The following is a 56318-nucleotide window of genomic DNA, read 5'->3' as shown; positions in this document are numbered from 1 at the left end:
CATTGCGTTAGCACTCCGAAGGTGAGAGTGACAGCACGAGGACCGGTTCGGTGAGGTGCGCAAGCCCGGTGGAGCAGGGAACCCCGGGAGTGCGGGCCGTCCGTCGCGGGCGCCAGAGCGGTCCGGAGAAATCCTCCCCCAGCCTCCGGGCCGGGGAGACCCCCAAAGTCTGGGAGGACCACTTCACATGGCCAAGATCATCGCGTTCGACGAGGAGGCGCGGCGCGGCCTCGAGCGCGGTATGAACCAGCTCGCCGACGCCGTCAAGGTCACGCTCGGCCCCAAGGGCCGCAACGTCGTCCTTGAGAAGAAGTGGGGCGCCCCCACGATCACCAACGACGGTGTGTCCATCGCCAAGGAGATCGAGCTCGAGGACCCGTACGAGAAGATCGGCGCCGAGCTGGTCAAGGAGGTCGCCAAGAAGACGGACGACGTCGCCGGTGACGGTACGACCACCGCGACCGTCCTCGCCCAGGCGCTCGTCCGCGAGGGTCTGCGCAACGTCGCCGCCGGCGCCAACCCCATGGCCCTCAAGCGCGGTATCGAGAAGGCCACCGAGGCCGTCTCCGCCGCCCTGCTGGAGCAGGCCAAGGAGGTCGAGACCAAGGAGCAGATCGCTTCCACCGCCTCCATCTCCGCCGCCGACACCCAGATCGGCGAGCTGATCGCCGAGGCGATGGACAAGGTCGGCAAGGAAGGCGTCATCACCGTCGAGGAGTCGCAGACCTTCGGGCTGGAGCTGGAGCTCACCGAGGGCATGCGCTTCGACAAGGGCTACATCTCCGCCTACTTCGCCACCGACATGGAGCGGATGGAGGCGGTCCTGGAGGACCCCTACATCCTGATCGCCAACCAGAAGATCTCCGCGGTCAAGGACCTGCTCCCGCTCCTGGAGAAGGTCATGCAGGCCGGCAAGCCGCTGCTGATCATCGCCGAGGACGTCGAGGGCGAGGCCCTGTCGACCCTGGTGGTCAACAAGATCCGCGGCACCTTCAAGTCCGTCGCCGTCAAGGCCCCGGGCTTCGGCGACCGCCGCAAGGCCATGCTCCAGGACATCGCCATCCTCACCGGCGGCCAGGTCATCTCCGAGGAGGTCGGCCTCAAGCTGGAGAACGCCGGTCTGGAGCTGCTGGGCCGCGCCCGCAAGGTCGTCATCACCAAGGACGAGACCACCATCGTCGACGGTGCCGGTGACAGCGAGCAGGTCAACGGCCGGGTCAACCAGATCCGCGCCGAGATCGAGAACTCCGACTCCGACTACGACCGCGAGAAGCTCCAGGAGCGTCTGGCGAAGCTGGCCGGCGGCGTGGCCGTCATCAAGGCCGGCGCCGCCACCGAGGTGGAGCTGAAGGAGCGCAAGCACCGCATCGAGGACGCCGTCCGCAACGCGAAGGCCGCCGTCGAGGAGGGCATCGTCGCCGGTGGTGGCGTGGCCCTGCTGCAGGCGACCAACGTCTTCGAGAAGCTGGAGCTGGAGGGCGACGAGGCCACCGGTGCCGCCGCCGTCAAGGCCGCGCTGGAGGCCCCGCTCAAGCAGATCGCGGTCAACGCCGGCCTCGAGGGCGGCGTCATCGTGGAGAAGGTGCGCAACCTGACCCCGGGCCACGGTCTGAACGCCGCGACCGGTGAGTACGTGGACATGATCGCCGAGGGCATCATCGACCCGGCCAAGGTCACCCGCTCCGCGCTGCAGAACGCCGCCTCCATCGCGGCGCTCTTCCTCACCACCGAGGCCGTCATCGCCGACAAGCCGGAGAAGGCCTCGGCCGGTGCCGACGCCGCCGCCGGCGGCATGGGCGGTGGCATGGACTTCTGATCCGCCTCCAGCGGATCGGCTGTCCCGCCGCGCGTACCCGCGAGCGGTACGCGGAAGCAGGCCACGAGGGCGGCACTCCCGCACGGGGGTGCCGCCCTTCGGCGCGTCCGGCCCCCGCGGCGCAGCGGCGACGCGGGATCCGGTCTTGCGGCCACGCTGTCCAGGATGTGAGATTACGCACCGGGGCACGGTCTGTTCCGGGCACGTGCCGACAGTTACCCTCCCAGGGGCGGCCAAGCGGAATTCTTCATTCCGCGATCCGTCCGGAGCCGTCCCCCCACCCGACCTCCTGGACGACGACACGATGAGCACGCTCGACACCCTGATCGTCGAGATCAACGACCACTTCTGGACCTACCTGCTGATCCCCCTGGTGGCGGTGGCAGGCCTCTACTTCACCCTCCGGTCGCGGGCCCTCCAGCTCCGGCTCCTCCCGGAGATGTTCAGAGTGATCAAGGAGCAGCCCGAGACCCGCGGCGACGGCACCAAGTCCGTCTCCCCCTTCGGCGCCTTCACCATCTCGGCCGCCGCCCGCATCGGCACCGGCAACATCGCCGGTGTCGCCAGCGCCATCACCCTCGGCGGTGCCGGCGCGGTCTTCTGGATGTGGGTCATGGCGATCGTGGGCGGCGCCTCCGCGTTCGTGGAGTCCACCCTCGCGCAGCTCTACAAGGTGCGCGAGCGGACCCCGGGCAGCGAGGGCACCTACCGCGGCGGCCCCGCGTACTACATGCAGCGCGGCCTGGGCAAGCGCTGGGTGGGCGTGGTCTTCGCCGTGGTCATCACCCTCACCTTCGGCCTGGTCTTCACGGCCGTGCAGTCCAACACCATCTCCACCGTCACCGCCGGATCGCTCGGCGACGGCACCCCCGGCTGGTTCGCGCCGGCCGTGGGCGCGGCGCTGGCGGTGCTGCTCGGCCTCGCCGTCTTCGGCGGCGTGCGGCGGATCGCCTCCGTCACGCAGGTCATGGTCCCGGTGATGGCGCTCCTGTACCTGGTCGTCGGCCTCGCCGTGGTGGTGCTCAACGTCTCGGAGGTGCCGCGCGTGTTCGCCGACATCGTCGGCGGCGCCTTCGGCATCCGCGAGGTCGTGGGCGGCGGCGTCGGCGCGGCCATCCAGCAGGGCGTGCGCCGCGGCATGTTCTCCAACGAGGCCGGCCTGGGCTCGGCCCCGAACGCCGCCGCCGCGGCCGAGACCTCCCACCCGGTCAAGCAGGGCCTGGTGCAGACCCTGGGCGTCTTCTTCGACACCCTGGTGGTCTGCTCGATGACCGCCTTCATCATCCTCTCCACCAACCCCGAGCTCTCCGGCCGCCAGGGCGCCGACCTCACCCAGTCCGCCCTCCAGGACACCCTGGGCGGCTGGGCGGGCCACCTGCTGACGGTGGTGGTCTTCCTGCTCGCCTTCAGCTCGATGATCGGCAACTACTACTACGGCGAGTCCAACATCGAGTTCATCACCGGGAAGCGCTCGGCGCTGTTCGGCTACCGCGGCCTGGTCCTGGCGGCCACCTTCCTGGGCGCGCTGGGCTCGGTGAGCGTGGTGTGGAACCTCGCCGACGTCACCATGGGAGTCATGGCCCTGGTCAACCTGCTGGCCATCCTGCCGCTGTCGGTGATCGCCTTCCGGCTGCTGGACGACTACCTCGCCCAGCGCCGCACCGGCCTGAACCCGGTCTTCACCCGCGACCGCCTGCCGGACCTGACCGGAGTGGAGTGCTGGGAGCCCGCGACCGCCGGGACGCCGGAGCGAGGCGGGGAGACGGCGGCCACGAACGCCGGCTGACCCGCGGCACCGCCGCACGCGCACGGCCACGAGGGCGGCGCCCCCCACGGGGGCGCCGCCCTCCGGCGTGTGCGCGGGCACACGCCCGGGCCGGTGCGCCCCGACGTTCCCCGCGGCCCCCGCGTCCCCGCGGCCCGGCGTCAGCTCCGCGCCGCCTCCAGCGCGGCCCGCAGATGTCCTCCCGACTCCCGCAGCAGGCGCTCGGCCGTGGGACCGTCCACCTCGCCCAGGATGGTGAGAATGGCGTTCTTCACCTCGCCGTCGGTGGCGGCGAGCGCCGACTCGATCCGCTCGTCGCTCGCGCCCGTGGCGAGCGAGACGATCCGGCGCGAGCGGGCCCGCAGCTTCGCGTTCGAGGCACGGACGTCGACCATCAGGTTCCCGTACGTCTTGCCCAGCCGGATCATGGTGATGGTCGAGATCATGTTGAGGACCAGCTTCTGGGCCGTGCCCGCCTTGAGCCGGGTGGACCCGGTCAGCAGCTCCGGCCCGACGACGACCTCGATGCCGTGGTCGGCCGCCGCCGCCAGCGGCGATCCGGCGTTGCAGGACAGTCCGACCGTCAGCGCACCCAGCCGCCGCGCGTGCTCCACCGCGCCCACGGCGTACGGGGTGCGGCCGGAGGCCGAGACGCCGACCACCACGTCGTCCGGGCCCACCCCCAGCCCGTCCAGATCGGCCGCGGCGAGGTCCCCGCGGTCCTCGGCGCCCTCGGCCGCGCGCACCAGCGCCGCCGGGCCCCCCGCCACCAGGCCGACGACCTGGGCGGGGTCGGTGTTGAAGGTGGGTGGGCACTCGCTGGCGTCCAGCACGCCCAGCCGCCCGGCCGTCCCCGCCCCCGCGTAGACCAGCCGGCCGCCGCGCGACATCCGCGCGGCGATGGCGTCGATGGCCTCGGCGATGCGGGGCAGCTGCGCGGCGACGGCGGCGGGGACGGTGGCGTCCTCCCCGTTCATGATCCTGGCGATCTCCAGGGTGGGCAGCCGGTCGATGTCGGCCAGGTCGCTGCGGAACGCCTCGGTGGTGAGGGTCTCCAGTTCGGCGCGGAGCCGGCCGTAGGGGGAGTGCGGGGCGCCGTCGGCGGTCGGAGGGGTCATCGGGATGCGGCTCTTTCCGTTCTTCCGTGGTGCCGGGGCCTGCCTCCCGTGCGGCGCCCGGGCGTGGGTGGGGGGTGGGGCTGTGCTGTGCGCCTGTGCGCCTGTGCGCCGTACGGCGGGAGCGGCGGGGGTCAGCGCTGCCGGGGGGAGTGGCGGTGGGCCAGCGCCTCGTAGGAGGCCGACAGCGCGGGGGCGGCGGTCTCGTAGGTGCGCTGGGCCACCCCGATGAACAGGCAGTCCACGACGAGGAGCTGGCCGGTCCGGCTGGACATGGCCGCCGGGCGCAGTTCGCTCTCGCGTGCGGTGGAGGCGGTCAGGACGTGGTCGGCGTACTGGGCTATCTCCCCGTCGGGCCGCCCGGTGACCGCCACGGTGGTGGCACCGCGGTCGAAGGCGACGCGCAGCGGTTCGATCACGTCCACCGTACGGCCGGAGTGCGTGATCGCCACGGCGACGTCGCCGGAGCGGAGCTGGACGGCGGTGGTGACCGCCAGGTGCGGGTCGGCGTGGGCGTGGGCGACCAGCCCGATGCGCAGCAGCTTCTGCACCAGGTCCTGGGCGACCAGGGCGGAGGCGCCCACCCCGTAGACGTCGATGCGGCGGGCGCCGGCCATCGCGTCCACGGCCGCCTCCACCTGGCCCGGGTCCAGCGCGGCGGCGGTGTCGGCGAGGGTCTGCCGCTCGTCGTGGGCGAGCTTGGCGATGACGTCCTCGATGGGGTCGTCCACGGCGATGTCGGCGGTGACCGAGGGCGCCGCGCCGGACGCCTGCTGCGCGGCGAGCCCGGCCAGCGCCAGCCGCAGGTCCCGGTAGCCGGGGTAGCCCAGGAGGCGCGAGGTCCGCACCACGGTGGCCTCGCTGGTGCCGGTGCGCTCGGCGAGGCCGGTGACGGTGAGCTGCGCGCACCCGGCCGGATCGCCGGCGACGGCCTCGGCGACGCGCTGCATGGAGCGGGTCATGGAGGGGGCCAGGGTGCGCACCTTGGCCGCGAGGGCGGCGGGTCCGGGCGGGCCGGGGCGGCGGGCCGGGGCGGTGCCGCGGGCCGGGGCGGCGGAACTTTCCTTCACGCTGTCGTCCACGTGGCGGAAGGTATTTTCACCGGCGGGGGCCGTCAAGACCGCGTGCGCCCACCGTGCCCCGTCCGGCGCGGCGCTCTGGTCCAATGGAGGGGCTATGACAGAACAGCAGCCCTCGCCCCCCGCCCTCGAACAGGCCCTCCACTCCGCCCGGGCGCTCGTCCTCGCCGACCTCACCGCCGGCGGCATCGCCGGGGCCGAGGTCGTCTCCCTGGTGGAGGACGCGGTCTCCCACCGCCGCTGGTGGGTCGAGCAGTGGCCGGAGGGCGCCTCCTTCCTGGCGGGCCTGGTCGCCCAGGACGTCCAGGACGCGCTGCTGGACCGCCACGGCCGCTGGCCGGTCTGCCCGGTGTGCTCCGGCACGGAGGAGCACGCGCTCGACGTCGAACCGGAGCTGGGCCCGGACCCGCACTGGGTGTGCGGCCGGACGGCGACGGAGGTGGCGCCCGTCGGGCGGCTGGGGCGGGCCTGAGGCGTGACCGTCTACATCGACCCGCCGGTCTGGCCCGGCCACGGCAGACTGTGGTCGCACCTGGTCAGCGACGTCTCCTACGAGGAGCTCCACGCGTTCGCCGCCGCCCTGGGCTGCCCGCCGCGCGCCTTCGACCGCGACCACTACGACGTGCCGGGCGCGTACTACGAGCGGGCGGTGCGGCTGGGCGCGGTCGAGGTGGGCAGCAAGGAGCTGCTGCGGAGGCTGACGGAGGCGGGGCTGCGCCGCCGCAAGCACCGGGCGGGCGCCGCCGGGGGCCGCGGTGCCGCGGCCCCCGGACCGCCGGAGGACTCCGGTCCTGCGGAGCGGCTCCCGGGACGGACGTGCTGACCGGCGGCGGGCGGAGGGTCCGGGCCCTTTGCCCCGGGCGGCCGGGCTGAGCCGGAGGGGCGGCGCGCGGTCGGCGGCGTCCCCCGGAGACGCCGGGCGGGCGCGTCCCGGACGGCCGCGCGGTCAGGCCGGCGTCCGGTCCGCCGGGACGCCCAGGGCCAGGACGGCGGTGTCGTCCTCCAGCCCCTCCTCGAAGCCCTCCAGCAGCTTGCCGACCGCGGCGACGGTCTGGGCCGCCCCGGCCGGGGCCAGCTCGCCGGCGAAGGCCAGCAGGTCCTCCTCCCCGTAGCGGCCGCCGGAGTCGTCGGTGCGGGCCTCGGTCAGTCCGTCGGTGTAGAGCATCAGGGTGTCGCCGGGGTCCAGCCGCACGTCGACGGCGGTGAAGCGGGCGTCGGGCAGCGGGCCGACGAGCTGGCCGCCGGGGGTGTGCACGTACTCGGCGGTGCCGTCGGCGCGCAGCAGCAGCGCCGGGGGGTGGCCGCCGGAGGCGAGGGTGAGCGAGCAGCCGCGGTCGCCGGGGGAGAGCACCCCGAAGATCACGGTGCAGTAGCGCGGGATGCCGCTCTGGTTCTCGTGGTTGAGGACGGTGTTGAGGTTGGCCAGCACCCTGAGCGGGTCCGGGTCGTAGACGCTCGCGGAGCGCAGCGTGTAGCGGGTCAGGGAGGTCAGGGCCGCCGCGCCCGCGCCCTTGCCGGACACGTCGCCCAGGAAGACGCCCCACCGGCCGTCCGAGAGGGGGAACAGGTCGTAGAAGTCGCCGCCGACCTCGTCCGCCGAGGCCGTGTGGTAGGACGTGGCGACCTCGGCGCCCGGCACCTCGGGCAGGACCGGGGGCAGCAGGCTGCGCTGGAGGGTGCGGGCCAGGCGTTCCACGCGTTCGCGCTCGCGCTCGGCCTCCCGGCGGGCGCGCAGCAGTTCGCGCTCGTAGGAGCGGCGGTCGCGGGCGTCGAAGACGGTGGTGCGGATCAGCAGGGGGCGGCCGTCGGGGGCGTGCCTGACCCTGGAGGTGACCAGCACCGGCAGCCGTCCGCCGTCCTCATCTCCAGGGCGATCCCGCCCAGGTGGCCCTGCATGTGCAGCAGCGGGGCGAAGTGGGTCTCGTGGTAGAGCCGGCCGCCCACGGTGAGCAGGTCGGGGAAGGACCGGCGGCCGACCAGCTCCTCGCGGGTGCGGCCGAGCCAGTCCAGCAGGGTGGCGTTGACCTTGACGATCGTCCCGTCCATGAGGGTGGACAGGTAGCCGCAGGGGGCGTTCTCGTACAGGTCCTCGGCGCTCTCCCGGAGCTCCTCGGCGGTGTCCGGCGGCAGTTCGGGGACGGCCCCGGCGACACGGTCACCGCCGTCTCCGGGGCCTGGTGAGGGTCCCGCGCGGGACGTCACCGCTTCCTCACGAAGGAGGCGATCGCCCCGGCGGTGGCCTCGGGCGCGCTGAGCTGCGGGCAGTGGCCGGTGGCGCCGTCGAGGGTGACCAGGACGGAGCCGGGGATCCGGTCCCGGACGAACTCGGCCACCTCCGGCGGGGCGATCGCGTCCGGGACGCACCGGACCACCAGCGTGGGCACGCTCACCCCGGCCAGGTCCTCCCGGTTGTCGGACAGGAAGGTGGTCCGGGCGAAGACGCGGGCCATGTCCGGGTCGGTGCGGCAGAAGCTGTTGGTCAGCTCCTCGCCCAGTTCGGGCCGCTCCGGGTTCCCCATGATCATCGGGGCCATCGCCGCCGACCAGCCCAGGTAGTTGCTGTCCAGGGACTCCAGCAGCTCCTCGACGTCCTCCTTGCTGAATCCGCCCCGGTAGTCGCCCTCGTCGATGTAGCAGGGGGAGGGGACGAGCAGGACCAGTCCGGCGAACCGCTCCGGTTCCCGCCGCACCGCCAGCACGCCGATCATGGAGCTGACGGAGTGTCCCACGAACGTCACGTCCCGCAGGTCCAGCTCCCGGCAGATCTCCAGCACGTCGTCCGCGTACCCCTCCAGGGAGGAGTAACGCGAGGCGTCCCAGGCATCCGGGTGCGAGCGGCCGGAGCCGACGTGGTCGAAGAGCACCACCCGGAACTCCTCGGCGAGGACGGGAACCACCAGGCGCCAGAGGTTCTGGTCGCAGCCGAACCCGTGGGCGAGGAGCAGCACCGGTCCGTCCTCCCGGCCGGTGACGGTGACGTTGTTCCTGGTGCGCACGTCCATGCTGTACGTCCTCTCGACCGGCCCCCCGCCCTGCCGCGGACCGCGGGCCGCGGGCGGTTCACAGGACCACTGACCACCGAGGGTAACGTCATACGGTGAGGTCGTCGTGCCGGTGACCCGCGAGGCGTCCCGCCTCCCGGGTCAGCCCGCCGCCGTGCCGGTGTCCGCCGCCGGTACGGCCGGCGCGGGGCGGGAGCCGGCCACGACGCGGGAGGCGGCCGTGCGCCGGTGCCACCGGGAGGCGACCGCCGTCGCGCCGACGGCCGCGACGGCCAGCGCGGCGCTGGTCCAGGAGACGGCCTTGTAGCCCCAGCCCGCGCCGATCACCAGGCCGCCGACCCAGGGGCCGAGCGTGTTGCCGATGTTGAACGCCGAAGTGTTGGTCGCGCCGGCCAGGGTGGGGGCGGCGCCGGCGATGTCGAACATCCGGGCGTTGATGGCGGGGGCGGTGAAGAAGGACGTCAGGCCCAGGCACAGGGCGAGCCCGACGGCCGCCGCCGGCAGGTGCGCGGTCAGCGCCAGCAGGGCCAGGACCGCGGTGGTGGCGGCGAGGCCGGTGTACATCGTCCCGAACAGGTGCGCGTCGGCGACCCGGCCGCCGACGGCGGTGCCGATCAGCGCGCCGACCCCGTACAGCACCAGGACGGTGGGCACCCAGCTCTCGTCCAGGCCGGCGGTGTCGGTGAGCAGCGGGGAGAGGTAGGAGAAGAGGCAGAAGGTCGCGGCGGCGTTGAGCGCGGTGATCGCGATCGCCAGCCACACCTGGCCGTCCCGGTAGATCCGCAGCTCCCGGCGGAGCCGGGGCCGCTCCGCGCCGGTGGGCGGCTGCGTCCGGGGCACCAGCGCGAGCACGCCCGCCAGGGCGAGCGCCGACATGGCGGCCACCGCCCAGAACGCGGCCCGCCAGCCCGCGTGCTGCCCCAGCACCGCGCCGGCCGGGACGCCCACCACGTTGGCGATGCTCAGCCCGCCGATCATCACGGACATCGCCCGCGCCTTCATCCCAGGCGGCGCCAGCGACACGGCCACCGCCGCGCCCACCGCCCAGAACCCGGCGCACGCCAGCGCGCTCACCACCCGCGAGGCGAACAGCACCCCGTACGAGGGCGCCACGGCCCCGGCGACCTGGCCCAGCCCGAAGACGGCCAGCAGCGCGATGAGCGTGGTGCGCTGCGGCAGCCGCAGCGTCGCCCCGGCCAGCACCGGGGCCCCGACCACCATCCCGATCGCGAAGGCGGACACCAGCAGCCCGGCCTGCGGGATGGACACGTCCATGTCGCGGGCGAGCGGCTGGAGCAGCCCGGAGATCATGAACTCCGAGGTGCCGAGTGCGAAGACGGACAGCCCCAGGACGTAAACGGCCAGGGGCATGCGGGGGCGCTCGGCGCGCCCGTCGGGGAGCGGGGTGTCGGATCGTGGCATGCCCGGGACCAACGCCGCGGTGATCGCCTTCATTCCCGTCGCCCGTGGCGCGCGGGAGGCGCGGGGCGCCGGGCGGGACGGGCGACGGTCGCGCGGGCGGCGGCAACGGGCGCGGGGACCAACCGTGACGAGCCGCTCGAAACGCTGCGCAGAAGGCCAAAGCGAGAAAATTTTTTGATTGGCGGCATACAGGGAGAAGGAAAAGGGAGGGGGAAACGGTTCGTGTTTCCCTTGCGACGGTGAGAAGCGATTGTCTACAATCGCTGAAAGCGATCGCCTCACCACCTTTGTTCTGCCATCGTGAACGCAGGGCGAGCCGACAACAGTCCGGCCGCCCGGTGCTGTTGTTGTCTCAAGAGGACAAGGCGCATGAGTGGTACTCTGCTGTTCGTTGGCGTGGTCGAGAATCGTGAGTTAGCCGTCCGCACGGCACTTGAGAGCGGCTTACGGCTGGCCATCATTGATTTTGCCACCGCGCCCATGCTGCAACTGGCGCACATTCAGATACCGGTCCACGACCTGTTCGACCGGGACGAGTTGCGCAGAGCCTTCGACCGGCTCCCCGAGCGCCCCGACGGCGTGCTCACCTTCTACGACGAACTCATGGAGCCGACCGCGGCCTTCGCGGAGAAGAACGGCTGTCGGTTCATGTCGCCGCGCGCCGCGCACCTGGCCATCAACAAGGTGGCACAACGACAGGCCCTGACCGAGGCCGGCCTGCCCTGTCCCCGCTGGCGGACCTGCGACACCCACGACGAGGTGGCGGCCGCGGCCGCCGAGCTGGGGTACCCGGTGATCCTGAAGACGGCCGACCAGGCCGGAGCCATCGGCAAGGTCAAGGTCGCGCGAGAGGAGGAGTTGGCCGCCGCGTACCAGGCCGTCCAGGCGACGCGGCTGGACCTCTCCGTACCGCTCCTCGTCGAGGAGCAGATCAGCGGTCCCGAGTACAGCATCGAGGGCTTCGTCCACGAGGGCCGCGCCACCGCCGTCTGCGTCACCGAGAAGACCACGCTGCCCGGGCCGAACCCGATCGTGATCGGTCACGCCCTGCCCTACCGGGGGCCGGACGCGGAGCGGATCACGGCGACCGCGATCGACGCCGCCCTGGCCCTGGGGGTCGACGAGACGGCGATCCACGTCGAGGTCTTCATGACCGCGCGCGGCCCGGTGATCGTCGAGGTCAACGCCCGCACCGCGGGGGACCGCCTGATGGACATGATCCAACGCCGCAGCGGCTGCAACCCCTACCACGTGGTCTACGACCTGGCGCTGGGCCGAAGCCCGAGGTGGAACCCCGAATGGCGGGGCGCCGAGGCCATGTTGTGGACGGTCCCCGAGCGCGGCGGGATCCTGGCGGGGATCGACGGGATCCCCGAGGTGCTGGAGGAGCCCTCCCTCACGGGCATGGGGTTCGCCGCGGGGCCGGGCACGTCCCTTCCCGCGAGGCCCGAACACGTGGGACACCGGCTGTGCTGGGTGATCTGCGAGGGGGCCGACTGGCGGGAGGCCTCCGGCCGGGCCCGCGCCACGGCTCCCCGGCTGAGACCCCGCTTCGCTCCGTGAACCCTTCCGGACGCCCGGCCACCGACCTGCGAGGAGCCCTCCCACCGATGGACGGTTACACCTCGGCGACCTACGGGGACGCGATCGCCGACATCTACGACGAGCCGGGCCAGTGCCCGCCCGACGCCGAGGAAGCGGCACGTTTCCTGTACGAGACCGGCTGCTCCGGCTCACGGAGAAGACCCCGAATCCTGGAATTCGGAATCGGCACGGGACGCATTGCGCTCCCACTCGCCGACCTGGGGTGCGAGGTGACCGGAGTGGACAGTTCCCCGGCCATGTTGAAGAAATGCGCCGCGGCGGACACCCGGGGCAGAATCCGACTCATCCACGACACCATGGAATCCGTGGACGCGGGGCATTCCGATTTCGACGTCGTATTCGCCGCCTACAACACGCTCTTTCTGGCGCTCACCCAGGAGGCGCAAATCCGGGTGTTCGCCAATGCCCGTCGGCATCTCGCGCCGGGAGGGAAATTCGTCGTCCAGGCGCTGGTGCCCGATCCGGCCTCCTTCACCGGAAACCAGAGAATCCGGGTCTACGACCTCCAGAAGGACCTCGTCGACCTGGACGTGACGTTGCACGACCCCGTCCGGCAGACGCTCGTCAACCAGTACCTGATCGTGCGGCCGGAGCGCACCGAGTTCCGGCCGTCCAAGCTGCGCTACGCCTGGCCGAGCGAACTCGACCTGATGGCCCGGCTGTCCGGGCTGCGGCTGGAACACCGGTACGCCTCCTGGCAGCGGACGCCCCTGACCGCCGGCAGCCCCGACCACGTCTCCGTCTACCACGTGCCGGACGGTGACTGAGATGGGCACCGTCGTTCCCTTCGCGCCGTGGAACTTCATGCTGGACGTGGACGGGGTCAACTACTCCCTCGCGGAGCAGGAGGCGTTCGCGCGGCGCCGGCCCGGCACCGACATCGTCAACCTGTCCTCGGGCATCAACGCCCTCAGACCGCCGTCCGTACTGGTGGACACCGTCGTCGGCTGCGCCCGCGACCCCTTGTTCTGGCACGACTACGACGGCCCCGAGGGGCATCTGGTGGGACGCGCGGCCATCGCGGCCCACGAGACCGTACGGGGTGGGGGAGGCGTCCGCCTCGACCCGTCCCAGGTCGTCGTGACCGCCGGCGCGAGCGCGGCGCTCGCCCTCGCCTCCCGCGGCCTGCACCAGTGGGGGCTGCGGGTGTCGGACCGCCCCGCCGCGCTGGTGCCCGTGCCGACGTTCCCGCTCGCCGGAGCGGCCCTGACCGACGCCGGGTTCACCGTCGAGGAGGTGGCGTCCGGCACGCCGGGACGCTGGCTGCCCACGGTGGCCGAGCTGATCGAGGCCGCCACCCCCGAAACGACCGTGGTGTACGTCAACACGTTCAACAACCCCACCGGTGAGCGCTACGAGGAGGACGAACTCCGCTCCCTCGTGCGGTGGGCGCGCGACCACGACGTGCACCTGCTGCACGACACGGTCTCCTCCGACGTCTCCGCCTCCGGCGACCTGCCGTACCTGCCGGGCATCGCCGCCGAGGAGGGCCACCTCCCGGGTCTGGTGACGGTCAGCAGCCTCTCCAAGAGCCGCGCCGTGCCGGGCTTCCGGATCGGCTGGCTCATCGCCGACGCCCCGCTGGTCGGGGAACTGGCGCGGATCAACGAACTCGCCGCACCCTCGTCGCCGGGCATCGCCGCGCCCGCCCTCCTCTTCGACCGGATGGTCATGATCGCGGTGGAGGCGTCCGAAGGACGGTGCCCGGCGGACGCCCCGTCGCGGGCCCGCGAACTGCTGGCCGACTCGCTCTCCGGATACCGGCGCGCGATCCCCGGAATCGACGAGGTCACCACCGCCGTGTCGAAGGCGTTGGAGGACGAGGACGTGGTCGAACGGCTGAAGCAGTGGCGGACGGACCTGCGCTCCACCCTGTCCGACAACATCGACATGCTGCGCGCCGAGGCGGACGACCTGGTGACCGGCTTCCCCGACTGGCGCGGCGACTTCAACACCTTCGTCGACATTCCGGCGCTCGCCGGACACGGGTACCTGGACACCTGCCACCGCATCTTCCGGGAGTTCGGCCTCCAGACCCTTCCGGCGCCCGCGTTCGGCCGGGACGAACCGTGGTGGAGACGGCGGGGCCCGTACCGGATGCGACTGTCGTTCGCGCTGCCGACCCCCACGTGGTCCGCCGGGCTCCGAAGGCTGCGGCGGGCCGTCGAGGAGCTGGGCCGATGACCGGACGCACCGCGGGGACGCCCCCCTGGACGGTCTTCGAGGTGGGCATGCTCCGCTCGGCGGGCCTGCCGTCCCGGTGGCTGTCCGGCCTCGCCTCCCCGCGCCTGGCCGCGGTGGACGCCGAACTGACCGCCGCCCACCACGAGTTGGTCACCGCGCGGCGCCTGGCCGTCACCGAGCTGCGTGCGGCGCGCGCGGCGGAGCCGCCCCCGCCGCCATCGGCCGTCAAGGCCGTCAAGGCCGTCAACCGCGCGCTGGACCGGGCGCGCACGCTGCCGCACGCCGCCGAGGGGATCCTGAGCGGCTCCGTGCGGGACGGCTGGAACACCGCGGTCGAGCGCCACGAGCACCTGTCGGCCGCCTTCGAGACGGCATGGCGGACGGCGCTGGCGGAGGAGCACGCGGCGCTGGCGCGGCACGTGACCGACGAGGCCTTCGCCGAAGCCGTCCTGATGAACAGCCGGGGCGCGCACGACACCCTGGTGCGGGAGGCGACGGCCGGTTCCCTGCGCTTCGCCAACCAGCGGGTGGCCTACCGGTACCTGCAGCGCCTGTGCGGCAAGGCCGAGAGCGGCGGCCACGGCGGCCCGGTCAACCTCTTCCTCCTGGGGGAGGGCCGGGAGGCGGACCCGTCCCCGAACGGCGGAACCGCGATCACGTACGACGACCCGCTGCTCGGCCCGGTCCGCTACACCGGCCTCGGAGACGGCAGGGCGGCCCGCCGGCGCGTCTTCCTGAGCCACTGGGCGGCCCAGGCCCTGATCGACGCGATCGTGGAGGAGGGCGGCGCCGGGCTGCTCCGCCCCTGCCGTCTGCTGGGGGACGGACCGGCCGCGCCGCCCCCGACCGAGGCGGAAGCGACCCTGACCGAGGCGGAAGCGACCCTGCTGGCGGCCGCGGACGGTTCGCGCTCCCTCGCCGGACTCGCCGCCTTCCTCGGCGAGGACACCGAGAAGACGGCGGCCCTCGCCGCCGAACTCGCCGCCCGCGGGCTGCTCGCCCTGGACCGCCGCGTCCCCGGCTACACCGGCGACCCGGCCTCCGACGTCGCCCGGGTGGCGCGGGAGGCCGGCACCGAGCGGGCCGGCCGGGTACCGGCCCTGCTGGAGAGGATCGAGCGGTTCGCGCGACGGCCCTACCACCGGCGGGCCGAGGAGCTCGACGGGATCGCGGCGGACTTCACCGCGTGCACGGGCCGCCCGGCCTGGCGCGGCCGGGGCCGTTTCTACGCCGACCGGTTCGTGCTGTCCGAGGAGGCGTCCGGCAACATCGAGGGCGCCACCGTGGGACCGGAGGGGCTGCGCGCGCTGTGCGAGCGGCTCGGCACGGTGCTGGACCTGCTGGCCTCCCGCGCCGTCACGCAGCGCCTGTCCGGGCAGCGCCGGATCAAGGAGCTGCTGCGGCGCTCGGGCACGGACACGCTGCCCGCCGCCGAGGTGCGCCGCCTGACGCTGCCCCCCTCCGCCGCGGAGCGGATGCCGGAGGCGTTCGTCCGGCTGCTGCCGGCCGCGGCGGAGTGCGTGGAACTGTCCCGCGCCGACCTCGAGGAGGCGGGCCTGCTGCGCACGGACCTGGAGGCGTGGCCGCTGTTCGGCGCGGCCGACCTGATGCTGACGGGAGGGGCGTCCGCCGCGTCCGGTCCGGGGCTGATCGTGCTCAGCGAACTGCACCACATCTGGCCGCCGCTGGCCCAGCCGTGGCGCGCGCTCTTCTCCGACGAGGCGTGGCGGCTGGACCGGCTCGGGAAACTGCTCGAGGCCGCGCTCGCCCCCGCCAAACCGATGATCCAGCAGATCAGGCGCGACCAGAAGGGCACGGACTCCTCGCCGCTGGGGCACCACCTGCTCTGCCTGGAGCGGATGGAACAGGGGCCGGGGGCCGGCCCCGTCGCGGTGGACGAACTGGTCGTGCGGGAGTGGGGGAACGGCTTCGTCGGGCTGCACAGCCCCGAACGCGGCGAGGACTACTGGCTGTTCCCCGACTACGACGACAACGGTGTCGACCCCGGAGGGCTGGCCCACTGCGCCCTTCCCGCCCTGGAACTGCCCGCGGTGCGCCTGGGCGAGCACACCCCCAGGATCGTCGTCGACGGGGTGGTGCTCCAGCGGCGCCGGTGGGACCCGCCGCTCGCCTCGGTGCCCGTGCTGCCCGCCCGGGGGGCCACCGGGCGGCACTGGCGGGAGGTGCACCACTGGAGACGACGGCTCGGGATGCCGCGCCACGTCTTCTTCCTCACGGACGCCGAACCCAAGCCCATGTGGCTGGACTTCGAGTCCGCGCTGTCCGTGGCCAACCTGTCGCACGCGCTGCGCACGGCGCGCGCCGTCACCTTCACCGAGATGCTGCCGCACCCCGAGGCGCTGTGGCTCCGGACACCGAGCGGAACGCTGGTCTCGGAGATCCGGACCCTGGTGGCGCGCGGTACGGCGGCGACAGGGGGAACTGCCGTATGAGGCTCCTGGACGAGCTCAACAGTCGGCTGCGCGCCGACGAGGACGCCGCGGTGGCCGCGTTGGCCCAGGCGCAACGGGAACTGCGGGCGGCGGCGGCCATGCAGCCGCGCCCGGACGAGTGGATACCGCTGGCGTCCGTGCCGGTGCTGCTGGACCGCGAGGAGGCCGAGCTGCTGGGCGAGGCGTCCCGCGAGCTGACCGCCGCGGTGCGCAGCGACCCGGCCGTGGCGCTGTACGGCGACATCGACACGGCGCTGGAGGAGCTCCGCACCCCGGCCCCGCTGCGTCCCTTCGTCCGGGCCGAGATCCCGCACGAGGTGGAGCTCTCCCGCTCCGACTTCCTGCTCGGCTCGGACGGCTGGCAGGCGAACGAGATCAACATCTGCGCGGGGCTGGGCGGACTGCTGGTGGAGGACTACGACGCGTGCTTCTCCCGCCGGCCGCTGCGCGACCTCCTCGCCGCGGGCGGCTGCCGGGCCCGCACCCCGATGGACCCCCTCGCCCGGGCGGTGCACCGCAGGTGCGAGAAGCTGGCCGGCGGCGACGGCCGGCCGGTGCTCGCCGTGGTGGACTGGGAGGGCTACGACGTCGCCTACCTGCGGGACCACGTGCGGATGGCGGAGCTGTTCGCGGCCCGCGGTTTCGAGACGGTCGTCTGCCACCACCGCGAACTGCGCTACGAACACGGCCGGCTGCGGCTGCGCGGCAGGCCCGTCGACGTGGTGCACCGCGAGTTCCTGCTGGAGGACATGCCGCAGGACCCCGACTCCGCCCGGCCCGTCCTGGACGCCGCGGTCGACGGAGCCGTCGTGCTCACCACCGGCTTCCGCGCCGAGTGGCAGGCGCAGAAGGTCACGTTCGGCCTGTTGCACCAGGCCGCCCGGCGCGGACTGCTGTCGCCCGCCGCCGCCGAACTGGTGCGCCGCCGCATCCCGGAGACGTGGCTGCTGACACCGGAGGCGCTCGCCGACGGCGAGGCCGCCTTCGGCGCGCACACCGACCTGGTGCTGAAGCCGTCGATCGGCAGCCTGAGCCAGGGGGTGCGGCTGGGAGCGGACATGGACGAGGGGGAGTTCCGGTCGGCGCTGCGCGCGGCCGCCGAGAACCTCGACGCCCCCCACGTGCTGCAGCGGCTGATCCCCCCGGGGACGGTGCCCTTCCCCCATCTGAACGACGCCCGGGACGCGCTCTCCTTCCCCGCCACGCAGGTGAGCATCGGCTTCTTCGTGGTGGACGGCGAGCCCGCCGGCGCCTGGTCGAAGGTCTGCCCGCGCTCGGTCCCCACGATCATCCACCACCACAACGGCGGCCAGTGGGGGAGCGTCAGGTACCCGGACGGACCGCGGGCGGCCGGCCGGACCGGGCAGGACGGAGGGCGGCGGTGGTGACCGACACCCTCGCGGCGAGGCGGCTCGGGGCCCCGTTCTGGAGGTTCTGGACCTCGGCCGCCGCCGTCAACGTCGCGGACGGCATCCGTGCCGCCGCGCTGCCCCTCATCGCGGCCTCCGTCTCCGACAACGCCTTCGGGGTGGCCCTGATCACCGCCTGCCAGCAGGGCGCCTGGCTGGTGTTCGGGCTCGGCGCGGGGCTGGTCGCCGACCGCTACCCGCCCGCCCGGGTGGTCGCGGCGGCGGACGCGCTGCGCGTGGTGATGCTCTCCGCCCTGCTGGTGGTGCTCCTCCTGGACGCCGTGACGATCCCGCTGCTGGCCGGGACGGCCTTCGTGATCGGGGTGGCGGAGACCTTCCGGGACACGGCCTCGCACAGCATCCTGCCGAGGCTGGTGACCGAGGCGCAGTTGGAACGCGCCAACGGACGGCTGATCGGCACCGAGATCGTCGGCAACGAGTTCATCGGTCCGCTGCTCGGGGCGCTGCTCTTCGCCGCGGCCGTGTCCGTGCCGGTGGCGGTGGACGCGACGGCGCTGCTCATCGCCGCCGTCCTGGTGCTGACACTGCCCAAGGCGGCCTCCACCGTGGCGGTGGAACGGCCGGACGGCAAGCGCCCGCCGCTGCGGACCGAGCTGCTGGGAGGGGTGCGCTGGCTGCTGGGCAACCCGCGGCTGGCGGCGGTGACCTGCTCCGGAGCGGCGATCTGCTTCGCCGACTCCGCGTGGTGGTCGGTCCTGGTCGTGTACAGCGGGAACGTCCTGGGACTGCCGGAGGCCGGCTTCGGTCTGCTGCTGGCGGCCGGAGCGGTCGGCGGCACCGCCGGAGCCCTCGGAGCCGAACGGCTCGCGGAGCGCTTCGCGCCGCACACCGTGCTCGTCACCGGAACCCTGCTGTCCGGACTGCCCGCCGTCGTCATCGCGCTGAGCGACAGCCCGTACGTGGCGGCCGCGATGCTCGCGGTGAGCAGCGGCGGCTTCGCCCTGTGGAACGTGGTGGCGCTCTCCACCCGCCAGCGGGAAGCCCCGCGGGAGGTCCTGGGCCGGGTCACCGGCACGCACCGCATCGTGCTGTACGGCAGCGGCATGGTCGGCGCGCTGGCCGGTGGAGCGATCGCCGACGCCCTGACCCTCACCGCGCCCTTCCACGTGGCCGGCGCGCTGGTGACCGTCGCCGCCGCCGGGCTGCTGGTGGTCTTCCTCCGGGAACGGGGGACGACGCCGTGATCGACAACCCGCCCGACCCGCTGCGGCGCATCCACGCGCCCCGGCTCGTGGACGACCTGGTGCGCTGGGCCGCCCGCGTGTGCTCCCTGGGGACCGTGGTCGCCACCCGCGTCTCGGACGTCGGCTACGACGACTGCAACATCATGGTCGACACCGAGAACGGCGGCTATGTCGTCAAGGTCTTCAACTCCGCCCGCACCCCGGCCATGTGCGCGCGCTACGTCGAGGTGGTCCGGCGGGTGCTGGAGGCCGGGGTGGCCCATCCCGGGGTGTACCACGCGGACGGCTCGCCGCTGCTCCACCACGAGCCCTCCGGGAACCGGCTGATGGTGATGGACAGGGTGGACGGGACCACCTTCCTGGAAGCCGACGAACACCCGAGCGACCTCGAGATCGAGGAGATCGTCGGACAACTGCACCGCGTGCACTCCCTGGACTTCGCCCCGGAACACGTCCACGACTGGTGGGCGGTCCCCAGGATCGAGACCCTCGCCGCCGAGATGGTCCCGCTGCTGGAGGCGGAGGACCGCGCCCTGGTGACGGCCGCCGTCGACGCCTTCCGCGCGCTGCGGGCGGACCGGCTCCCGCAGGCCTTCTCGCACGGTGACCTGACCAAGGCGAACGTGATGCGCACCCGCTCGGGGGAGTTGGCCATCCTCGACTTCGCCGTCTCCAACCGCTACGCGCGGATCCACGACCTGGCCATGGCCGCCGTCAACCTGATGCACAAGGACCCCCGCACGCTCCCGGAGCGCGTCGACCTGCTGACCCGCCTCTACCGGAAGCACGCCCCGCTCACCGGCGCCGAGCTCGACGCCCTGCCCGGTTACGTCTTCGCCACCGCCGCCATGGAGCTGCTCGGCGCGGAACGCGAGTGGTCGTTGAAGGGCAACCGCAGCCACGAGACCCGGTACCTGCGGGCTCTCGGCCGGGAGATGGTCCGCGCCGCCGCGGTCTGAGCCTCCCGCCGCCCACACCGGCCGCCACCGGGCGTCGGCGTCCCGCCGTCGGCGTCCGAACACCGTCTGACCCACCGGACGTCCCGTCACCTCGGGACCCAAGGGAATGAGGAGAAGAGGAGAACCATGACCAGTGCCGTTCCTCCCGTCAACTCCTGGGACGAGTTCACCCCGCTCAAGGAGATCATCGTCGGGGACGCCACCCACGCGCGCATACCCCGGATGAGCGACCCGTCGGCATGGCTGGCCTGTTACCCCACCATGACGCCCGACGAACTCCGGCAGGTCGAGGCCGGGGAGTTCCCGAAGCGGGTCGTCGAGGAGTCCAACGAGGACCTGGAGCAGTTGGCCGAGACCCTGCGGGGGCTGGGCGTCACCACCCACCGTCCCCCCGCCGTGGACCACTCCCGTTCCTTCGCCTCGCCGTACTGGGAGGCGGACGGCTACATCTCCTACTGCCCCCGGGACATCACGCTCGTGGTGGGCTCCACCGTCATCGAGGCGCCCAGCCCGATGAGGTCCCGCTACTTCGAGATCTTCAACCTCCGCCCGCTGTTCCAGCGGTACATGCTGGAGGGCGCCTCGTGGATCGCCGCGCCCCGCCCGCAGCTCAAGGACGAGCTGTACGAGTGGGACGAGGAGGGGCGGCCGTTGCTGGGCGAGGCCGAGCCGGTGTTCGACGCCGCGAACGTGCTGCGCGTCGGCCGGGACCTCTTCTACCAGGTGTCGCGCAGCGGCAACGAGATGGGCCTGAAGTGGCTCAGGTCCACACTGCGGATGGTCGATCCCACCCTGCGCGTCCACCCGCTGCGGGACGTCTACGGCTACACCCACATCGACAGCACCATCGCCGTGCTGCGGCCGGGGCTGGTCATGCTCAACCCGGCCCGGATCGCCGAGGACGAGGTGCCGGAGGCCTTCCGCGACTGGGACATCCTGTGGTGCCCCGAGCCCGAGCCCACCGAGACGGCGCTGCCGTACACCCTGAGCGAGACCTGGATCTGCATGAACCTGCTGATGGTCAACCCCGAACTGGCCATCGTCGACGGCGACCAGCCCGCCCTCGCCAAGGCCCTGGAGAGCAAGGGCATCTCCGTGCTGCCGCACCGGCTGCGCCACCAGCGGGTGCTCGGCGGTGGCTTCCACTGCGTCACGCTCGACATCTCACGGGAGGGCGGTCTCGAGGACTACTTCGGGTAGTCGCCTCGCCGCCGAACCGAGGGCCCGCCCCGGCCGGGGGCGGGCCCGGCGGGCCCGCCCACCCACCAGGAGGTCACCTTGTCACCGGCCCGTCGGCGCACGGAGTACCCCGCCCTCCCCGCGGAGCACACGGAGCGGGTGCCCGGTCCCGTGCGCGAACTCATCGAGCAACAGCTGCGGTCCGTGGTGCTGGGCAGTCCGTTCCCCTGCCTGGGCGCGCGCTCGGCGTTCCGGGACGGCAGCTACCTCTTCAACGTGCTGCCCGACATGGACGACCCGCGATCGCCCGAGCACGTCCTCGCCGACCTGCGGTACTTCGCCCGGGTGCGCCTGCGGATGGGAGACCTGTACACCTACGTCGTCAGCTTCCTGGAGCCCCGGGCGATCGCCGACGAGGGGGAGTGGGACCGACGGCTGTGGTCCTTCCTGCAGCACCTGCACGACCTGGACGACGTTCCCTGGGACGGACGCTTCTCCACCGAGCCGCGGGACGCCGACTTCGCCCTGTCCGTGGCGGGACTGGGCCAGTTGGTGGTCACCCTCTACCCCGGGGCGACCCGGTACGCGCGCCGCTTCGGCTGGACGACCCTGATCTTCAACCCGCCGGAGCAGGACCGCGCCAACTTCCCCGCCGACGAACAGTTCCTGCGCTTCCAGAACAGGATCCGGGAGCGCGACGCGCGCCTGCAGGGGCACGTCAATCCGGCCCTGCCGGCCACCCTGGACGATCCGCAGGCCCCGGGGTTCTCCGGAGCCCCGGTCGACCCGGACTCCTGGCGCTGCCCGCTCCGTGTCCACCCACCCCTGAACGAGGAGCCGTAATGTCCGCGCGACTCTCCGCAGAGCAGACGATCCGCCTCACACCCGAGGAGACGAAGGCGCTGTGGGAGGCGGCCTCGGACCTGACCCGGTCGGAGGACGTGGCGGAGCTCGACGCCGACGGCGTCACCGAGCTCGCCTGTGCCCTGACTCCCGCCTTCCCGACCCGCCTGCTGCGCGCCCTGCACCGTCACCGCAGGGGCGCCGGTCACGACGCCCTGCTGGTGAGCGGCCTGCTCCCGGCGGACCAGGAGTGGGGCCCCGGCCCGAGGGGGTCGGCGGAGCCCCTGACCGGACCGGCCCAGGCCGCCGCGCTGTGCCTGCTGGGCGTCTCCTTACAGCTGGGCGAACCGTTCACCTTCAGCACCTTCTACTCCGGCCGCCTGGTCCAGCACGTCGTCCCGGTCCCCAGCATGGAGCACACGCAGACCAGCGAGAGCAGCAGCGGCATGCTCGACTGGCACGTCGAGGACGGGTTCAGCCCCGACCGGTGCGACCACTTCGGACTGCTGTGCCTGCGCGGCGAGGCCGCGGCGCACACGCGCTTCGTCTCGGCGCGCGACCTCGAACTGCCCGACGAGGTGCGGGAGGTGCTGAGCCGGCCGGTCTTCCTGATGGAACCGGACACCGCCCACGAGATGGCCGACCGCAGCCCCACCGCCACCGCCGTGCTGTGGGGGCCGGCCGAGGCCCCGGAGATCTGCTACGACGCCCACTACCTCGGCCCCGCCGGCCGGCCGGACGGGGAGGAGGCCCGGGCGCTGCGCCGGCTCGCCGCGGAACTGGACGCCAAACGCGTGGAGCACGCGCTGGCGCCCGGGGAGTTGCTGCTGCTCGACAACCGGCGCACCGTGCACGCCCGGACGCCCTTCCAGGCCCGGAACGACGGCACCGACCGCTGGCTGCTGCGCACCATGATCTGTTCCTCGCTGCCCCGTTTCCGGGAGCACGGCGTCCGGGTCTGGCCCTCCCCGCACGGCGCGGTGGGCGCCGGGCGGTACGGCGGGACCGGCGCGGCGCCGCACGGGGCGACGACGTCCGGGGACGGGGCGCGGTGAGGAAACGGAACGCGTTCCCGGGCCCCCTCGACGAGGACCCGGTGATCGGTGGCACACCCGTACGGCCGGTCGTCGTCCCGCTCGACGACCGGACCGTGCGGATCTGGCTCAAGCTGGAGGCCGAGAACCCCTTCGGCTCGATCAAGGCCCGCACCGCCGCCGCCCTCCTGGACGCCCTGGAGGAATCCGGCGAACTGCGCCCGGGACTGCGGGTGGTGGAGTCCACCTCGGGAAACCTCGGCGTGGCGCTGGCCGGACTCTGCCGAGCCCGCGGGTACGCCTGCACCCTGGTCGTCGAGCCCAGCACCCCGAAGGCCAGCGTCGACCGCATGATCGCCTACGGGGCCGAGGTGGTGACGGTCCGCGAGGCCCCGGGCGGCACGACCCTGGACGCCCGGCTCGCGGCGGTGCGGGAGATCCTGGAGCAGGACGGCGGGGCCGTGTGGACCAACCAGTACGAGAGCCCCGCCAACCCCGGCGTCCACGAGACCCACACCGCCGCCGAACTGGTCGAGGCCGCCCCCGAGGGCGGTTACGACGCCGTCGCCGTCGCCGTGTCGACGGGCGGCACGCTCGCCGGGGTCGCCTCCTTCCTGCGTCGCCGCGCACCGGCCACCAGGATCGTCGCGGTCGACGCCGTCGGCTCGGCCGCCATGGGCGGAACCCCCGCCCACCGCCCCCACAAACTGGCCGGTTTCGGCTCCGGACGGGTCTCCCGCTTCATCGAGCGGCACCACTGGGACGACGTCGTCCGGCTCCGGGACGCCGACGCGGCCGCCGCCTGCTCGCGCATCCGGGAACGGACCGGGCTGTCGCTCGGCGGCAGCGGGGGCGCGGCGGTCCTGGCCGCGGTCGTGCGGGCCTCGCTCGATCCGACGCTGCGCGAACTGGCCTGCCTGTGCCCGGACAGCGGCGACAAGTACCCCCGGCTGAACGAGAACGTCCCCATCGGCGACCCGGCCGGCACCGACGAGACCGTCGCGGCCGCGCTCGACCTGCTCGACCGAGCCTCCACCGAGGAGACAGTGAACGCATGACCGCACGAACCCCGTCCCCGATCACCTACCTCAGCGGCGCCGACGTGGCGGAACTCTGCGCGGACCTGCCCATCGTCGACCTGGTCCGGGACACCCTGCTGGCGTTCCGGCGCAAGGAGGCCGGCATCGCCCCCGAGACCGCACTGCGGTGGACGACGCCCACCGGCGCCTCGGCGCGGAGCCTCGTCCTCCCGGCCTGGGCCGGCGGAGCGTACGGCTGCAAGATCATCAACGCCTCGCTGGGCAACCACCGGTACGGACTGCCGCGCGCGGGAGGCCTGATCATCCTGAACGACCCGGAGACCGCGCACCCGGTGTGCGTCATGGAGGGCGCCCGGATCAGCGCACTGCGCACCGCGGGGGTGTCGTTGGCGGCGGTGCGGGCGGTGCGGGACCCGGCGACTCTCACCACGGTGGCCTTCCTCGGCTGCGGGCGCCAGGCGGAGACCCACCGGGAACTGCTCGTCGACCACTGTCCGGCGCTGGAGGAGATCGTCCTGTTCGACCTGGACCGGTCGCGGGCCCGGTCCACGGCGACCGCCTGGAGGGCCGCCCTCCCGGACGTCGCCGTCACCGTGGCCCCCGACGCCCGGACCGCGGTCGAACGGGCCCGGGTGACCTTCGCGGTGACCACCACGACCGATCCCTACGTCGAACTGGACTGGGTCCCCGAGGGAGGCACCTTCGTCAACGTCTCGCTGGACGACGCCGCCGAGAGCCTCCTGCTGGGCTGCGACCACCTCTTCGTCGACGACTGGGACCTCATCGTCGACGACACCCACCGCCTGCTGGGCACCCTCGCCCGCGCCGGCAGGGTCGGCGCTCCAGGGGAACCCGCCCCCGCGGCCGGTCGTGCCGTCGACGCCGACCTCCCCACCCTGGTCTCCGGCTCCTACACCCGTCCGGTGACCGACCGCGACCGCGTGGTCGTCAACCCCTTCGGCATGGGCGTCCACGACATCGCCGTCGCCGCGGCGGTCTACGCGAAGGCGGCCGACCGGGGCCTGGTCCTGCCCCGCTGACGCGCCGCCACGCGGACGGACGGGAGGGTCCGAGGTCGCGCGTGCCGCCGCGCGGCCCCTCCCGTCCGCGTGGCGGCGCGTCAGGAGAGCAGCAGCTCCAGTTCCGTGGCCATGTTGCGGCGGGCGACGTGCTCCCAGTGGTCGCGGCCGTAGGGGGTGCGGAACAGGGCCGGCAGGTCGAGGAGGCGGCGCAGCACGTCGGCGCGGCCGGCGCGGAAGGCGTCGTCGGGGACGAAGGCGTACTCCTCGCGGACGGCGGCGGCGTAGGCGGCGTACTCCTGCGGCGTCCCGGCCAGGACGGCGAGGTCGGCGTCGCAGAGCACCTCGCCGCCGGTGTCGCCGGGCGCCGGGTCGTGGGTGGCGGTGAGGCGGACCAGCCGGGCGACCTCGGCGGTGAGCTGCGGGGAGACGCCCGCCTCGGGGAGGGCGCGTTCGGCCAGGCGTGCGCTGCGGTCCTCGTTGGTGGAGCGGTCCGGGAGGAGGACGGCGTCGTGGAACCAGGCCGCCAGCGTGACGGCGGCGACCGCCTCCGGCCCCTCGCAGTGAGAGGAGAGCAGCCCCACCCGGTCCAGCACGGCGATCAGGTGGTCGGTGGTGTGGTAGCGGCGGTGGGGTTCGGCCCAGCGGGCGAGGAGGTCGTCGGCGTAGGCGTACGGGGAGGGGGTGCCGGACGGGAGGTCGGCCTCCGGGCGGCGGACGGTCAGGAGGGTGCGGACCCAGCGCTCGCGCAGGTCGTCATGGGCCGGATGGCGGTTCTCCGGAGTGGTCATGGGGGCCATTGTGTGCCGCGCCCTCCCGCCGCGTCCGGCGATATGGCAGGCTCCCCTGCATGTCTAGACCAATTCTCGAGGTGATCGCCCTCGACGCGCGGGACGCGGCGGCAGCACGGGCCGGAGGGGCCGACCGCCTCGAACTGGCCGGGAACATGGCCGCCGGCGGACTCACCCCCTCCCGCGAGACCTTCGCCGCCGTCCGGGCCGCCGTCGACCTGCCCGTGCGCGTGATGCTGCGCGCGTCCGACGGGTTCGCGGCCGGCGGTCCCGAGGCGCTGGACGCCCTGTGCGAACAGGCCCGGCGACTGCGCGCCGAGGGCGCCGAGGAGTTCGTGCTCGGCTTCCTCGACGGCACCGGCGGCCCCGACCTCGCCGCGATCGCCGCCCTCCTCGACGCCGTCCCCGGCTGCCGCTGGACCTTCCACCGCGCCATCGACCACTGCGCCGACCGCGCCGCCCTGCGCAGCCGGCTCGACGGCCTGCCCGGCCTGGACACCTGCCTCACCGCCGGATCGGCGGACGGCGTGACGGCGGGCCTGGACGTCCTTTGCGCCGAGGCGGCCCGCACGGCGGCCGGCGAGCCCGGCTACCTGCCGCGCCTGATGGCCGGCGGCGGACTGGCCCTCGACCACGTCCCCGGGCTGCTCGGCGCGGGCGTCACGGCCTTCCACATCGGCGGCGCGGCCCGCGCCGGAGGCTGGGACGCCCCGGTCTCCCCCGAGGCGGTCCGCGTCTGGCGCGAACTGCTGGACGCCTGAACCGGGGCGGGCCCGGCCGGCTGTCGGCGGCGGGCGCTTGACCGCCCCGCCATGGACACCGGCGGACACGCCGGCTCGGACACCGGCACGGACGCCGCCGCGGACGCGGAGGAGCTGCGCGAGGCCGCCCACGCCCTGTTCCACCCGGGCGTGGCGGGATCCCGGACACCGGAGTGCGGACTGGAGGGGCACGGAGCCGGCCACACCTGCCGTCCCGCGCCGGGCGGCCTGCTGTGGGGCGGCACCGAGCGGGAGGAGCTGTTCCGCCGGCTCACCGAGGACCCCGGGCCGGAACGGCCCCGGCCGGAGGCGGGCACCGGGTGCCGGGACCGCACGGCCCCGGCACCCGGTCCGGTCAGGAGGCCGCGGCCTCGAAGGCGGGCAGGTAGCCCTTCTCGTGGCCCTCGGCCGTGGGGTGGATGTTGGAGCCGCTGATCCACGGGTCGCTCGTGCAGATCTCGTGCCCGGCGAAGGCGGGACGGGCGTCGGCGAAGGCGAACCCGGCCGCGGCGGCCCGGTCGGCGATCACCTCGTTGAGCAGGTCGGCCCCGTCGTTGACGGCCGTGCGCTTGCCGGCTCCCATGCCCAGGCAGAAGCCGCCCTCCTTGTAGAGGTGCGGGTACCCCACGACGACGACCTCGGCCCTCGGGGCGCGGGCGCGGATGGTGGCGTACAGGGCGTCCAGCTCGCCGGGGAGTTCGGTGCGGACGTACTCGGCGGCCTCGTCCAGTCTCCGCTCGCAGGCGGTCTGCGTGGAGAGCACGCAGCTCAGCATGATGGAGGCGAACCCGGAGTCGTTGCCCCCGATGCTGATGCTCACCAGGGTGGTGTCCGCTCTCAGGTGCTGGACCTGGTTGTTCAGGACGTCGGGGATCGTGGCCCCGCCGCAGGCGGCGAAGGTGAAGGAGGCGGGTGCGCCGCTTCGGGCCCACAGGGCCGGGTAGGCGTTGCGGCTCCGGGTGCACAGCACGTCGGAGTAGTCGCCGGCGCCGGTGCCGGAGGAGTAGGAGTCGCCGAGGGCCACGTAGTTCTCCCCGGCGGTCTTTCCGGAGTTCTCCCCGGCGGCGGACGCGGGGGCGGGTACGGTGAACGCCAGCCCGAGGGCCAGCAGGGCGGTGGTCAGGACACGGGGGATGCGCATGGGGTCCTCCGGAGGGCATGCACAGGGGTGTGGGGGGATCGGGCCGTGGGGGCCACCGCACACCATTACCGCCCGCTTCCGCCCGCCGCATCGGCGAAATCGCCGGTCACGACACTCCGACGGGCGACACGGGAAGGCCGGGAAGGCTCCCCCGCGGGCACGGGTCCGGGCGGCCGGGAACGCGGGCGGGGCGGCGTACGCCGACGCGGTGCCGGAGCACGCCGCCCCCGGGCGGGGACGAGCCGCGGGAGGCGGCCCGCGCGGCCGTCCCGGCTACTTCGGGTCGCGGTCGAAGACCGCCTTCGACCAGAGGTGGCCGAGCACGGAGAGAGCCACGCACCAGGCGACCGCGAGCCACCCGTTGTGGCCGATCCCGCTGCCGAGCAGCAGCCCGCGCAGGGTCTCGATGGCCGGCGTGAACGGCTGGTACTCGGCTATCGGCTGGAACCAGCCCGGCATCGCGTCGACCGGGACGAAGGCGCTGGAGATGAGCGGCAGAACGATCAGCGGCATCGCGTTGTTGCCGGCCGCCTCGGCGTTCGGGCTGACCATGCCCATCCCGACCGCGATCCAGGTGAGCGCCAGGGCGACCAGCGCCATCAGCCCGAACGCCGCCAGCCACTCCAGGGCCGTGGCGTCCACGGCCCGGAAGCCGATGGCCACGGCGACGGCACCCACCAGGACCACGCCGGCGACCGACTGCAGCACGCTGCCGACGACGTGCCCGACGAGCACGGACCCGCGGTGGATCGCCATTGTGCGGAAGCGGGCGATGATGCCCTCGGTCATGTCGTTGGAGACGGACACCGCGGTCCCGACCACGGCGCTCCCGACGGTCATCATCAGGATGCCCGGCACGAGGTAGGCGAGGTACGCGGAGCGGTCGGCGCCGCCACCCATGCCCGCGCTCATCACGTCACCGAAGACGTAGACGAAGAGCAGCAGCAGGACGACCGGCGTCAGCAGCAGGTTCAGGGTGAGGGACGGGTAGCGCCGCGCGTGCAGGAGGTTGCGGCGCAGCATCGTGGACGAGTCGCGCACGGCGAGGGAGAGGGAGCTCATCGGACAGCCTTCCTGGACTGGTCGGTGCCGCCGGTCAGGGCGAAGAACACGTCGTCGAGGTCGGGGGTGTGCACGGTCAGCTCGTCCGCCTCGATGCCGGCCGAGTCCAGCCAGTCGAGGATGGAGCGCAGCTCGCGCTGGGTGCCGTCGCTGGGGATCCGCAGCGTGAGCGCCTCGTCGGCGGGGGCGTCTCCCTTGCGCGAGGCGCCATGGGGGAGGTCGGCCCCGCGCAGCGCGGAGGCGGCGGACCGGTACGCGGACGGGTCGGAGAAGCGGAGCCGGATGTGGCCGCCGGGGACCAGCCGCTTCAGCTCCTCGGGGGTGCCCTCGGCGGCGATCCTGCCGTCGTTGAGCACGGCTATGCGGTCGGCGAGCTGGTCGGCCTCCTCCAGGTACTGGGTGGTGAGGAGGACGGTGACGCCGCCCGCGACCAGCTCGCGGACGATCTGCCACATGGTGTGGCGGCTGCGCGGGTCGAGGCCGGTGGTGGGCTCGTCGAGGAAGATGATCCGCGGGCCGCCGACCAGGGTCATGGCGATGTCGAGGCGGCGCCTCATGCCCCCGGAGTAGGCGGCGGCGGGCTTCCTCGCCGCCTCCGCCAGGCCGAACCGCTCCAGCAGTCCGGCGGCGACCCGCCGCCCCTCGCGCCCGGGCAGGTGGTGGAGGTCCGCCATGAGGAGCATGTTCTCCTCGCCGGTGAGGAGTCCGTCGACGGCGGAGAACTGCCCGGTGACGCCGATCGCGGCCCGTACGGCCTGCGGGTCGGTAGCGATGTCGTGGCCCGCGACCTGCGCCCGGCCGCCGTCGGGGTCGATGAGCGTGGACAGGATGCGCACGGTGGTGGTCTTGCCCGCGCCGTTGGGTCCGAGCAGCGCGAAGATCGAGCCGGCCGGGATGTACAGATCGATGCCGTCGAGGACGGTCTTGTCGCCGTACGACTTGCGCAGACCGGTGGCGGAGACGGCGGCCGGTAACGTGCGACCGCCGGCTCCGGTAGTCGTGGGCATGACAGAAGAAGGCATGGGGTTCTCCGTTCGGAGGGCGGAGTGGACGGGGACGGGGCCGGTGCGGGGACGCGGCGCTCAGGCCCGGGCGCGGAGGATGTCGATGTTGCCGTACCGGCTGCGGGCGCGGACCTTGACGGTGTCCGCGGTCTCCTCCGGGGCGTCGGACGGGGTGAGCGTGTTGCGCACCTGGCCGGAGTCCGAGCTGACGTCGAGCCAGGCGGCGGTGCCCTCACGGATGCCGACCTCGATGGCGCCGTAGGAGGTCTCCAGGTGGACCGTGCCGCGGGCCACCTCGCCCACGCGCAGGGCGCCGTGGGCGGTGGTGGCGGCGACCGAGGCCCCGGCGCGCGCGATGTGGATGTCGCCGTTGGCGCCGCTCACCCGCAGGTCGCCGGTCGCGGCGCCGACGATCGTGGTGCCGTGCGAGTTCTTCAGGACGGCGGGGCCGTCGACGGTGCCGACGCGCAGGCTGCCGGAGCTGGTGGTGATCTCGGCCATGCCCTCGACCCGCTCCACGGTGATGGAGCCGTGGGAGGCGGTCAGCTTCAGCGGGCCGGTGGTGTCGAGGCGGACGTCGCCGGAGGAGGTCTTCACGCGGACCTCGCCGAGCCGCCCCTCGCCGAGCACCTGGGCCCATGCGCCGGTCATCTCGACCTGCGAGCCCGTGGGCAGCTCGACCGTCACGTCGACGGTGCCGGTGCGGCCGAGCGGGTGGCGCTGCCCGGGCGTCCTGACGGTCAGTGTGCCGTTCGCGTACGCGACCTCGGTCCGGTCGGCGGCGCGGACGTCCTGGTCCCGCTCCGGGTCGCGGGGCCGCACCTCGACGACGGTGTCGGAGCGGTCACCCGCGGTGAAACGGATGGAACCGGCCTCCACGTGCGCCGTGGCCGAGATCGGTTCGGGAGTGTCGAAAGAAGGCATGGCTGTCCCGTCCTCTTGAGTCCTTGGAACGTCCCCGCTGGTGGGACGTGGTGTGGGTGAACGCGGGTGCGGTGGTGCGGTGGTGCGGTGGTGCGGTGGTGCGGTGGTGCGGTGGTGGGGCGGTGCGGGCGCGGGCCGGGTGCCGTCAGCGCACCCAGCCCGTGATGCTCCGCCCGACGGCCTGGGTCCGCTCCGCCGCGTGCGGCCGGGCGCCGCCGTCGACCGCGGCCGACACGGCACGCACCAGCCACGCGTTGACCGACAGGCCCTCGCGGCTCGCGGCCTCCTCGACGCGGGCCTTGAGGTGTGCCGGCAGGCGCAGGTTGACGCGGGCGGTGCCGCCCTCGTCGCCGTCGGCCGGGGCCGGGGCCCTGACCGGTTCGACGGGCGCGGCGGGCTCCGCGGGGGCGCCGCCGGCGGGCGGCAGTGTCACCACGAAGTCGGGGTCGAGCCCGCGCAGCCGTACGTCGACCGAGCCGGGGGCGAGTTCGCGGGTGATCTCGTCCATCGCGGCGGAGAGCACGTTGAGCAAGGTCAGCCGGGCCGCCGACTCCAGGGGAGTGGCGAGCCTCTCGGCCAGCTCGCGGGCTTCGTCGCCGCCGGCCTCGGCGGCCACCGCGAGTTCGCGGCGGAGGGTGTCGACATACGGAGTGAGGTCCATGACGCTATGGTGGCACCACCTTGGCGCTACGTGCAAGCCTTTCTGGCGTCTTGTGCGGCCGGATGTGAAGACAACCTTTCTACCTGCGGAAATGCAAAGAGGTGAGCTTCGGTCCGTTGCGCCGTCACGCGGTCCCGTGTATTTCCGGTGGCGCCACGAGGTGCCATCTGGTGTCATCTGGCGCCACCTGGCGTGATCCGGTGCCAAACGGCTCCATGCGGAGCCAACCGGCGTCACCGGCAGGTGTCCCGCCCCTGCGGTCCGCCGCCGGACCGAGGCCACCCCGGGCTGCCCGTCCGGGCCGGACATGGAAGCCCCCGGCGGACGCCGCGATGCGCATGGCCCGGCGCGGCACATGAACGGCGTCACCGTGAACCGTCGTGGCGCTGTCGTGGCGCTGCGCACGCGCCATGCCGGAGCCCGGCGGACCGTGCCGTGGCGCCCTTGCCCGCGGGAGGCGGCGTCACCGCCGCTCGGCCAGCTCCCACAGCGGTGTCTCCAGAACCTCGCCGAAGGTGGGGAACGGGTGCACCACGTCCCTGGCCACCTCCACCGGCACCTCCGCCCGGATCGCCAGGGCGGCCTCCGAGATCCACTCCTCGGCCCGGCCGCCCCAGGCGGTGGCGCCGATGACCGCACCGGTGCCGGGATGGGCGAGCAGGGTGAGCCATCCCTCCGGCTCGCCCTCGATGGAGGCCCGCACCGCCCGGGTCACCGGGGCGGTCGCGGTCAGCGGTTCGATGCCCGCCTCGCGCGCGGAGGCGGCGGTGTGCCCGACGGCGGCGAGGACGGGACGGGTGTAGACGGCGCGGGGGACCGCCCGGTAGTCGGCGCGGGTCTCCCGGCCGGCCAGATTGGCCGCGACCACCCGCCCCTGGTAGTGGGCGGTGTGGGTGAACGGCGCGACGCCGGTGACATCGCCGACGGCCCACACGTGTTCGGCGCCGGCCACCCGGCAGCGCTCGTCCACCTCGATGGCCCCGCCCCGGCCCGGCTCGACGCCCAGGGCCTCCAGACCCACCCGGTCCGACCGGGGACGCCGTCCGGCGGCCTGGATCACCACCGAGGCGTCGAAGACGTCGCCCCGGTCCGTCGTCAAACGGCCGCCGAGGGCGTGCGGTTCGGCGCGGACCACCTGGGTTCCCAGGCGTACGTCCACGCCGTGCTCGTGCAGCAGCGACAGCATGGCCCCCGACGCCTCCGGCTCCTCACGGGGGATCAGCCGGCCGGCCCGCTGCACCACCGTCACCGCCGACCCGAACGAGGCGTAGAGGAACGCCAGTTCGCACCCCACCGGCCCGCCGCCGATCACCACGGCCAGTTCGGGCCGCTCGGCGGTGCTGCTCATCGCCTCGTCGCTGGTCCACACCGGCACCCCGTCCAGGCCGGGAATGCCGGGCCGCACCGGCGCGGAGCCGGTGTTCAAGACCAGCTCGCCGTAGCCGATCTCGGTGCCCCCGACCTCCACGACGCCGGGGCGGACGATCCGCGCGGAGCCCCGGATCAGGGTCGCGCCGGTCCCCTCCAGAGCGGCCGCGTTGGCGGTGTCGTCCCGGCCGTGGACGATCCGGTCCCGCCGGGCGACGGTCCGCTCGTACGCCGCCCGCTCCGGGACCCGCCCGGTGAACAGGCCCGCCCACTCGGGATCGTCCGCCGTCCGCCACACCTGCGCCGAGCGCAGCATCGCCTTGCTGGGCACGCAGGCGAGGAACGGGCAGTCCCCGCCCACCAGGGCCTCCTCGACCACGGCGACCGAGAGGCCGGACCCGGCCAGCGAGGTCCAGACGAGCTTGGCGCCGGCTCCGGCGCCGACGATCACCACGTCGTAGCGGTCCATCGCGTTCCTCGCCTCCGTCGCGCGGTCGGTCCGGTCCGCCCGGGGTTCCCGCGGGGAGAGGGGTGAAACGGCCCCCGCCGAAGGCACGGCGACGGCCGGACGCGGGGGCCGGACGCGGGAACCGTCAGCGGCCGTCCCCGCTCCCGGCGGCGAGCGCCCGGGGCAGGGGCGCGGCGTGGACGACGGTGAGGCCGGAGACCGCGCGGGTCAGCGCCACGTACAGGCGGCGCAGGCCCGTGCGCTCGTCCGGTTCGCCGTCCACCACCGCGGCGGGCTCGTCCAGGACCACGTGGTCGTACTCCAGACCCTTGACCAGCGTCGCCGGGACCAGGGTGAGGCGGACGCCGGGCGCCTCCTCCCCGCCCGGCCCCAGCACGGTGTGCGGCAGCCCGGCGTCCTCCAGCGCCGCGGCCAGGACGGGCACGCGGGCGTCGGCGGCGATCAGGCCGACCGAGCCCTCCCGCTCCAGCGCCTCCCGGCAGGCGGCGGTCACCGCGCCGTCCAGCCCGCCGTCCGCCGCCTGCCGCACCCGCAGGGAACCGGCCGCCTCGCGGACCGAGGTCGCCTCGGACAGGCCGGGGGCGATGTGCGGCAGCAGGCGGGAGGCGTAGGAGATGATCTCGCGCGGCACGCGGAAGCCCCGGGTCAGCTCCTCGACCACCGCGTCCGGCTTGCCCAGGTGGGACAGGGCCTCGGCCCAGCTCGCCGTCGCCCACGGGGTGGTGCCCTGCGCCAGGTCGCCCAGCACCGTCGCCGATCCCGTCGTGCAGCGGCGGCCCACCGCCCGGTACTGCATCGGGGACAGGTCCTGGGCCTCGTCCAGCACGACGTGGCCCAGCGAGGGCGTCCGCCGGATCAGGTCCTGGGCCTCGTCGATCAGCACGGCGTCCGCCGCCGACCACTTCGCCGACCGCACCCCGCGCGGCGGCTTCGCCCACAGGACCGCCTTGCGCTCCTCGTCGGTGAGGATCCCCTCGGAGCACCCGGCCAGGAAGTCGGCGTCGGAGAGCAGGCGCAGCACCAGCTTCGCCGGGTCGACCTCCGGCCACACCGCCTTGACGACGGCCTTCACCGCCGCGTTGCGGGCCACCGCGTCCTGCACCCGGTCGTCCGGCGCCTCGCCGGCCTTCTCCATCCGCGTCAGCACGGCGTGCGCGATGCGCTGCGGCAGGGCCTCGCGGGCGGCGCCGTAGCGGATGCCGCGGTCCAGCAGTTCGCGGACGATCTCCTCCAGCTCGTACGCCGGGATCCGCCAGCGGCGCGAGCCGCGCACCACCACGCAGGGCTCGGACGGCATCGTCACGCCCGCGCGCACGGCCCGGCGGAGCACCTCCGCCATCCGGGCGTCGCCCTTGACCCGGGCCGCCTCCGGGTCGTCGGCGCCGCGCACCTCCACGCCCGTGGCGCCGGTGACCAGGTCCTCGACGGTCGTCTGCCGCACGGCCAGCTCGCCCAGGGCGGGCAGCACCTGCTCGATGTAGCGGAGGAAGGACCGGTTCGGGCCGATGACCAGCGTCCCGGTGCGCGCCAGCCGCTCGCGGTGCGCGTACAGCAGGTACGCCACCCGGTGGAGGCCCACGGCCGTCTTCCCGGTGCCGGGCGCCCCCTGGACGCACACCGTGCCGTCGATCCCGGAGCGGACGATCTCGTCCTGCTCGGGCTGGATCGTCGCCACGATGTCGCGCATCGGGCCGACGCGCGGTCTCTCGATCTCGCGCCTGAGCAGTTCGCTGACCCGCTCGGCCTCGTCCGGGTCGGTCAGGCGCTCGTCCTCGTACGCGGTCAGCTCGCCGCCGGTGTAGCCGAAGCGGCGGCGCAGCTCGACGCCCTGCGGGTCCCTCTTCGAGGCGCGGTAGAAGGGCTGGGAGACGGGTGCGCGCCAGTCGATGACCATCGGGTCGCCGTCGGCGTCGTGGACGTGGCGGCGGCCGATGTAGTAGCGGGCGCCGTCGGAGCGGTCCAGGCGGCCGAAGAACAGCGGGGTGCCGGAGAGGTCGGCGAGCGCCTCGATCCGGGCCTCGATCTGGTGCTGGAGCACCTGGGCGTTCACCCAGTTGGTGGTGACGTCGGAGATGTCGAGGGACTCGACGTCGTGCCGCATGGCGCGCAGCGCCGCCCGGGAGGCGGCGAGATGGGCGCGCTCGCGCTCCAGCGGGCCGGCGGGCGCGCCGGCGGAGGGACGGGAGGGGGCGTGGGCGGACTGGTCGGGGGCGTGCGTGGACACGGTGTGGCCTCCGGCGGGGAGCACGCACGGCGGTACGGCGGACCGCGCGGGCGGGACGCCGCACCACGGGTGCGGTGGACGACGGGCGGGAGGACCGCGGGGGCCGGCGGGGGCGTCGCCGCCGGAAGGTGCGCGGTCCGCCGGCCGGTTGCCGACCGGCCGGCTCCTCCCCGGCGGCACGGCGGGCCCGGGCGGCCTGCGGGGCCGCGGGCCGTACGTCACCGTGGCACGGGAGGCGGCAGACGCGTGATTGTAGCCCCACCCGCCCCCGCGGACGACCGGATTGCCCGCCTCCGGCAGGGCGTCCCGCGCCCCGGGTCGCAGAGCGACGGAATCCGTGCCCACCCCTAGGATGGATATAGACCAATCGGGCGAAAGCACCATGGGGTCATGACCGTGAGCAGCGCATTCCTTCCCAACCAGACGTCAGGCCGGACCTCCCACACCTCCCACACCTCCGGCGCCACCGCCCTCGGCGCGCTCGGGGACCGCGGCGGCCACCCCCACCACCGGCATCGGCTGGGCGACGCCGTCCGGGCGGTCTCCGTCTTCCTCGGCACGGCCCTGGAGGTCGCCGTCCTCGGCGACTACGCCGAGGTGCGGGAGGAGGAGCGGCACGAGGAGGAGAGGCGGGAGAAGGCTCGCAGACGCACGGCGTGAGGGGCGCCGAAGGCCCCGCGCCCGGCCCGTCCCGCCCGCCCGGCCCGTCCGGCCCCGTCCGTTCGGGGAGCCGCCGGGACGTCGGTTAGTGTCGCCTCCGCGGCACCGACCGCGGACCACCGACGGACCGGAACGACCAGGAGGCGGCCGAGTGCCAGCCGTGCCCGCAGACCCCCGCCGCCGCGTGTACGCGGCCGTCGCCCTGCTCGCCGTCTCCCTCGCCGCGCTGGCGGCGGTCACCCTGGCCCAGCCGAACGTCCTGGTGGACCTCCTCGTCTACCGGGCCGAGGGGCGGGCCGTCCTCGACGGCACCGACCTGTACGGCTTCACCGTCACCGAGTGGGACCTGCCCGCCACCTACCCGCCGTTCGCCGCGCTGCTGTTCGTCCCGGTGGCCTGGCTGCCCCTGCCCCTCGCCCAGACCCTCGTCGCCGTCGGCAACGCCGCGCTGCTCGCCTGGCTGGTCCACCTCTCCCTCCGCCTCGCCGGCCGCCGCACCACCCCCGCCGCCCTGATCGCCGCCACCGCGCTGGGACTGTGGCTGGAACCGGTCTTCCAGACCTTCGTCTTCGGGCAGATCAACCTCGCCCTGACCTGCCTGGTCCTGTGGGACCTCACCCGCCCGGACGGCGCCCGCGGCAAGGGCCTGGCCATCGGCGTCGCCGCCGGGATCAAACTCACCCCCGCGATCTTCGCCGTCCACCTGCTGCTGACCGGCCGCGTCCGGGCCGGGCTGACCGCGCTGGCCGGTTTCGCCGGGACGGCGGCGGTGGGCGCGGCGGCCCTGCCCGGCGCGAGCGCGGACTTCTGGACGCGGCGGATGTTCGAGACCGGCCGGGTCGGCAAGGCGTGGATCGTCGACAACCAGTCCCTCCAGGGCCTGGTCGCGCGCCTGCTCCACACCCCCGAGCCCGGGCCGCTGTGGCTGGCGCCCGCGGCGGCCGCCGGCCTGCTGGGCCTGTGGCTCGCCCGCCGCGCGCACCTGCGCGGGCGGGCCGCCTGGGAGGTGCTGGCCGTCGCGGGCACGGCGCTGCTGGTCTCGCCGATCAGCTGGTCCCACCACTGGGTGTGGTGCGTGCCCCTGCTCGCCGTCCTGGCCGCCGCCGTCCCGCCCGGCCGCCGCCGGTGGGTACTGGGCGCGGTCGCCGCGCTGTTCGCGGCGCGCACCCACTGGCTCGTCCCGCACTCCGGCGACCTCGACCTCCGCCTCCCCTGGTGGCAGCAGCCCCTCGCCTCCCCGTACCCGCTGCTCGCCCTGGGGCTGGCGGCGTACGCGGCGTGGCGGCTGCGCGGTCCGCGTCACCGGACGACGCCCCGTCCCTTCCCGGCCCCCCGTGCGCGCCGGGCGGCGTCGTCCGGCGAGCGTCCGGTCGGGAACTGAGGCCGGGCACGCGGACCGGGCGGCCGGGAGACGGCCGTGCCGCGTACCCGGTGCGGGCGGAGGCCCACGTGGTCCCGGAAGCCGGGATGGGGGCGGCAGACGGGTGCGGGCCGGGGACGGTGACGCGGGCGGAGCGGCGACGCGCCTGCCTCGGTCCGGCTTCGGCGCGCGAGGGCGCTCACCAAGGGCCTTCGGCCGGCGGCTCCGAGCGGGGGGTACCCATCCAACCGTCCCGGGGACCGGCCGTGCGGGCCCGTGAAGGCCACCGGCTCCTGCCCGGGGTGAGGAGAGACCGTGTTCGACGGGGGACGTGGAGAGGTACCGCATCAGACGTCAAGACGTATCCGGGTATCACTCGTTACGGTGCGGAGAATCGATGACACGATCGGAGGGGAGATCGTTTCCCTACGGTCGGCTCCATGCGAGAACGTTGGGTGATCGAACTGGAGCCCGAGGTGCGGGAATGGCTGGACACCTTGTCGATGCCGCACTACCGCGTGGTGGAGCGGCATGCCGATCGACTGGCCGAACACCCGACGACGCTCGGTGAACCGTATTCGAGGCACCTTGACGGCCCTGTGCGGGAACTGCGCTTCGTCCTCGGAGGCGAGGCCGTGCGGATCAGCTACTGGCCGGCACCCGGCCGCCGTATCGTGTTGCTGACCGTCTTCCGCAAGAACCGCATGCGGGAGGAGGCGCAGGTACAGCGAGCGCTCCGGGCACAGAAGGAGTGCGCGGCGGAACATCCGTCCGCCGGGAGGACGTACCACCGCGCGTGGGAGGAGCAGCTGTGAGCAGGGGTTATCACACGCAGTGGCTGATTCCGGAAGAGCACCGTGCCGATCCCGCCTATGTCGAGGCCGGCGCGGCGATCGCGCTGGGGCAGGCCGTGTATGACCGCCGTACCGTTCTCGGGCTCTCCCAGGGACAGCTGGCCCGGCGGGCGGGGATGGCCGAGGCCGAGATCGAGCGGATCGAGGGCGGGGCGGTGACTCCGACCCTCGCGCTGCTGCGTGTGCTGGCGCGGGCTCTCGACGCCAAACTGGATCTTTCCATCGAGGACGAGGAGACGTCCGTGTCCTTCGTGGCGCACGCGGCATGACGCCGGCGGCCTCTCACGCCCCGAACCACTCCGGGGACCGGCCGTGCGGGCCCGTGAAGGCCACCGGCTCCTGCCCGGGGTGAGGACGAACGTCGCGCGGTCGGTCGGCGCGGGGTGGGGGAGGCGGCGTCCGACGGGGGGAGAGAGAGCGGACGGACCGGCCCCCACGTCCCGCGGCCGCCCCGCGGGACCTCACGGGGTTCGGCCGGCGAACCGGTCCAGGGCCTCCAGGACGCGGGCGCGCGTGACGGGACCGCCGAGGTGCCCCGCCTGCTCCACGACGGTCAGTTCCGCGCCGGGCCAGGCACGGGCCAGCTCCCACGCCGTGTCCGGCGGGCTGCTCAGGTCGAACCGGCCGTGGACCAGGACGCCCGGGATGCCCGCCAGCCGCCCGGCGCCGCGCAGCAGAGCGCCCTCCTCCAGCCACGCGCCGTGCGAGAAGTAGTGGGCGCAGATCCGCACCAGGGCGAGCTGCTCGGCGGAGGGACGGCCGCCGAAGGGGCCCGCCCCGCCGCCCGTCTCCCCGGACAGGACGGCGTCCTCCCAGGCGCACCAGCCGGCCGCGGCCCTCTCCCGCACGGCGGCGTCGGGGTGCTCCAGCAGCCGCGCGTAGGCCCCGGCCAGGGCGACCCCGTCCGCGTCGCGCGGCACGTCGGGGACCCCGGCGAGGAACCGCTCCCGCTGCTCGGGGAAGAACCGCCCGACGCCCCGGTAGAGCCAGTCGATCTCCGAACGGCGGGTGGTGGTGACACCGGAGAGCACGATCTCCGACACCCGCTCCGGGTGCCGCTCGGCGTAGGCCAGGATCAGCGTGGAGCCCCACGAGCCGCCGTACAGCAGCCAGCGCTCGACGCCCAGGTGCTCCCGCAGCCGCTCCATGTCGGCGACCAGGTGCCAGGTGGTGTTGTGCCGCAGTCCGGCCGCCGGGTCGCTCGCGTGCGGGGTGCTGCGGCCGCAGCCGCGCTGGTCGAACAGCACGACCCGGTACCGCCCGGGGTCGAAGAGACGGCGGGCGCGGTCCGTGCACCCCGCGCCGGGGCCGCCGTGGACGACGGCGGCGGGCTTGCCGTCCGGGTTGCCGCAGACCTCCCAGTACATGAGGTGGCCGTCGCCGACGTCGAGCATCCCCGTCGCGTACGGCTCGATCGGCGGATACAGCTCGCGCGCGCCGTCCATGGGCACCGTCCTCCCCCTCCGGTTCCGAGGAGGGGGAGGGTAGCCGATCCGCTAGTCCAGCTCGTCCGCGAGCAGCTCCGAGGCGTCCACGATGCGGTAGGCGTAGCCCTGCTCGGCCAGGAAGCGCTGCCGGTGGGCCGCGAAGTCCTGGTCGACGGTGTCGCGGGCGACGACCGAGTAGAAGCGGGCCTCGTGGCCGTCCGCCTTCGGGCGCAGGACGCGGCCCAGGCGCTGGGCCTCCTCCTGCCGGGAGCCGAAGGTGCCCGAGACCTGGATGGCGACCGTGGCCTCGGGGAGGTCGATGGAGAAGTTGGCGACCTTGGAGACCACCAGCACCGACAGCTCGCCCGAGCGGAACGCGTCGAACAGCTTCTCGCGCTGCGCGTTGCCGGTGTCGCCCTTGATCACGGGCGCGCCCAGGTGCTCGCCCAGCTCGTCGAGCTGGTCGATGTACTGCCCGATGACCAGCGTCTGCTGCCCGGCGTGGCGGCGCACCAGCGCCTCGGTGACGCGCTGCTTGGAGGCCGTGGTGGAGCAGAAGCGGTACTTCTCCTCCGCCTCGGCCGTCGCGTACGCCAGCCGCTCGGACTCGGTGAGGTCGACGCGGACCTCCACGCAGTCGGCCGGCGCGATGTACCCCTGCGCCTCGATCTCCTTCCAGGGGGCGTCGAAGCGCTTGGGCCCGATGAGGGAGAAGACGTCGGACTCGCGGCCGTCCTCCCGCACCAGGGTGGCCGTCAGGCCGAGGCGGCGGCGGGCCTGGAGGTCGGCGGTGAACTTGAACACCGGCGCCGGCAGCAGGTGCACCTCGTCGTAGATGATCAGGCCCCAGTCGCGGGAGTCGAACAGCTCCAGGTGCGGGTAGACGCCCTTCCGCTTCGTCGTCAGCACCTGGTAGGTGGCGATGGTGACCGGCCGGATCTCCTTCTTCGCGCCGCTGTACTCGCCGATCTCGTCCTCCGTCAGCGAGGTGCGCCGGACCAGCTCGTTCTTCCACTGCCGCGCCGAGACGGTGTTGGTGACCAGGATCAGCGTGGTGGACTTCGCCGTGGCCATCGCCCCCGCGCCCACCAGCGTCTTCCCCGCGCCGCAGGGCAGGACGACGACGCCGGAGCCGCCGTGCCAGAAGTTCTCCACGGCCTGCTTCTGGTAGGGGCGCAGCGACCAGCCGTCCTCCTCCAGCTCGATCGGGTGCGCCTCGCCGTCCACGTAGCCGGCCAGGTCCTCGGCGGGCCAGCCCAGCTTGAGCAGCGCCTGCTTGATCTGCCCCCGCTCGGAGGGGTGGACGGCGACGGTGTCGGGGTCGATGCGGGCGCCGACCAGCGGCTGGATCCGCTTCGACCGCAGGATCTCCTCCAGCACCGGCCGGTCGGTGCTCTCCAGCACCAGCCCGTGGACGGGGTGCCTGAGCAGCCGCAGCCGCCCGTAGCGGTCCATCGTCTCGGCCACGTCCACCAGCAGCGAGTGCGGCACCGGGTAGCGGGAGTGGGTGACCAGCGCGTCCACGACCTGCTCGGCGTCGTGCCCGGCGGCGCGGGCGTTCCACAGGCCCAGCGGGGTGATCCGGTAGGTGTGGATGTGCTCGGGGGCCCGCTCCAGTTCGGCGAAGGGCGCGATGGCGCGGCGGCACGCCTCGGCCTGCTCGTGGTCGACCTCCAGCAGGAGGGTCTTGTCGCTCTGGACGATGAGCGGTCCGGTCACGTGGGGGTCCTCCTGCCTTCGACTGCCTTCGGCGCGCGGGGCCGACCGTCCAGTGTGCCGCATCGGGCCGGGAACCGGCCGGTGTCCGGGAGGGCGCGGCCGGGCCCGGCCGCGCCGGTCTCAGCCGTCCGCGTCCGCCAGCGCCGCCGCGCCCGTGATGCGGTGCAGGGGGTAGGTGCGGACCTCCTCGGCGGTGTGGTCGTACGCCGTGACCAGGCCGCCCTCGACGCGGACGGGCTCGATGACGCGCTGCCCGGCGCCCCCGTCGGCGTCGACGTGGCCGATCCACACCGGCGTCCCCGTCCCGATGGCCGACCGCAGCACGGACAGGGTGTCGGCCGAGGCGGTGCGCGGCGGGGACCCGGCCGGGGCGGCGGGGGCGGACCGGCCGGGGCGGTGCGGTGCGCCGGCCGCCAGGTCGCCCGCGCGGATGGCGCGGACGGCTGCGGTCAGCAGCGGCCGGTCGGGACGCGGCGGGCCGTCCGGAACCGGCTCGGGCGCCGTCCGCGGCGGGGTGCGCAGGGCGTCGGAGCGCTGGACCACCACGTCGCCCTCGGCGGACTCGGCGGCCGGGGCGTACCCCATCGAGCGCAGCCTCTCCAGCAGCGTGACCGGGTCCGCCTGGGCGGCCAGCACCGTCGGGGCCAGCAGCCGCAGCCCCAGCCCGGCGGCACGGCGGTCGGCGGCGATCTCGGCCAGCAGCGCGTCGTCGTCGCAGCGGACGTACGAGCCGGCCGCGCCCACCCGCAGCCGCCCGTGCCGCCGCGCCACGTCGTCGATCAGGTACGCCAGCGGCTGCGGGACGGGCGTGCGGGAGTGGGCGGCCAGGAAGGCGTGGAGGTCGGAGGCGGTGCGCCCGGTGTCCAGGGCGCGGCGCACGGACTGGGGGGTGAAGCGGTAGACCGTCGCGCCGCCCTTGGACTCCACGTCGGCGAGCACGTTCAGCGTCTCGGCCAGGGGCCGCCGGAGCGGGCCGGGCGCCACGGCCGTCAGGTCGGCCTGGAGCAGGACGTGGTCCAGCGGCTCGGGGAGGAGCGGGGCGAGACGGGCGGCGGCCTCGTCCAGGACCCGCTCCGCCTCCTGCTCCACGGCGGTGCCCGCCCCGGCGCCCGCCTCCAGCAGGGGGCGCGCGTACGACGCCAGCGCGCCACGTCCGGTGACGCCCAGCAGTTCCGCCTCCCGGAGCGTCCACCGCACGATCCGGCCGCGGGTCTCCCCGCCGGCGCGCCGCGGGCACTCCCAGTCCAGCCGGGCCGCCACCGCGTCGGCGTCCGGGGCGGACACCTCACCGTCTCCGCCGTCCCCGCCGCCGTCCGGCGCGCACTCGGCCAGCAGGCGCAGGACCCGGCGGCGCAGCTCGGGCGCGGGACCGCGGTCCAGGCCCGGACCGAGCGCGTTCAGCGGCCGGTTCCTCGTGTCGCGCTCGCCGACCAGCCCGGCCAGCCGGGTGGCCGCCAGCCAGGCGCCCGCCAGCCGCGCCCACCGCCGCTCGGGCGGCCGCTCCAGCCACTCGTCGTACGCCGGGGTGGGCGCGTAGCGCTCGTCGGCCTCGCCGTCGGAGGCCAGCAGCCCGGCGGCGTAGGCCAGTTCGATCCAGAAGGCCGCGACCGGCTCGGGCACGTCCAGGGTGACGGCGGTGCGCTTGAGGTCCCGTACGCCCAGGCCGCCCGCGCGCAGCACCGGCGGGGCGCCGGACGCCGTGCCCCAGGACGCCAGCAGCTCCTCCACGACCGTGAGCGCGGCCAGCGCCTGCCCCGCCGCCGCGGCGTCCACCGACCGCCGGGTGTGCGCGCGGGCCGGCTCCAGGGCGGGCGGCAGCGGCTCCAGGCGCCGGTGGGCGCGCCCTTCGCGCAGGTGGAGGGCGACCTCGCGGGGCAGGACGACCGTCCGGGACCCCACCGGCAGCAGCAGCCCGCGGTCCAGCAGCCAGCGGGCCGGGGGCGAGGGACGCTCGGCGACCTCGCCGTAGGGCGGCCCCCAGGTCAGCCTGGCGAGCATCGCCCGCGCCTCCTCGGGGGCCTCCGCCAGCAGGGCGGACATCCGCCCGTGGTCGGCGAACAGCCCGGTCAGGGCGGCCAGCGCGCTCACCGGATCGTGGGTGGTGGGCAGCCCGGCGGCGGTCAGGACCTCCTGGAGGCGGCCGGGCGACATCCCCGACGCGGCCTCGGCCAGCGTCGGGCCCAGACCGGTCGGCGAGGGGCGGTCGGCGCTCGGGGTGAGGAGCTCGCGGGCGGTGCGGACCAGGCGCAGCCGGTCGTCGCCGCCCCACACCAGGGCCCTCTCGCGCAGCAGGCCGAGCGCGCGCGGCAGTTGGGCCTCGCCGCCCGGCAGCAGGCCGGCCAGCGTCCCGTACGGGCAGGGGTCGGGGGCGACGGCCAGCGCCTCCGCGACCTGGAGGGAGAACCGGTCGAGCCGCTCCAGCGCCCGCAGCACCGAGGTGCGGGCGCCCGCGCGGGTGGCGAGCTGGGTGAGGTCGGAGGGGACGGGGGAGAGCAGGTCCGGACGGGCCCTCAGCAGTTCGGCGAGCGCCTCGTCGGGACGGGAGCGCAGCTCGTCGGCGAGCGTGCGGGGTGCTGCTCGTCGGCGTGCGTCGGGCTCTGTCGTCATCCCCACCACCGTACCGGCCCCCTGTGACGATCCGCCCCGCCCGGAGCCGCGCGCGGTACGGTCGTGGACGTACGGGAGCCAAGTGCCGTTCGGCCGCTGGGGGTTCGGTGGGGATCGAGAGCGAACAACTCGTCTTCGACTATCTGAGCCGGATCGGCGATCTGGCGCACAGCACGAGCATGACGGCCGCCGAGCGGGCGAGCCTGGTGAACCGGGTGCGCGCCGACATCGACAGGCGCCGCGCCGAGGCGGGCGGCGCGGACACCGTGGCCGGGGTGCGGAAGATCCTGAACACCCTCGGCCGGCCGGAGGAGGTCGTCGCCCAGGAGGGCGTGACCGTCCCGCAGCCCAGGAAGCCGGGACCCGCCGCGGAGGGGGGCCGGGCGGCCCCGCCGCCCGCCGCCCCGCCGCACCCGGCCGCCCCGGGCGGGCCGGGGCCCGCCGGGAGCGGCCCGGAGGGGTGGGGCGCGGACCCCGGCGTCCCCCGGTACGCCGAGGGCGGCCTGATGGAGGTCGGCGGCTTCGTCGGCGGGATCGAGCTGCCGGAGCTGCTCGACTCCCGGACGGAGCCGGAGGACGCCGGGAAGGCAGGGGAGGCCGGGAAGGTTTCGGGGGACGGCGGGGGCACGGGGACCGCGGGGTCCCCGGCCGCGGAGCCGCCCGCCGCACCCGGCGGTTCCCCGGCACGGCTGTGGCGCGCCCGCGCGGCGAAGGGCGCGGGCGTCCCGCGCGTGGGCGGTGTGGTGGAGCTGCTGGCCGCGGCCCTGCTGGTGGCGGGCGCGGTGATGGGCTCGCTGGTGCCGCTGGGCCTGGGCTGGCTGGCCGCCTGGTGGTCGCCGCGGCTGAGCCGCGCCGAGGCCAAGCGGGCGGTGATGGTCGTGCCCGGCACGGTCGCCGCCGCCGCGCTGGTGTGGCTGTGGGGCCGCGCGGAGGGCCGCTGGGGCGAGCCGGTCGCCGAGGGCGGCCTGGGCGAGGCGGTCGGCGGCGCCTGGCCCTGGACGCTGCGCGCCGCGGCCGTCGCCAGCGCCCTGTACCTGGTCTGGCGCGCGCGCCGGCCGAAGGGGTGAACGGGGCGTCCGGACGGACGCCCCCGCCCGGCGTCCGCGCCGTCACTCCCCGGCGGTGAGGTGCTCCTCCAGCTCGTCCAGGATCGTCCCGGCCGCCGTGTAGCCGATGCCCTGGATCCAGGTCTCGTCGTCCACCCGGTGGGCCCGGCCGTTCCGCACGGCCTCCATGCCCTTCCACAGCGCGCCGCCGACGGCCTTCTCCTCGCCGGACTTCGCCGGGTCGCCGTAGGAGGTGTAGAAGACGACGTCGGCGTCGCCCTGGTCGACCTTCTCCGGGCTGACGTCCACGGAGAAGCCGTCGGTGGCCTTCTTCACGACGGCCGGGCGGCCGACGCCGATGTCGGCGAGGATCGTGCCGATGTAGTTCTTCTCGCCGTAGACGCGGGTGTCGGCGCCCTCCACGAAGCGGACCACGCTCACCGTCAGGTCCTTCGCCTTCTCCGGTCCGCCGAGGGCCTCGGTGACCTCGTCCACCCGCTTCTCGTACGCCTCGACGACCTTCCGCGCCTCGTCCTTCTTCCCGAGGGCGTCGGCGTGGACCAGGAAGTTCTCTTTCCAGGGGTGGCCGGTGGTCTCGGTGAAGACGGTCGGGGCGATCCTCGACAGCTCGTCGTAGCGGTCCCTGTCGCGGATGTCGCTCCCCAGGATCAGGTCCGGCTCGAGCGCCGCGATCCTCTCCAGGTTGGGCGCCGCGATGTTGCCGACGCTCTCGATGCCCTCGACCTTCTCCTCCGGCAGGTACTTCAGGAAACCGGAGGCCACGTCGGAGCGGGTGGAGCCGACCGGCTTCACGCCCAGGGTGATCGCCGAGTCCAGTTCGGCGGTGTCGAGCACCACCACGCGCCGGGGCTCGTCGGGCACCTCGACGTCGCCGTGGACGGTCTTCACGACGCGGGCGCCCCCGCCCGGGGAGCCCTCCTCCGCGCCGGTGTCCGGGCCGGAGCCCGCCCCGCAGGCGGACAGTCCCAGGGCGGCGGCCAGGACCGCGGCGGTGGCGAGCGTACGGCGGGTGAGGGTCATTGCTCTGCCTTTCGCGTGCTGACGGTGACGGCGGTGGGGTCCGTCGGGGATTCCGCGGGGGGCCGCCACGGCGCTCCGGGGACGACGAGCGGACTGCCCGTCACGGGATCGGGGACGACCACGGAGTCGAGGCCGAACACCTCGCGGACCAGGTCCGCGGTGACGGTGCCGGCGGGCGGCCCCTGGGCGGCGATCCGGCCCTCGCGCATGGCGACGAGGTGGTCGGCGTAGCGGGCGGCCTGGTTGAGGTCGTGGAGGACCATCACGACCGTGCGGCCCCGCTCGTGGTTGAGCCGCCGCACCAGGTCGAGCACCTCGACCTGGTGGGCGATGTCGAGGTACGTCGTCGGCTCGTCGAGCAGCAGCAGCTCGGTGTCCTGGGCGAGGGCCATGGCGATCCACACGCGCTGCCGCTGCCCGCCGGAGAGCTCGTCCACGGGGCGCGCGGCCAGGTCGGCCACGCGGGTGCGGGCCATGGCGTCGGCGACGGCCGCCTCGTCCGCCTCCGACCACTGCTGCCACCAGCGCTGGTGGGGGCGGCGGCCCCGGGCGACCAGGTCCGCGACGGTGATCGCCTCCGGCGCCACCGGGGACTGGGGGAGCAGCCCGAGGGACCGGGCGATCCGGCGCGTGGGGGTCCTCGCCAGCTCCCGGCCGTCCAGCAGCACCGTGCCGCGCCGCGGGCTCAGCAGCCGTCCCAGGGCGCGCAGGGTGGTGGACTTGCCGCAGGCGTTGGGGCCGACGATGGCGGTGACCCTGCCGTCCGGGACGTCGAGGTCGAGGCCGTCGACGACGGTGCGGTCCCCGTAGGCGAGGGTGAGGCCGCGGGCGGCCAGTCTGCTCGGGCCTCCCGGGGGTCGCCCGGGGGGTGCCGCGTCCTCTCCCGTGTCCCGTCCCGGGCTCCGTTCCGTGTCCCGTCCGGTGTCCTGTCTCATGCCGTGCCTCCGGTGCGGCCGCGGGCGATCAGCCAGATCAGATACGGTGCCCCGATCGCCGCCGTCAGCACCCCGACCGGCAGCTCGACGGGGGCGAGCATCCTGCGGGCCAGCAGGTCGCCCAGGGTGACGACGAAGGCGCCCAGCAGCGCCGTGGCGAGCAGCGGGATCTGGGCGGTGCCGGTCAGCCGGCGGGCGATCTGCGGGGAGAGCAGCGCGACGAAGTCCACGGGCCCGGCGGCGCCGGTGGCCACCGAGGCCAGGGCGACGCCGGTGGCGGTCAGCCCCAGGCGGGTGCGGCCCAGGCGGACGCCGAGCGCGACGGCCGTGTCGTCGTCCAGGGACGCGTCCCGCTGGGCGCGGGCGCACCACAGGACGGCGGGCAGCAGGACCAGCAGCGCCCAGCCCAGCGGCCCGGCCTGCTCCCAGCCGCGCCCGTTGAGGGAACCGGTCATCCACACCTGGGCCTGCTGGGCGGCGAGGAAGTCGCCCTTGGTCAGGAACAGTTCGGTGACCGAGCGCAGCGCGACGGAGAAGCCCAGGCCGACGAGGACGAAGCGGGCCGCCTGGAGGCCGCGCCGCCAGGCGAAGACGTAGACCAGCACGGCGGCGAGCACCCCGCCCGCCATGGAGAACCAGGGCAGCAGGGCGTGGGAGGCCAGGCCGAAGGCCATCGCGCCGACGGTCACGGCGGTGGCGCCGTGCGTGACGCCGATGATCTCCGGACTGGCCAGGGGGTTGCGGGCGACGGTCTGGATCAGCCCGCCCGCCACGCCGAGCGCCGCGCCCACCAGCACTCCGAGGACCAGGCGCGGCAGCCGCAGCGTCCCGACGACCAGTTCGTCGGGGGAGGGCCGTCCCAGCAGCACCTTGACCACCTCGGCGGGCGGGGTCGCGGTCTCGCCGAGGGAGAGCGCGGCGACGACGGCCGCGGCGAGCGCGGCGGCGAGGGCGGCGGTGACGGCCAGGGAGCGGCGGTGGACGAGGAACGAGACGCGCCCGCGGCGCAGCAGGGCGTACCCGGCGGGCCTGGCCGCCGTCCCCGCCGCGCGGACGCCGGCCGCCGTCCCCGCCGCGGTGCCGGACGCGGTCACGAGCCCACCGCCTTCCCGCGGACGAGGGCGATCAGGAACGGCACGCCGATCAGCGCCGTCATCACGCCCGCCGGGACCTCGCCCGGCGGCGCCACCACACGGCCGGCGACGTCCGCCACCAGCAGCATCACCGGGCCCAGCAGCGCGGACATCGCCAGCAGCCGGCGGTGGTCGGAGCCGACGAGGCCGCGGGCGAGGTGGGGGACGGCCAGCCCGACGAAGGCGATGGGCCCGGCCGCGGCGACGCCCGCGCCGGTGAGGACGGTGGCGCCCAGGCCGCCGGTGATCCGCACGGCCGCCACGTTCTGCCCCAGGCCCCTGGCCACGTCGTCGCCCAGCGCCAGGGCGTCCAGGCCGCGCGCGGCGGCCAGCACCAGCACCGCGCCCGCCAGCAGGAACGGCCAGACCTGCCCGATCACCTCCGCGTCGCGCCCGGCGACCGAGCCGACCTGCCAGAAGCGGAACTCGTCCAGGGCGGCGGCCCGCGTCGTCAGGACCCCCGCCACCACCGAGTACAGCAGGGCGTTGACGGCGGCGCCGGCCAGCGCCAGCTTCACCGGGGTGGCCCCGTCGCGCCCCCGGGCGGCGACGGCGTAGACGGCGACGCCCGCGGCGCCCGCCCCCGCGAAGGCGAACCAGACGTATCCGGAGAGCGTGTGGACCCCGGCGAAGGCGATGGCCGCGACCACGCCCAGCGCGGCGCCCTGGCTGACGCCGAGGATGCCGGGCTCGGCGATCGGATTGCGGGTGAGGCCCTGCATCACGCACCCGGCCGCCCCCAGCGCGGCGCCGACCAGCAGTGCCAGCACGGTGCGCGGCACGCGCAGGGTCCGCACCACCTGGGCGGCGGCGCCGTCGCCGCCGTGCACCAGGGCGCCGTACACCTCCGGCGGTGTCAGCGCCCGGCTGCCGACGGCCAGGCTCAGCAGCACGGCGACGGCGAGGAGGACCGCGGCGGCCGCCACCCACACCGTCCGGCGGGCCGTCGGCGCCCGGCGCGGGCCGGTCCCGCGCGCGGCGAGCGGCGGGGCGACTGGCATCGGCACCTCCGTCCCTCGGGGCCCTTCGGTCGTCTTCGGCCGTCCTCGGCCGTTCCGCACTGTTCCCGGGCCGTTCCCGCTCCTCCCGCCTTCCCCGGCCGCGCCCGGCGGACGCGGGGAGGCTGCGGAGCGTGACGGACCGGCTTCGCTCGGGTTGGGCGAGCCTAAGCGCAGAGCCGCGGGCCGCACAATGGAGGGCATGACTTCTCGCGCGGTGACGGTCGGCTTCGACCTGGACATGACGCTGATCGACTCCCGCCCCGGCATCCGGGCGACCTACCTGGCCCTCTCCGCCGAGACGGGGACGTACATCGACGCCGACCTGGCCGTCACCCGGCTCGGTCCGCCGCTGGAGACCGAGCTGGCGCACTGGTTCCCCGAGGAGGCGATCGGGGAGGTGGGCGCCCGCTACCGCGAGCTGTACGTGCGCCACGCCATCGAGCCCACCACCGCCATGCCCGGCGCCCGGGAGGCGGTGGACGCGGTGCGGCGGGCGGGCGGCAGGGCGATCGTGGTCACCGCCAAGCACGAGCCCAACGCCAAGCTCCACCTGGAGCACCTGGGCATCGAGCCGGACGCGGTGATCGGCTGGCTGTGGGCGGAGGCCAAGGCGGAGGCGCTGGTCGAGCACGGCGCGGGCGTCTACGTCGGCGACCACCTGGGCGACGTGCGCGGCGCGCGGGCCGCCGGCGCGCTGTCGGTGGCCGTGCCGACGGGGCCGTGCGGCGCGGAGGAGCTGCGGGCGGCGGGGGCCGACGTGGTGCTGGAGGACCTGACGGCGTTCCCCGCCTGGCTGGAGTCGTACGCGGGCTGAACCCGGCCCGGCGGGGCCGTCGGGGCCCGGCGGACCGCGGTCCCGGGGCCCGGCTACCGCCGGGAGGACGAGCGCGCCTCGCGCCGCTGCGCCGCGATGGACCGCAGCACCCCGGCGCCGGCGACGGCGAAGCCGACGCCCATCAGCATGCTGACGAGGTACGCGGCCGTGGGCAGCGGGTCGGAGCCGAGGAAGAGCGGAAGCAGGGTCACGAGGGTGGCCGCCGCGCCGACGAAGAAGACGATGGCGCCGATGCGGACGAGGAGGTCTCCCGCGCGGGGCGTTTCACTGGTCACCGTGACAGGGTAATTCCGCGACAGGGGGCGCGCGGCACGCGGGGATGCGCCCCGGGGCGTCTTGTCACCGGGACGTGGATCATTAATCTTGTTGACGGCGGGTCGTTCGGCCCGCTGAAGTCTTATTCAGAGCCGTTGCTTTTTCAAGAAGTCGTTGCCCGGTCAGACGGACGAGTACGAGGACGAGGACAGACGTGCCTACCGGCAAGGTCAAGTGGTTCAACAGCGAGAAGGGTTTCGGCTTCCTCTCCCGCGACGACGGCGGTGACGTCTTCGTGCACTCGTCGGTGCTCCCGGACGGGGTGGCCACCCTGCGGCCCGGTCAGCGGGTGGAGTTCGGCGTCGTCGCGGGCCAGCGGGGCGACCAGGCCCTCTCGCTCACCCTGCTGGACCCGGTGCCCTCCGTGGCGGCGGCCCAGCGGCTCAAGGCGGACGAACTGGCGTCGATCGTGCAGGACCTCACCAACGTGCTGGACGGGATCGTGCCGCAGCTCGAACGCGGCCGCTACCCGGAACGCCAGCAGGGCCGCAAGATCGCGGGCATGCTCCGCGCGGTGGCCGACCAGCTCGACGTCTGAGACCCGGCGCGTCCCCCGGCGGAGCCCGTCACACGGCTCCGCCGGGGACGCGGTCCGTCACACGAAGTCCAGGGCGCCGGGGGCGAGGGGCGGGACGAGTCCCTCCTCCGCGGCGCGGGTGAGGAGCGCGCGCACGGCCGCGTAGCCGCTCTCGCCGAGGTCGGCGGTGAACTCGTTGACGTACAGCCCGATGTGCCGGTCGGCGACCGCCGGGTCCATCTCCTGGGCGTGCTCCATCACATAGCCGCGCGACGCCTCCGGGTCGGCCCACGCCATCCGCACCGAGGCGCGGGCGGCGCCGGCGAGGGCTCGCAGCCGCTCCGCGCCCAGCGAGCGCCGGGCGATGATCGCGCCCAGCGGGATCGGCAGCCCGGTGGCGGCCTCCCAGTGCTCGCCCATGTCGGCCAGCCGGTGCAGGCCGTAGCCGCCGTAGGTGAAGCGCGCCTCGTGGATGACCAGTCCGGCGTCGACCTTCCCGTCGCGGACGGCCGGCATGATCTCGTGGAAGGGCATGACGGTGATCCGCCCGACCCCGCCGGGCACCTTCTCCGCCGCCCACAGCCGGAACAGCAGGTAGGCGGTCGAGCGCTCGCTGGGCACCGCGACCGTCGCACCGCGCAGGTCGGCCCCGGTGCCGGGCTCCCGGGTGAGCACCAGGGGACCGCAGCCGCGGCCGAGGGCGCCGCCGCACGGCAGCAGCGCGTACTCGTCCAGCACCCACGGCAGGACGGCGTAGGAGACCTTGAGGACGTCCAGCTCGCCGCGCTCGGCCATGCCGTTGGTGACGTCGATGTCGGCGAACGTCACGTCCAGGGGCGGGGCGCCCGGGACCAGGCCGTGCGCCCAGGCGTGGAAGACGAAGGTGTCGTTGGGGCACGGGGAGTACGCGATCCCCAGCGGTTCCTCCCCGGAGTTCCGCTCGGGCAGCCGCTCAGACATCACCTGGGACACGGTCCCTCCAACCGTCGAGTACGGGAACGATCCTGCCGAAGGCCGCCGTCAGGGCGTCGAGCGCCTCCGCGATCCGCCAGGCGGAGCGGTCGCGCGGACCCACGGGATTGGACACGGCGCGGACCTCCAGCACGGGTATGCCCCAGGCCGCCGCCGCCTCCGCGACCCCGAAGCCCTCCATCGCCTCGGCGAGCGCCCCCGGATGGCGCCGGGCCAGCCGTGCCGCCCGGTCGGCGGTGCCGGTGGTGGTGGAGACCGTCAGCACCGGCCCCAGCGCCGCGCCGGCCGCCTGGGCGACGGCCCGCGCCAGCGGCCCGTGCGGACGGTGGACGGTCGTGCCGAAGCCCAGCTCGGCCACGGAGGTGAAGGGCTCGGGCCCGTCGGGCGTCTCCGACCCCAGATCCGCGGCGACGATCTCGGAGGCGACGACCACCGAGCCGACCGGCGCCAGCGGCGGGAAGCCGCCGCCGATGCCCGCCGAGACCACCAGGCCGTAGGGGCGTCCTCCCGCCGTCCCGTGCGCCAGCGCCGCGGCGGTGCGGGCAGCCGCCGCGGCGGGCCCGGCGCCCACGGCGAGCACGTCGATGCCCGCCGGGGCGCACGAGGCCGCCACGGCGTCGCGTTCGGCGGGGACGGCGGTGACGACGAGTGCGGGCACGGCCGTCCCGGACGGGGTCAGTCCTTCTCGCGATCGAGGTCGATGCGCCATACGCCGCCGCGGTACTTGCTGCCGTCGTAGCCGACGATGCTCAGCTGCACCTTGTCGGACGAGGTGCCGTTGGCCTGCGAGAACAGCCCGTCGCTGGAGAAGCTGCGGTAGGTCTTGCCGATCGGCTCGGAGACCACGGGCCGCTCGCCGAGGAAGACCACCCAGCCGGTCTCGGCGATCTCGGGGTCGACGCCGATGCGCAGCATGTCGCCCTCGCCGACCGTGATGGCCGTGTCCGTCTTCTTCTGGACGCAGGAGAGCACCTTGTCCTGCGTGAGTGCCTTGTCCTCCTCGAAGCAGGTCGCTTCGGTGGACACGCTGTCCGAGCCGACGGTCACGGTCGCTCGGGGGGTCGGCTTCTCGCAGGCGGAGAGGGCGACGAGCCCGAGGGTGGCCGCACCGATGGCTACGGCAGTGCGGATGGTGCGGCTGCCCTTGCCCCGGGAGATCGTGTGCGTCATGCTCCGCAGGCTACCCGGCGGTTCCTCTCAGACGACGCGCGGGTGGGGTGTGCCGTGGCGGGCGGCGGCCAGCAGCGGCCGAACGGTGGCGAGCGCGCCCACGGCGACGATCACCCCGGCCACGGCCATGCCGACCGGCCCGATCAGCGGCAGCGCGATCCCGACGCCGCCGCCGACCACCCACGACATCTGCATCAGCGTCTCGGAGCGGGCGAAGGCGGAGGTCCGCACCAGTTCGGGGACGTCCCGCTGGATCAGGGCGTCCAGGGAGAGCTTGCCCAGCGCCTGCGCCAGTCCGGCGGCGGCCGCGACGACGGGCACGGTGACCGTGCCGTACAGCACCGCCGCCACCGCGGTCGCGGTCAGCGCCATGCCCAGCACGGACGCGATGATCAGCTCCGGTCCGCGGTCCCGCAGCCAGGCCCCCAGCGCCGTGCCCAGCGCGTTGCCGCCGCCCGCGGCGACGGCGACGATCCCGAGGGAGAGGACGGCGTCCAGGCCGCGCAGGGGGTGCTCGCGCAGCATGAAGGCGAGGAAGAAGGTGAGGAAGCCGGAGAGGGCGCGCAGGGCGGAGTTGGCGATCAGCGCGTTGAGCACGGACACGCCGACCGTCCGCAGACCCGGCCGCTTCGGTTTGCCGCCGTCCGTGCCGCTGCCCGTGACGCCGCCCGTACCGCCGCTGCCCGTACCGCCGTTCCCGGTGGCGGTCGCGGTGGCGTCGCCGCCCGTCCGCGCGTCCGGGCTCCCGGCCGCGGCCGTCCCGGCGCCCCGGGCGTCCCGCGCCTCCCCCGGTTCGACACCGGACTCCACGCCGGGGCCGGGGCCGGAATCCACGCCGATGCCGGGGCCGGACTCCGGCCCGGGAGCGCCGTTCGCCGCCTCGTAGGCGGACAGCAGCGCCTTCCGCTCGCCCTTGGCGGAGTCCACCTTGTGGGGCAAGGAGAAGGAGAGGAACGTTCCGACGATGAAGACGGCGAACGCGCCGTACAGCGGCCAGGACGGCCCGAGCCGGTGCAGCCCCGCCCCGATCGGCGCGGCGGCGCCGGTGGCCAGCAGCCCGGCCAGCGTCACCCGCGAGTTCGCCTTGACCAGCGAGATCTGGTGCGGCAGCAGCCTGGGCACGACGGCGGATCTCACCACCCCGTACGCCTTGGAGGCCACCAGCACCCCCAGCGCCGCCGGGTAGAGCTCCAGGCTGCCGGTGGCCACCGCCCCCGCCATGCTCAGCGCGAGCAGCGCGCGGGCGAGCATCGAACCGGCCATCGCGGCGCGCCGGCCGTGCGGGATGCGGTCCAGCAGCGGCCCGACGACCGGCGCGAGCAGCGCGAACGGGGCCAGGGTGACGGCGAGGTAGAGCGCGACGCGGCCGCGCGCCTCGCCCGTGGGGACGGAGAAGAAGATGGTGGACGCCAGGGCGACGGTGATCATCATGTCGCCCGCGGAGTTCACGGCGTGCAGTTCGATGAGCTTGCCCAGGCCCGACTCGCCCGCGCCCTGCGCGTGCGTCGCCCGGCGGATCCGCCGTCCGAGTGCGCGGGGAGGCGCGTGTACGGCGCGGGCGACCGCCCGCGCCGTACGACGGAACCGCCCCCCGTCCGGCCGGGGGGTCCTGAAGGCTGCCACGTCGCCAGTGTGCCCCAACGGGGGCTGCCTAGCCCGGGGCCTTTTGGTTGGCCTTTTGGTTGAAGGTGCGACGGTCAGGGGCGGACGTGCGTGGGGTAGCGTGGAGGGACAGTGCGCTCCGCCCGGCGAGATCGGACGGGTCCGGACGTCGCAGCGGTCCCTGGGTCCGCTCCGTCCGCACCCACTCTGACCTGGGCGTACGGGAGGCGCGCTCGCGAAACGGCGTAGGAGAGAATCGATTCTTGTGAGTGCTGCGATGCGAGGCCGGGCCCCTGATCGCCTGTGCGCCGAGGCGGTTGAACTGGCTCGGGAAGCGGCGGAGGAGGCCGCGTTCCCGGGCAAGGTCGGCGACCATCTGGGTGCCGTGTCCGAAGGGGATCGCGTCGTCACGCACTTCTTCGAATGCCTGGAGCCGGGCTACCGCGGCTGGCGGTGGGCCGTCACCGTCGCGCGGGCCTCGCGGGCGCGGACGGTGACGCTGGACGAGACCGTCCTGCTGCCCGGCCCGGACGCGGTCCTCGCCCCCGAATGGGTGCCCTGGAGCGAACGCCTCCGTCCGGGTGACCTCGGCCCCGGCGACCTGCTGCCCACCACCGCCGACGATCCCCGGCTGGAGCCGGGTTACACCGGCGCGGACGTCCCGCCCCCGAACTCCGTCCTGTCGCAGGAGGCGTCCGAGGAGGGCGACAGCCTCGCGGAGACCGAGGACGCCGAGGTCTCCACCAACGAGCCCGGGGAGTTCCCGGGCGTTCCGGCGCGCGGCAGCATCGCCGCGGTCGCCGAGGAGATCGGCATGGGCCGGCCCCGGGTCCTGTCGCGCCACGGCCTCCACACCGCCGCCGACCGCTGGGAGGAGGCGTACGGCCCCGGGACCCCGATGGCCCAGGCGGCTCCCGCGAGTTGCGTGTCCTGCGGCTTCCTCGTTCCGATGGCGGGCTCGCTGCGGCAGGCGTTCGGGGTGTGCGCCAACGAGTTCTCCCCGGCGGACGGCCGCGTGGTCTCCCTCTCCTACGGCTGCGGCGCCCACTCGGAGGCGGCCGTCATGCCCAAGGCGCCCCGCCCGGCCCCGCCGGTGATCGACGAGACGCGGGTGGACGAGCTGTCGCTGGACGGCGGCGGCGCTACCGGCGGCGGCGCTACCGGCGGCGACGCGGACGGCGGTCACCCGGAGGCGTGACCGGCCCGGCCGGTCAGACGATGCCGCCGTTGGCCCGGACCACCTGGCCGTTGACCCAGTGTCCCTGCGGGGAGACGAGGAAGGCCACGACCTCCGCGATGTCGGCCGGCGTGCCCAGCCGCTCCAGCGGGGGCTGGGCGGCCAGCCGGGCGACGGTCTCCTCGTCCTTGCCGTCCAGGAACAGGGCGGTGGCGGTGGGGCCGGGCGCGACGGTGTTGACGGTGACGTCCCGGCCGCGCATCTCACGGGCGAGGATCAGCGTCATGGCCTCCACGGCCCCCTTGCTCGCGACGTAGGGCGCGTAGGAGGGGAGGGCCAGGCCGATCGCGGAGGTGGAGAACAGCAGGATCGTGCCGCCGTCGCTCACCCGGCGGGCCGCCTCCCGCGCCACC

The 56318-nt window shown here is 74.5% G+C and carries 50 protein-coding genes and 1 pseudogene (1 of these 51 cut by a window edge); 25 read left to right on the top strand and 26 right to left on the bottom strand.

The features are described 5' to 3' along the window. Positions 1-187 precede the first annotated feature (187 nt). Both groL and ABD358_RS03400 read left to right on the top strand, forming a co-directional pair. Positions 188-1816, top strand: a complete 1629-nt coding sequence (groL, locus tag ABD358_RS03405) for a chaperonin GroEL (RefSeq protein WP_344629289.1) — start codon at positions 188-190, stop codon at positions 1814-1816. A 304-nt stretch (positions 1817-2120) separates the two neighbouring features. Continuing rightward, positions 2121-3602, top strand: a complete 1482-nt coding sequence (locus ABD358_RS03400; RefSeq protein ID WP_344629288.1) for an alanine/glycine:cation symporter family protein — start codon at positions 2121-2123, stop codon at positions 3600-3602. A gap of 140 nt (positions 3603-3742) precedes the next feature. On the opposite strand, the gene murQ is transcribed toward ABD358_RS03400, so the two are convergent. Both murQ and ABD358_RS03390 read right to left on the bottom strand, forming a co-directional pair. Next, positions 3743-4699 carry an N-acetylmuramic acid 6-phosphate etherase gene (murQ, locus tag ABD358_RS03395; protein WP_344629287.1) on the bottom strand — a complete coding sequence of 319 codons (957 nt, stop codon included), beginning with the start codon at positions 4697-4699 and terminating at the stop codon, positions 3743-3745. A gap of 131 nt (positions 4700-4830) precedes the next feature. Beyond that, positions 4831-5766, bottom strand: coding sequence for a MurR/RpiR family transcriptional regulator (locus tag ABD358_RS03390; RefSeq protein WP_344629448.1), 936 nt, complete (start codon positions 5764-5766; stop codon positions 4831-4833). A gap of 106 nt (positions 5767-5872) precedes the next feature. Here ABD358_RS03390 and ABD358_RS03385 point away from each other — a divergent pair, with 106 nt between their 5' ends. Both ABD358_RS03385 and ABD358_RS03380 read left to right on the top strand, forming a co-directional pair. Next, entirely contained in the window at positions 5873-6247 is a 375-nt protein-coding gene (locus ABD358_RS03385; protein WP_344629286.1) for a hypothetical protein, read from the top strand. Positions 6248-6250: 3 nt separating this feature from the next. Further along, on the top strand, positions 6251-6598 hold the full coding sequence (locus ABD358_RS03380; RefSeq protein ID WP_344629285.1) for a DUF4031 domain-containing protein: 348 nt from the start codon (positions 6251-6253) through the stop codon (positions 6596-6598). A gap of 123 nt (positions 6599-6721) precedes the next feature. Here ABD358_RS03380 and ABD358_RS03375 read toward each other — a convergent pair. The 3 genes and pseudogenes from ABD358_RS03375 to ABD358_RS03365 all read right to left on the bottom strand — a co-directional run bounded on the left by ABD358_RS03375 (position 6722) and on the right by ABD358_RS03365 (position 10199). After that, positions 6722-7977, bottom strand: a pseudogene (locus ABD358_RS03375) (SpoIIE family protein phosphatase). After that, entirely contained in the window at positions 7974-8777 is an 804-nt protein-coding gene (locus ABD358_RS03370; protein ID WP_344629284.1) for an alpha/beta fold hydrolase, read from the bottom strand. The pseudogene ABD358_RS03375 and the gene ABD358_RS03370 overlap by 4 nt, the downstream one beginning before the upstream one ends. A gap of 141 nt (positions 8778-8918) precedes the next feature. After that, entirely contained in the window at positions 8919-10199 is a 1281-nt protein-coding gene (locus tag ABD358_RS03365; protein WP_425576231.1) for a Cmx/CmrA family chloramphenicol efflux MFS transporter, read from the bottom strand. A 480-nt stretch (positions 10200-10679) separates the two neighbouring features. On the opposite strand from ABD358_RS03365, the gene ABD358_RS03360 reads away from it, so the two are divergent. The 12 genes from ABD358_RS03360 to ABD358_RS03305 all read left to right on the top strand — a co-directional run bounded on the left by ABD358_RS03360 (position 10680) and on the right by ABD358_RS03305 (position 25150). Further along, positions 10680-11762 carry an ATP-grasp domain-containing protein gene (locus tag ABD358_RS03360; protein ID WP_344629283.1) on the top strand — a complete coding sequence of 361 codons (1083 nt, stop codon included), beginning with the start codon at positions 10680-10682 and terminating at the stop codon, positions 11760-11762. 47 nt (positions 11763-11809) lie between these two features. Continuing rightward, the gene (locus ABD358_RS03355) at positions 11810-12571 is read left to right on the top strand and encodes a class I SAM-dependent methyltransferase (protein WP_344629282.1); all 762 of its coding nucleotides are present in this window, start codon (positions 11810-11812) and stop codon (positions 12569-12571) included. 1 nt (position 12572) lies between these two features. Continuing rightward, the gene (locus tag ABD358_RS03350) at positions 12573-13988 is read left to right on the top strand and encodes a pyridoxal phosphate-dependent aminotransferase (RefSeq protein ID WP_344629281.1); all 1416 of its coding nucleotides are present in this window, start codon (positions 12573-12575) and stop codon (positions 13986-13988) included. Then, on the top strand, positions 13985-16441 hold the full coding sequence (locus tag ABD358_RS03345; protein WP_344629280.1) for a hypothetical protein: 2457 nt from the start codon (positions 13985-13987) through the stop codon (positions 16439-16441). Before ABD358_RS03350 ends, ABD358_RS03345 begins: the two co-directional genes overlap by 4 nt. Next, positions 16438-17829 carry an ATP-grasp domain-containing protein gene (locus tag ABD358_RS03340; RefSeq protein WP_344629279.1) on the top strand — a complete coding sequence of 464 codons (1392 nt, stop codon included), beginning with the start codon at positions 16438-16440 and terminating at the stop codon, positions 17827-17829. The genes ABD358_RS03345 and ABD358_RS03340 overlap by 4 nt, the downstream gene beginning before the upstream one ends. Continuing rightward, positions 17826-19055: an MFS transporter gene (locus tag ABD358_RS03335; protein WP_344629278.1), complete on the top strand. Its 1230-nt coding sequence runs from the start codon at positions 17826-17828 to the stop codon at positions 19053-19055. The genes ABD358_RS03340 and ABD358_RS03335 overlap by 4 nt, the downstream gene beginning before the upstream one ends. Beyond that, positions 19052-20014, top strand: a complete 963-nt coding sequence (locus ABD358_RS03330; protein WP_344629277.1) for a phosphotransferase — start codon at positions 19052-19054, stop codon at positions 20012-20014. Before ABD358_RS03335 ends, ABD358_RS03330 begins: the two co-directional genes overlap by 4 nt. A 126-nt stretch (positions 20015-20140) precedes the next feature. Further along, entirely contained in the window at positions 20141-21214 is a 1074-nt protein-coding gene (locus ABD358_RS03325) for a scyllo-inosamine-4-phosphate amidinotransferase (protein WP_031509455.1), read from the top strand. A gap of 78 nt (positions 21215-21292) precedes the next feature. Further along, positions 21293-22036: a guanitoxin biosynthesis heme-dependent pre-guanitoxin N-hydroxylase GntA gene (gene gntA / locus ABD358_RS03320; protein WP_344629276.1), complete on the top strand. Its 744-nt coding sequence runs from the start codon at positions 21293-21295 to the stop codon at positions 22034-22036. After that, complete coding sequence (locus ABD358_RS03315) at positions 22036-23091, top strand: TauD/TfdA family dioxygenase (protein ID WP_344629275.1); 1056 nt, start codon at positions 22036-22038, stop codon at positions 23089-23091. The genes gntA and ABD358_RS03315 overlap by 1 nt, the downstream gene beginning before the upstream one ends. Continuing rightward, positions 23088-24128: a pyridoxal-phosphate dependent enzyme gene (locus tag ABD358_RS03310; protein WP_051717756.1), complete on the top strand. Its 1041-nt coding sequence runs from the start codon at positions 23088-23090 to the stop codon at positions 24126-24128. Before ABD358_RS03315 ends, ABD358_RS03310 begins: the two co-directional genes overlap by 4 nt. Then, positions 24125-25150: an ornithine cyclodeaminase gene (locus tag ABD358_RS03305; RefSeq protein ID WP_344629274.1), complete on the top strand. Its 1026-nt coding sequence runs from the start codon at positions 24125-24127 to the stop codon at positions 25148-25150. Before ABD358_RS03310 ends, ABD358_RS03305 begins: the two co-directional genes overlap by 4 nt. Positions 25151-25230: 80 nt before the next feature. Here the strand turns inward: ABD358_RS03305 and ABD358_RS03300 are convergent, their stop codons facing one another. Continuing rightward, positions 25231-25920: an HD domain-containing protein gene (locus tag ABD358_RS03300; protein ID WP_344629273.1), complete on the bottom strand. Its 690-nt coding sequence runs from the start codon at positions 25918-25920 to the stop codon at positions 25231-25233. 59 nt (positions 25921-25979) lie between these two features. On the opposite strand from ABD358_RS03300, the gene ABD358_RS03295 reads away from it, so the two are divergent. Beyond that, a complete protein-coding gene (locus ABD358_RS03295) occupies positions 25980-26681 on the top strand; it encodes a copper homeostasis protein CutC (RefSeq protein WP_344629272.1) in 702 nt (233 codons plus the stop codon). A gap of 355 nt (positions 26682-27036) precedes the next feature. On the opposite strand, the gene ABD358_RS03290 is transcribed toward ABD358_RS03295, so the two are convergent. The 7 genes from ABD358_RS03290 to ABD358_RS03260 all read right to left on the bottom strand — a co-directional run bounded on the left by ABD358_RS03290 (position 27037) and on the right by ABD358_RS03260 (position 35534). Further along, the gene (locus ABD358_RS03290; protein ID WP_344629271.1) at positions 27037-27822 is read right to left on the bottom strand and encodes an SGNH/GDSL hydrolase family protein; all 786 of its coding nucleotides are present in this window, start codon (positions 27820-27822) and stop codon (positions 27037-27039) included. Positions 27823-28095: 273 nt separating this feature from the next. Next, on the bottom strand, positions 28096-28884 hold the full coding sequence (locus ABD358_RS03285; RefSeq protein WP_344629270.1) for an ABC transporter permease: 789 nt from the start codon (positions 28882-28884) through the stop codon (positions 28096-28098). Next, positions 28881-29906, bottom strand: a complete 1026-nt coding sequence (locus ABD358_RS03280; protein ID WP_425576230.1) for an ATP-binding cassette domain-containing protein — start codon at positions 29904-29906, stop codon at positions 28881-28883. The genes ABD358_RS03285 and ABD358_RS03280 overlap by 4 nt, the downstream gene beginning before the upstream one ends. A gap of 60 nt (positions 29907-29966) precedes the next feature. After that, positions 29967-30812, bottom strand: a complete 846-nt coding sequence (locus tag ABD358_RS03275; protein ID WP_344629268.1) for a DUF4097 family beta strand repeat-containing protein — start codon at positions 30810-30812, stop codon at positions 29967-29969. Positions 30813-30957: 145 nt separating this feature from the next. Further along, on the bottom strand, positions 30958-31473 hold the full coding sequence (locus tag ABD358_RS03270) for a hypothetical protein (protein WP_344629267.1): 516 nt from the start codon (positions 31471-31473) through the stop codon (positions 30958-30960). Between the two features lie 463 nt (positions 31474-31936). Beyond that, positions 31937-33310, bottom strand: coding sequence for a dihydrolipoyl dehydrogenase family protein (locus ABD358_RS03265; RefSeq protein WP_344629266.1), 1374 nt, complete (start codon positions 33308-33310; stop codon positions 31937-31939). Positions 33311-33434: 124 nt separating this feature from the next. Further along, positions 33435-35534 carry a HelD family protein gene (locus ABD358_RS03260; RefSeq protein WP_425576229.1) on the bottom strand — a complete coding sequence of 700 codons (2100 nt, stop codon included), beginning with the start codon at positions 35532-35534 and terminating at the stop codon, positions 33435-33437. A 390-nt stretch (positions 35535-35924) separates the two neighbouring features. On the opposite strand from ABD358_RS03260, the gene ABD358_RS03255 reads away from it, so the two are divergent. From ABD358_RS03255 to ABD358_RS03240, 4 genes are all read left to right on the top strand, one after another. Then, on the top strand, positions 35925-36194 hold the full coding sequence (locus ABD358_RS03255) for a hypothetical protein (RefSeq protein ID WP_344629265.1): 270 nt from the start codon (positions 35925-35927) through the stop codon (positions 36192-36194). Between the two features lie 160 nt (positions 36195-36354). Then, positions 36355-37575: a glycosyltransferase 87 family protein gene (locus ABD358_RS03250; protein ID WP_425576228.1), complete on the top strand. Its 1221-nt coding sequence runs from the start codon at positions 36355-36357 to the stop codon at positions 37573-37575. A gap of 419 nt (positions 37576-37994) precedes the next feature. Further along, positions 37995-38369: a type II toxin-antitoxin system RelE/ParE family toxin gene (locus ABD358_RS03245; RefSeq protein ID WP_344629264.1), complete on the top strand. Its 375-nt coding sequence runs from the start codon at positions 37995-37997 to the stop codon at positions 38367-38369. Further along, on the top strand, positions 38366-38677 hold the full coding sequence (locus ABD358_RS03240) for a helix-turn-helix domain-containing protein (RefSeq protein ID WP_344629263.1): 312 nt from the start codon (positions 38366-38368) through the stop codon (positions 38675-38677). The genes ABD358_RS03245 and ABD358_RS03240 overlap by 4 nt, the downstream gene beginning before the upstream one ends. A 192-nt stretch (positions 38678-38869) precedes the next feature. On the opposite strand, the gene pip is transcribed toward ABD358_RS03240, so the two are convergent. The 3 genes from pip to ABD358_RS03225 form a co-directional block, all read right to left on the bottom strand. Beyond that, on the bottom strand, positions 38870-39853 hold the full coding sequence (gene pip / locus ABD358_RS03235) for a prolyl aminopeptidase (protein WP_344629262.1): 984 nt from the start codon (positions 39851-39853) through the stop codon (positions 38870-38872). Between the two features lie 51 nt (positions 39854-39904). After that, positions 39905-41554, bottom strand: coding sequence for a DNA repair helicase XPB (locus ABD358_RS03230; protein ID WP_344629261.1), 1650 nt, complete (start codon positions 41552-41554; stop codon positions 39905-39907). 120 nt (positions 41555-41674) lie between these two features. After that, positions 41675-44161 (bottom strand): helicase-associated domain-containing protein, encoded by a 2487-nt coding sequence (locus ABD358_RS03225; protein ID WP_344629260.1) that lies wholly within the window; start codon positions 44159-44161, stop codon positions 41675-41677. A gap of 107 nt (positions 44162-44268) precedes the next feature. On the opposite strand from ABD358_RS03225, the gene ABD358_RS03220 reads away from it, so the two are divergent. Then, positions 44269-45228 (top strand): hypothetical protein, encoded by a 960-nt coding sequence (locus tag ABD358_RS03220; protein WP_344629259.1) that lies wholly within the window; start codon positions 44269-44271, stop codon positions 45226-45228. A 42-nt stretch (positions 45229-45270) separates the two neighbouring features. Here the strand turns inward: ABD358_RS03220 and ABD358_RS03215 are convergent, their stop codons facing one another. From ABD358_RS03215 to ABD358_RS03200, 4 genes are read right to left on the bottom strand one after another with little or no spacing between them, the layout of a single operon-like run. Continuing rightward, positions 45271-46248 (bottom strand): ABC transporter substrate-binding protein, encoded by a 978-nt coding sequence (locus ABD358_RS03215; protein ID WP_344629258.1) that lies wholly within the window; start codon positions 46246-46248, stop codon positions 45271-45273. Continuing rightward, positions 46245-47183 carry an ABC transporter ATP-binding protein gene (locus tag ABD358_RS03210; protein WP_344629257.1) on the bottom strand — a complete coding sequence of 313 codons (939 nt, stop codon included), beginning with the start codon at positions 47181-47183 and terminating at the stop codon, positions 46245-46247. The genes ABD358_RS03215 and ABD358_RS03210 overlap by 4 nt, the downstream gene beginning before the upstream one ends. Continuing rightward, entirely contained in the window at positions 47180-48277 is a 1098-nt protein-coding gene (locus ABD358_RS03205; protein ID WP_344629256.1) for a FecCD family ABC transporter permease, read from the bottom strand. Before ABD358_RS03205 ends, ABD358_RS03210 begins: the two co-directional genes overlap by 4 nt. Continuing rightward, on the bottom strand, positions 48274-49317 hold the full coding sequence (locus tag ABD358_RS03200; RefSeq protein ID WP_344629255.1) for a FecCD family ABC transporter permease: 1044 nt from the start codon (positions 49315-49317) through the stop codon (positions 48274-48276). Before ABD358_RS03200 ends, ABD358_RS03205 begins: the two co-directional genes overlap by 4 nt. A 190-nt stretch (positions 49318-49507) precedes the next feature. On the opposite strand from ABD358_RS03200, the gene ABD358_RS03195 reads away from it, so the two are divergent. Then, positions 49508-50131 (top strand): HAD family hydrolase, encoded by a 624-nt coding sequence (locus ABD358_RS03195; RefSeq protein WP_344629254.1) that lies wholly within the window; start codon positions 49508-49510, stop codon positions 50129-50131. Between the two features lie 53 nt (positions 50132-50184). Here ABD358_RS03195 and ABD358_RS03190 read toward each other — a convergent pair whose 3' ends face one another. Continuing rightward, entirely contained in the window at positions 50185-50427 is a 243-nt protein-coding gene (locus tag ABD358_RS03190; protein WP_344629253.1) for a hypothetical protein, read from the bottom strand. A gap of 194 nt (positions 50428-50621) precedes the next feature. Here ABD358_RS03190 and ABD358_RS03185 point away from each other — a divergent pair, with 194 nt between their 5' ends. Next, entirely contained in the window at positions 50622-51005 is a 384-nt protein-coding gene (locus tag ABD358_RS03185) for a cold shock domain-containing protein (RefSeq protein ID WP_344629252.1), read from the top strand. 57 nt (positions 51006-51062) lie between these two features. On the opposite strand, the gene ABD358_RS03180 is transcribed toward ABD358_RS03185, so the two are convergent. The 4 genes from ABD358_RS03180 to ABD358_RS03165 are packed head-to-tail and all read right to left on the bottom strand — an operon-like array spanning position 51063 to position 54749. Next, positions 51063-51944, bottom strand: a complete 882-nt coding sequence (locus tag ABD358_RS03180) for a 1,4-dihydroxy-6-naphtoate synthase (protein ID WP_344629251.1) — start codon at positions 51942-51944, stop codon at positions 51063-51065. After that, the gene (locus ABD358_RS03175) at positions 51937-52614 is read right to left on the bottom strand and encodes a futalosine hydrolase (protein WP_344629250.1); all 678 of its coding nucleotides are present in this window, start codon (positions 52612-52614) and stop codon (positions 51937-51939) included. Before ABD358_RS03175 ends, ABD358_RS03180 begins: the two co-directional genes overlap by 8 nt. Positions 52615-52631: 17 nt before the next feature. Then, the gene (locus ABD358_RS03170) at positions 52632-53126 is read right to left on the bottom strand and encodes a DUF2771 domain-containing protein (protein ID WP_344629249.1); all 495 of its coding nucleotides are present in this window, start codon (positions 53124-53126) and stop codon (positions 52632-52634) included. A gap of 27 nt (positions 53127-53153) precedes the next feature. Next, positions 53154-54749: an MFS transporter gene (locus ABD358_RS03165; protein WP_344629248.1), complete on the bottom strand. Its 1596-nt coding sequence runs from the start codon at positions 54747-54749 to the stop codon at positions 53154-53156. Between the two features lie 256 nt (positions 54750-55005). Between ABD358_RS03165 and ABD358_RS03160 the strand changes: the two genes are divergently transcribed. Beyond that, positions 55006-55926 (top strand): DUF3027 domain-containing protein, encoded by a 921-nt coding sequence (locus tag ABD358_RS03160; RefSeq protein ID WP_344629444.1) that lies wholly within the window; start codon positions 55006-55008, stop codon positions 55924-55926. Positions 55927-55939: 13 nt separating this feature from the next. Here the strand turns inward: ABD358_RS03160 and ABD358_RS03155 are convergent, their stop codons facing one another. After that, positions 55940-56318: the end of an SDR family oxidoreductase gene (locus ABD358_RS03155; protein WP_344629247.1), read on the bottom strand. 380 nt of this gene lie beyond the right edge of the window; only the last 379 of its 759 coding nucleotides appear in the window; its start codon lies off the right edge, out of view; the stop codon is at positions 55940-55942.

It is taken from the genome of Streptomyces glaucosporus (genome assembly GCF_039533345.1).
GTDB lineage: Bacteria > Actinomycetota > Actinomycetes > Streptomycetales > Streptomycetaceae > Streptomyces > Streptomyces glaucosporus.
This window is presented reverse-complemented; position numbering and strand designations above follow the sequence as displayed.

Excerpts from the sequence above, each read along its gene's own strand:
- groL (WP_344629289.1), top strand. The coding sequence starts at position 188 with ATGGCCAAGATCATCGCGTTCGACGAGGAGGCGCGGCGCGGCCTCGAG.
- ABD358_RS03400 (WP_344629288.1), top strand. The coding sequence starts at position 2,121 with ATGAGCACGCTCGACACCCTGATCGTCGAGATCAACGACCACTTCTGG.
- murQ (WP_344629287.1), bottom strand. The coding sequence starts at position 4,699 with ATGACCCCTCCGACCGCCGACGGCGCCCCGCACTCCCCCTACGGCCGG.
- ABD358_RS03385 (WP_344629286.1), top strand. The coding sequence starts at position 5,873 with ATGACAGAACAGCAGCCCTCGCCCCCCGCCCTCGAACAGGCCCTCCAC.
- ABD358_RS03370 (WP_344629284.1), bottom strand. The coding sequence starts at position 8,777 with ATGGACGTGCGCACCAGGAACAACGTCACCGTCACCGGCCGGGAGGAC.
- ABD358_RS03365 (WP_425576231.1), bottom strand. The coding sequence starts at position 10,199 with ATGCCACGATCCGACACCCCGCTCCCCGACGGGCGCGCCGAGCGCCCC.
- ABD358_RS03360 (WP_344629283.1), top strand. The coding sequence starts at position 10,680 with ATGCTGCAACTGGCGCACATTCAGATACCGGTCCACGACCTGTTCGAC.
- ABD358_RS03355 (WP_344629282.1), top strand. The coding sequence starts at position 11,810 with ATGGACGGTTACACCTCGGCGACCTACGGGGACGCGATCGCCGACATC.
- ABD358_RS03350 (WP_344629281.1), top strand. The coding sequence starts at position 12,573 with ATGGGCACCGTCGTTCCCTTCGCGCCGTGGAACTTCATGCTGGACGTG.
- ABD358_RS03345 (WP_344629280.1), top strand. The coding sequence starts at position 13,985 with ATGACCGGACGCACCGCGGGGACGCCCCCCTGGACGGTCTTCGAGGTG.
- ABD358_RS03340 (WP_344629279.1), top strand. The coding sequence starts at position 16,438 with ATGAGGCTCCTGGACGAGCTCAACAGTCGGCTGCGCGCCGACGAGGAC.
- ABD358_RS03325 (WP_031509455.1), top strand. The coding sequence starts at position 20,141 with ATGACCAGTGCCGTTCCTCCCGTCAACTCCTGGGACGAGTTCACCCCG.
- ABD358_RS03315 (WP_344629275.1), top strand. The coding sequence starts at position 22,036 with ATGTCCGCGCGACTCTCCGCAGAGCAGACGATCCGCCTCACACCCGAG.
- ABD358_RS03305 (WP_344629274.1), top strand. The coding sequence starts at position 24,125 with ATGACCGCACGAACCCCGTCCCCGATCACCTACCTCAGCGGCGCCGAC.
- ABD358_RS03300 (WP_344629273.1), bottom strand. The coding sequence starts at position 25,920 with ATGACCACTCCGGAGAACCGCCATCCGGCCCATGACGACCTGCGCGAG.
- ABD358_RS03295 (WP_344629272.1), top strand. The coding sequence starts at position 25,980 with ATGTCTAGACCAATTCTCGAGGTGATCGCCCTCGACGCGCGGGACGCG.
- ABD358_RS03290 (WP_344629271.1), bottom strand. The coding sequence starts at position 27,822 with ATGCGCATCCCCCGTGTCCTGACCACCGCCCTGCTGGCCCTCGGGCTG.
- ABD358_RS03285 (WP_344629270.1), bottom strand. The coding sequence starts at position 28,884 with ATGAGCTCCCTCTCCCTCGCCGTGCGCGACTCGTCCACGATGCTGCGC.
- ABD358_RS03280 (WP_425576230.1), bottom strand. The coding sequence starts at position 29,906 with ATGCCTTCTTCTGTCATGCCCACGACTACCGGAGCCGGCGGTCGCACG.
- ABD358_RS03275 (WP_344629268.1), bottom strand. The coding sequence starts at position 30,812 with ATGCCTTCTTTCGACACTCCCGAACCGATCTCGGCCACGGCGCACGTG.
- ABD358_RS03270 (WP_344629267.1), bottom strand. The coding sequence starts at position 31,473 with ATGGACCTCACTCCGTATGTCGACACCCTCCGCCGCGAACTCGCGGTG.
- ABD358_RS03265 (WP_344629266.1), bottom strand. The coding sequence starts at position 33,310 with ATGGACCGCTACGACGTGGTGATCGTCGGCGCCGGAGCCGGCGCCAAG.
- ABD358_RS03255 (WP_344629265.1), top strand. The coding sequence starts at position 35,925 with ATGACCGTGAGCAGCGCATTCCTTCCCAACCAGACGTCAGGCCGGACC.
- ABD358_RS03245 (WP_344629264.1), top strand. The coding sequence starts at position 37,995 with ATGCGAGAACGTTGGGTGATCGAACTGGAGCCCGAGGTGCGGGAATGG.
- pip (WP_344629262.1), bottom strand. The coding sequence starts at position 39,853 with ATGGACGGCGCGCGCGAGCTGTATCCGCCGATCGAGCCGTACGCGACG.
- ABD358_RS03225 (WP_344629260.1), bottom strand. The coding sequence starts at position 44,161 with ATGACGACAGAGCCCGACGCACGCCGACGAGCAGCACCCCGCACGCTC.
- ABD358_RS03215 (WP_344629258.1), bottom strand. The coding sequence starts at position 46,248 with ATGACCCTCACCCGCCGTACGCTCGCCACCGCCGCGGTCCTGGCCGCC.
- ABD358_RS03210 (WP_344629257.1), bottom strand. The coding sequence starts at position 47,183 with ATGAGACAGGACACCGGACGGGACACGGAACGGAGCCCGGGACGGGAC.
- ABD358_RS03200 (WP_344629255.1), bottom strand. The coding sequence starts at position 49,317 with ATGCCAGTCGCCCCGCCGCTCGCCGCGCGCGGGACCGGCCCGCGCCGG.
- ABD358_RS03195 (WP_344629254.1), top strand. The coding sequence starts at position 49,508 with ATGGAGGGCATGACTTCTCGCGCGGTGACGGTCGGCTTCGACCTGGAC.
- ABD358_RS03180 (WP_344629251.1), bottom strand. The coding sequence starts at position 51,944 with ATGTCTGAGCGGCTGCCCGAGCGGAACTCCGGGGAGGAACCGCTGGGG.
- ABD358_RS03170 (WP_344629249.1), bottom strand. The coding sequence starts at position 53,126 with ATGACGCACACGATCTCCCGGGGCAAGGGCAGCCGCACCATCCGCACT.
- ABD358_RS03160 (WP_344629444.1), top strand. The coding sequence starts at position 55,006 with ATGCGAGGCCGGGCCCCTGATCGCCTGTGCGCCGAGGCGGTTGAACTG.